The organism is Kingella denitrificans ATCC 33394 (assembly GCF_000190695.1).
Classification (GTDB): domain Bacteria; phylum Pseudomonadota; class Gammaproteobacteria; order Burkholderiales; family Neisseriaceae; genus Kingella_A; species Kingella_A denitrificans.
On sequence record NZ_GL870929.1, the window covers coordinates 1,895,582 to 1,949,490 of the forward strand.

The 53,909-nt window shown below is 56.2% G+C and carries 60 protein-coding genes and 1 tRNA gene (1 of these 61 cut by a window edge); 27 read left to right on the forward strand and 34 right to left on the reverse strand.

Annotated features, from left to right (window positions below; translation table 11 throughout):
- Positions 1-159: 159 nt before the first annotated feature.
- The 4 genes from HMPREF9098_RS09450 (at position 160) to HMPREF9098_RS09465 (ending at position 3,095) form a co-directional block, all read left to right on the forward strand.
- Entirely contained in the window at positions 160-528 is a 369-nt protein-coding gene (locus HMPREF9098_RS09450; protein WP_003784267.1) for a hypothetical protein, read from the forward strand.
- Positions 529-579: 51 nt separating this feature from the next.
- On the forward strand, positions 580-1,356 hold the full coding sequence (gene map, locus HMPREF9098_RS09455; protein WP_003784268.1) for a type I methionyl aminopeptidase: 777 nt from the start codon (positions 580-582) through the stop codon (positions 1,354-1,356).
- A gap of 120 nt (positions 1,357-1,476) precedes the next feature.
- On the forward strand, positions 1,477-2,070 hold the full coding sequence (locus HMPREF9098_RS09460; protein ID WP_003784269.1) for a hypothetical protein: 594 nt from the start codon (positions 1,477-1,479) through the stop codon (positions 2,068-2,070).
- A gap of 293 nt (positions 2,071-2,363) precedes the next feature.
- On the forward strand, positions 2,364-3,095 hold the full coding sequence (locus tag HMPREF9098_RS09465; RefSeq protein ID WP_003784270.1) for a lysophospholipid acyltransferase family protein: 732 nt from the start codon (positions 2,364-2,366) through the stop codon (positions 3,093-3,095).
- 195 nt (positions 3,096-3,290) lie between these two features.
- On the opposite strand, the gene proC is transcribed toward HMPREF9098_RS09465, so the two are convergent.
- Positions 3,291-4,085 carry a pyrroline-5-carboxylate reductase gene (proC, locus tag HMPREF9098_RS09470; RefSeq protein ID WP_003784271.1) on the reverse strand — a complete coding sequence of 265 codons (795 nt, stop codon included), beginning with the start codon at positions 4,083-4,085 and terminating at the stop codon, positions 3,291-3,293.
- 177 nt (positions 4,086-4,262) lie between these two features.
- Positions 4,263-4,574, reverse strand: coding sequence for a PepSY domain-containing protein (locus HMPREF9098_RS09475; protein ID WP_003784273.1), 312 nt, complete (start codon positions 4,572-4,574; stop codon positions 4,263-4,265).
- Positions 4,575-4,906: 332 nt separating this feature from the next.
- Here HMPREF9098_RS09475 and ribBA point away from each other — a divergent pair, with 332 nt between their 5' ends.
- Positions 4,907-5,995: a bifunctional 3,4-dihydroxy-2-butanone-4-phosphate synthase/GTP cyclohydrolase II gene (gene ribBA / locus HMPREF9098_RS09480; RefSeq protein ID WP_003784276.1), complete on the forward strand. Its 1,089-nt coding sequence runs from the start codon at positions 4,907-4,909 to the stop codon at positions 5,993-5,995.
- A gap of 198 nt (positions 5,996-6,193) precedes the next feature.
- Here ribBA and dtd read toward each other — a convergent pair whose 3' ends face one another.
- The gene (dtd, locus tag HMPREF9098_RS09485) at positions 6,194-6,643 is read right to left on the reverse strand and encodes a D-aminoacyl-tRNA deacylase (protein ID WP_003784279.1); all 450 of its coding nucleotides are present in this window, start codon (positions 6,641-6,643) and stop codon (positions 6,194-6,196) included.
- Positions 6,644-6,661: 18 nt separating this feature from the next.
- Here dtd and earP point away from each other — a divergent pair, with 18 nt between their 5' ends.
- Entirely contained in the window at positions 6,662-7,834 is a 1,173-nt protein-coding gene (gene earP, locus HMPREF9098_RS09490; protein ID WP_003784281.1) for an elongation factor P maturation arginine rhamnosyltransferase EarP, read from the forward strand.
- 144 nt (positions 7,835-7,978) lie between these two features.
- On the opposite strand, the gene HMPREF9098_RS09495 is transcribed toward earP, so the two are convergent.
- The gene (locus tag HMPREF9098_RS09495) at positions 7,979-9,163 is read right to left on the reverse strand and encodes a polyamine ABC transporter substrate-binding protein (protein WP_003784285.1); all 1,185 of its coding nucleotides are present in this window, start codon (positions 9,161-9,163) and stop codon (positions 7,979-7,981) included.
- 215 nt (positions 9,164-9,378) lie between these two features.
- Complete coding sequence (locus HMPREF9098_RS09500) at positions 9,379-10,131, reverse strand: Nif3-like dinuclear metal center hexameric protein (RefSeq protein ID WP_040564922.1); 753 nt, start codon at positions 10,129-10,131, stop codon at positions 9,379-9,381.
- 137 nt (positions 10,132-10,268) lie between these two features.
- On the opposite strand from HMPREF9098_RS09500, the gene HMPREF9098_RS09505 reads away from it, so the two are divergent.
- Positions 10,269-11,849 (forward strand): inorganic phosphate transporter, encoded by a 1,581-nt coding sequence (locus tag HMPREF9098_RS09505; protein WP_003784291.1) that lies wholly within the window; start codon positions 10,269-10,271, stop codon positions 11,847-11,849.
- Between the two features lie 140 nt (positions 11,850-11,989).
- On the opposite strand, the gene HMPREF9098_RS09510 is transcribed toward HMPREF9098_RS09505, so the two are convergent.
- The 6 genes from HMPREF9098_RS09510 to HMPREF9098_RS09535 all read right to left on the reverse strand — a co-directional run bounded on the left by HMPREF9098_RS09510 (position 11,990) and on the right by HMPREF9098_RS09535 (position 15,804).
- Positions 11,990-12,331, reverse strand: coding sequence for a hypothetical protein (locus tag HMPREF9098_RS09510; RefSeq protein WP_003784292.1), 342 nt, complete (start codon positions 12,329-12,331; stop codon positions 11,990-11,992).
- 57 nt (positions 12,332-12,388) lie between these two features.
- Positions 12,389-13,066: a RadC family protein gene (radC, locus tag HMPREF9098_RS09515; protein WP_040564434.1), complete on the reverse strand. Its 678-nt coding sequence runs from the start codon at positions 13,064-13,066 to the stop codon at positions 12,389-12,391.
- Between the two features lie 151 nt (positions 13,067-13,217).
- Positions 13,218-13,664 carry a CopD family copper resistance protein gene (locus tag HMPREF9098_RS09520; RefSeq protein WP_003784294.1) on the reverse strand — a complete coding sequence of 149 codons (447 nt, stop codon included), beginning with the start codon at positions 13,662-13,664 and terminating at the stop codon, positions 13,218-13,220.
- The gene (locus HMPREF9098_RS09525) at positions 13,661-14,569 is read right to left on the reverse strand and encodes a tyrosine-type recombinase/integrase (RefSeq protein ID WP_040564924.1); all 909 of its coding nucleotides are present in this window, start codon (positions 14,567-14,569) and stop codon (positions 13,661-13,663) included. The genes HMPREF9098_RS09520 and HMPREF9098_RS09525 overlap by 4 nt, the downstream gene beginning before the upstream one ends.
- A gap of 140 nt (positions 14,570-14,709) precedes the next feature.
- Positions 14,710-14,961 (reverse strand): BolA family protein, encoded by a 252-nt coding sequence (locus HMPREF9098_RS09530; protein WP_003784296.1) that lies wholly within the window; start codon positions 14,959-14,961, stop codon positions 14,710-14,712.
- 18 nt (positions 14,962-14,979) lie between these two features.
- Complete coding sequence (locus HMPREF9098_RS09535; RefSeq protein WP_003784297.1) at positions 14,980-15,804, reverse strand: DsbC family protein; 825 nt, start codon at positions 15,802-15,804, stop codon at positions 14,980-14,982.
- Positions 15,805-15,962: 158 nt separating this feature from the next.
- Here HMPREF9098_RS09535 and HMPREF9098_RS09540 point away from each other — a divergent pair, with 158 nt between their 5' ends.
- The 7 genes from HMPREF9098_RS09540 to HMPREF9098_RS09570 all read left to right on the forward strand — a co-directional run bounded on the left by HMPREF9098_RS09540 (position 15,963) and on the right by HMPREF9098_RS09570 (position 21,763).
- Positions 15,963-16,757, forward strand: a complete 795-nt coding sequence (locus HMPREF9098_RS09540; RefSeq protein WP_040564925.1) for a 3'-5' exonuclease — start codon at positions 15,963-15,965, stop codon at positions 16,755-16,757.
- A gap of 92 nt (positions 16,758-16,849) precedes the next feature.
- Positions 16,850-17,791: an SPOR domain-containing protein gene (locus HMPREF9098_RS09545; protein WP_232618015.1), complete on the forward strand. Its 942-nt coding sequence runs from the start codon at positions 16,850-16,852 to the stop codon at positions 17,789-17,791.
- Between the two features lie 21 nt (positions 17,792-17,812).
- Positions 17,813-18,511: a thiol:disulfide interchange protein DsbA/DsbL gene (locus HMPREF9098_RS09550; RefSeq protein ID WP_003784304.1), complete on the forward strand. Its 699-nt coding sequence runs from the start codon at positions 17,813-17,815 to the stop codon at positions 18,509-18,511.
- Positions 18,512-18,595: 84 nt separating this feature from the next.
- On the forward strand, positions 18,596-19,414 hold the full coding sequence (locus tag HMPREF9098_RS09555; RefSeq protein ID WP_003784306.1) for an undecaprenyl-diphosphate phosphatase: 819 nt from the start codon (positions 18,596-18,598) through the stop codon (positions 19,412-19,414).
- 167 nt (positions 19,415-19,581) lie between these two features.
- The gene (locus tag HMPREF9098_RS09560; RefSeq protein WP_003784308.1) at positions 19,582-19,944 is read left to right on the forward strand and encodes a hypothetical protein; all 363 of its coding nucleotides are present in this window, start codon (positions 19,582-19,584) and stop codon (positions 19,942-19,944) included.
- 233 nt (positions 19,945-20,177) lie between these two features.
- A complete protein-coding gene (aroG, locus tag HMPREF9098_RS09565; protein ID WP_003784311.1) occupies positions 20,178-21,227 on the forward strand; it encodes a 3-deoxy-7-phosphoheptulonate synthase AroG in 1,050 nt (349 codons plus the stop codon).
- Between the two features lie 20 nt (positions 21,228-21,247).
- Positions 21,248-21,763 (forward strand): type IV secretion protein Rhs, encoded by a 516-nt coding sequence (locus tag HMPREF9098_RS09570; protein ID WP_232618017.1) that lies wholly within the window; start codon positions 21,248-21,250, stop codon positions 21,761-21,763.
- Between the two features lie 355 nt (positions 21,764-22,118).
- Here HMPREF9098_RS09570 and HMPREF9098_RS09575 read toward each other — a convergent pair whose 3' ends face one another.
- The 8 genes from HMPREF9098_RS09575 to argB form a co-directional block, all read right to left on the reverse strand.
- Positions 22,119-23,366 (reverse strand): chloride channel protein, encoded by a 1,248-nt coding sequence (locus tag HMPREF9098_RS09575; protein WP_003784314.1) that lies wholly within the window; start codon positions 23,364-23,366, stop codon positions 22,119-22,121.
- Positions 23,363-24,139, reverse strand: a complete 777-nt coding sequence (gene xth, locus HMPREF9098_RS09580; RefSeq protein ID WP_003784315.1) for an exodeoxyribonuclease III — start codon at positions 24,137-24,139, stop codon at positions 23,363-23,365. The genes HMPREF9098_RS09575 and xth overlap by 4 nt, the downstream gene beginning before the upstream one ends.
- Positions 24,136-24,447 (reverse strand): ArsR/SmtB family transcription factor, encoded by a 312-nt coding sequence (locus HMPREF9098_RS09585; protein WP_003784316.1) that lies wholly within the window; start codon positions 24,445-24,447, stop codon positions 24,136-24,138. Before HMPREF9098_RS09585 ends, xth begins: the two co-directional genes overlap by 4 nt.
- Before the next feature lie 119 nt (positions 24,448-24,566).
- On the reverse strand, positions 24,567-25,232 hold the full coding sequence (locus HMPREF9098_RS09590; protein ID WP_003784317.1) for a YiaD family glycine zipper/OmpA-like lipoprotein: 666 nt from the start codon (positions 25,230-25,232) through the stop codon (positions 24,567-24,569).
- A gap of 111 nt (positions 25,233-25,343) precedes the next feature.
- Positions 25,344-26,585: a multidrug effflux MFS transporter gene (locus HMPREF9098_RS09595; protein ID WP_003784318.1), complete on the reverse strand. Its 1,242-nt coding sequence runs from the start codon at positions 26,583-26,585 to the stop codon at positions 25,344-25,346.
- A gap of 22 nt (positions 26,586-26,607) precedes the next feature.
- Positions 26,608-28,128 carry an AmpG family muropeptide MFS transporter gene (locus HMPREF9098_RS09600; RefSeq protein ID WP_003784320.1) on the reverse strand — a complete coding sequence of 507 codons (1,521 nt, stop codon included), beginning with the start codon at positions 28,126-28,128 and terminating at the stop codon, positions 26,608-26,610.
- A 10-nt stretch (positions 28,129-28,138) separates the two neighbouring features.
- Entirely contained in the window at positions 28,139-28,921 is a 783-nt protein-coding gene (locus tag HMPREF9098_RS09605) for a ferredoxin--NADP reductase (protein ID WP_003784322.1), read from the reverse strand.
- 60 nt (positions 28,922-28,981) lie between these two features.
- Entirely contained in the window at positions 28,982-29,857 is an 876-nt protein-coding gene (gene argB, locus HMPREF9098_RS09610) for an acetylglutamate kinase (protein ID WP_040564928.1), read from the reverse strand.
- Between the two features lie 219 nt (positions 29,858-30,076).
- On the opposite strand from argB, the gene HMPREF9098_RS11840 reads away from it, so the two are divergent.
- The 5 genes from HMPREF9098_RS11840 (at position 30,077) to fba (ending at position 35,238) form a co-directional block, all read left to right on the forward strand.
- Complete coding sequence (locus tag HMPREF9098_RS11840; protein ID WP_003784327.1) at positions 30,077-30,232, forward strand: hypothetical protein; 156 nt, start codon at positions 30,077-30,079, stop codon at positions 30,230-30,232.
- Positions 30,233-30,270: 38 nt separating this feature from the next.
- Entirely contained in the window at positions 30,271-32,337 is a 2,067-nt protein-coding gene (ppk1, locus tag HMPREF9098_RS09615) for a polyphosphate kinase 1 (RefSeq protein WP_040564436.1), read from the forward strand.
- Positions 32,338-32,493: 156 nt separating this feature from the next.
- Positions 32,494-33,147, forward strand: a complete 654-nt coding sequence (locus HMPREF9098_RS09620) for a hypothetical protein (protein ID WP_040564438.1) — start codon at positions 32,494-32,496, stop codon at positions 33,145-33,147.
- A gap of 155 nt (positions 33,148-33,302) precedes the next feature.
- Entirely contained in the window at positions 33,303-33,959 is a 657-nt protein-coding gene (locus HMPREF9098_RS09625) for a hypothetical protein (protein WP_040564440.1), read from the forward strand.
- Positions 33,960-34,173: 214 nt separating this feature from the next.
- Positions 34,174-35,238, forward strand: a complete 1,065-nt coding sequence (gene fba / locus HMPREF9098_RS09630; RefSeq protein WP_003784336.1) for a class II fructose-bisphosphate aldolase — start codon at positions 34,174-34,176, stop codon at positions 35,236-35,238.
- A 213-nt stretch (positions 35,239-35,451) separates the two neighbouring features.
- On the opposite strand, the gene cls is transcribed toward fba, so the two are convergent.
- The 15 genes from cls to gloA form a co-directional block, all read right to left on the reverse strand.
- The gene (gene cls, locus HMPREF9098_RS09635) at positions 35,452-36,936 is read right to left on the reverse strand and encodes a cardiolipin synthase (RefSeq protein ID WP_003784339.1); all 1,485 of its coding nucleotides are present in this window, start codon (positions 36,934-36,936) and stop codon (positions 35,452-35,454) included.
- 127 nt (positions 36,937-37,063) lie between these two features.
- Entirely contained in the window at positions 37,064-37,423 is a 360-nt protein-coding gene (locus HMPREF9098_RS09640; protein WP_169309631.1) for a YbaN family protein, read from the reverse strand.
- A gap of 116 nt (positions 37,424-37,539) precedes the next feature.
- Positions 37,540-38,121, reverse strand: coding sequence for a DUF1415 domain-containing protein (locus HMPREF9098_RS09645; protein WP_003784342.1), 582 nt, complete (start codon positions 38,119-38,121; stop codon positions 37,540-37,542).
- A 100-nt stretch (positions 38,122-38,221) separates the two neighbouring features.
- Complete coding sequence (locus HMPREF9098_RS09650; protein WP_003784345.1) at positions 38,222-39,328, reverse strand: hypothetical protein; 1,107 nt, start codon at positions 39,326-39,328, stop codon at positions 38,222-38,224.
- Between the two features lie 12 nt (positions 39,329-39,340).
- A complete protein-coding gene (locus tag HMPREF9098_RS09655; protein WP_050781250.1) occupies positions 39,341-39,859 on the reverse strand; it encodes a tetratricopeptide repeat protein in 519 nt (172 codons plus the stop codon).
- 89 nt (positions 39,860-39,948) lie between these two features.
- The gene (lptG, locus tag HMPREF9098_RS09660) at positions 39,949-41,010 is read right to left on the reverse strand and encodes an LPS export ABC transporter permease LptG (protein WP_003784349.1); all 1,062 of its coding nucleotides are present in this window, start codon (positions 41,008-41,010) and stop codon (positions 39,949-39,951) included.
- Between the two features lie 33 nt (positions 41,011-41,043).
- On the reverse strand, positions 41,044-42,168 hold the full coding sequence (gene lptF / locus HMPREF9098_RS09665) for an LPS export ABC transporter permease LptF (RefSeq protein ID WP_003784351.1): 1,125 nt from the start codon (positions 42,166-42,168) through the stop codon (positions 41,044-41,046).
- A 4-nt stretch (positions 42,169-42,172) separates the two neighbouring features.
- The gene (locus HMPREF9098_RS09670) at positions 42,173-42,478 is read right to left on the reverse strand and encodes a hypothetical protein (protein ID WP_003784353.1); all 306 of its coding nucleotides are present in this window, start codon (positions 42,476-42,478) and stop codon (positions 42,173-42,175) included.
- Positions 42,475-43,578 carry a methyltransferase gene (locus tag HMPREF9098_RS09675; protein ID WP_003784355.1) on the reverse strand — a complete coding sequence of 368 codons (1,104 nt, stop codon included), beginning with the start codon at positions 43,576-43,578 and terminating at the stop codon, positions 42,475-42,477. Before HMPREF9098_RS09675 ends, HMPREF9098_RS09670 begins: the two co-directional genes overlap by 4 nt.
- Before the next feature lie 10 nt (positions 43,579-43,588).
- Entirely contained in the window at positions 43,589-44,302 is a 714-nt protein-coding gene (locus tag HMPREF9098_RS09680) for a uracil-DNA glycosylase family protein (RefSeq protein ID WP_003784356.1), read from the reverse strand.
- Positions 44,296-44,730, reverse strand: coding sequence for a ribosomal protein S18-alanine N-acetyltransferase (rimI, locus tag HMPREF9098_RS09685; protein WP_003784357.1), 435 nt, complete (start codon positions 44,728-44,730; stop codon positions 44,296-44,298). Before rimI ends, HMPREF9098_RS09680 begins: the two co-directional genes overlap by 7 nt.
- A gap of 13 nt (positions 44,731-44,743) precedes the next feature.
- Positions 44,744-45,220: a DUF2750 domain-containing protein gene (locus HMPREF9098_RS09690; RefSeq protein WP_003784358.1), complete on the reverse strand. Its 477-nt coding sequence runs from the start codon at positions 45,218-45,220 to the stop codon at positions 44,744-44,746.
- 69 nt (positions 45,221-45,289) lie between these two features.
- Entirely contained in the window at positions 45,290-45,565 is a 276-nt protein-coding gene (locus tag HMPREF9098_RS09695) for a septum formation initiator family protein (protein WP_003784359.1), read from the reverse strand.
- Between the two features lie 100 nt (positions 45,566-45,665).
- Positions 45,666-46,952: a phosphopyruvate hydratase gene (eno, locus tag HMPREF9098_RS09700; protein ID WP_003784360.1), complete on the reverse strand. Its 1,287-nt coding sequence runs from the start codon at positions 46,950-46,952 to the stop codon at positions 45,666-45,668.
- 115 nt (positions 46,953-47,067) lie between these two features.
- On the reverse strand, positions 47,068-47,478 hold the full coding sequence (gene gloA, locus HMPREF9098_RS09705; RefSeq protein ID WP_003784361.1) for a lactoylglutathione lyase: 411 nt from the start codon (positions 47,476-47,478) through the stop codon (positions 47,068-47,070).
- A 125-nt stretch (positions 47,479-47,603) separates the two neighbouring features.
- Here gloA and HMPREF9098_RS09710 point away from each other — a divergent pair, with 125 nt between their 5' ends.
- The 8 genes from HMPREF9098_RS09710 to HMPREF9098_RS09745 all read left to right on the forward strand — a co-directional run.
- A complete protein-coding gene (locus tag HMPREF9098_RS09710; protein ID WP_040564936.1) occupies positions 47,604-48,563 on the forward strand; it encodes a beta-ketoacyl-ACP synthase III in 960 nt (319 codons plus the stop codon).
- Positions 48,564-48,655: 92 nt separating this feature from the next.
- Positions 48,656-49,051 carry a PTS sugar transporter subunit IIA gene (locus HMPREF9098_RS09715; protein ID WP_003784365.1) on the forward strand — a complete coding sequence of 132 codons (396 nt, stop codon included), beginning with the start codon at positions 48,656-48,658 and terminating at the stop codon, positions 49,049-49,051.
- Between the two features lie 41 nt (positions 49,052-49,092).
- Positions 49,093-49,362, forward strand: a complete 270-nt coding sequence (locus tag HMPREF9098_RS09720) for an HPr family phosphocarrier protein (RefSeq protein WP_003784367.1) — start codon at positions 49,093-49,095, stop codon at positions 49,360-49,362.
- Between the two features lie 2 nt (positions 49,363-49,364).
- Positions 49,365-51,104, forward strand: coding sequence for a phosphoenolpyruvate--protein phosphotransferase (gene ptsP / locus HMPREF9098_RS09725; protein ID WP_003784368.1), 1,740 nt, complete (start codon positions 49,365-49,367; stop codon positions 51,102-51,104).
- Between the two features lie 162 nt (positions 51,105-51,266).
- Positions 51,267-52,037 carry a triose-phosphate isomerase gene (gene tpiA, locus HMPREF9098_RS09730; protein WP_040564442.1) on the forward strand — a complete coding sequence of 257 codons (771 nt, stop codon included), beginning with the start codon at positions 51,267-51,269 and terminating at the stop codon, positions 52,035-52,037.
- Between the two features lie 2 nt (positions 52,038-52,039).
- Positions 52,040-52,414: a preprotein translocase subunit SecG gene (secG, locus tag HMPREF9098_RS09735; RefSeq protein WP_003784371.1), complete on the forward strand. Its 375-nt coding sequence runs from the start codon at positions 52,040-52,042 to the stop codon at positions 52,412-52,414.
- 7 nt (positions 52,415-52,421) lie between these two features.
- Positions 52,422-52,507: transfer RNA gene (locus HMPREF9098_RS09740), tRNA-Leu, on the forward strand.
- A 244-nt stretch (positions 52,508-52,751) separates the two neighbouring features.
- Positions 52,752-53,909: the 5' portion of a tyrosine-type recombinase/integrase gene (locus HMPREF9098_RS09745; protein ID WP_003784372.1), read on the forward strand. The gene runs 69 nt beyond the window's last position; 1,158 of the gene's 1,227 nt are visible here — the first part of the coding sequence; its start codon is at positions 52,752-52,754; the stop codon falls past the right edge of the window.

The following is a 53,909-nucleotide window of genomic DNA, read 5'->3' on the forward strand; positions in this document are numbered from 1 at the left end:
CGCGAATGGCGTTTTAACAACAGTGAAATAAAAGTTCAAATCTCTATTTTAAAACAACTAGTAAAGTAGAATTTATTCTAGTTGTCTAGTACAGCCCCAAATAGTTTTTCAGGCCGTCTGAAAACGGAGTTGGGCGGTAATACACATAAGGAAAAAAGTATGAATCATCATGAGAAAACCGGCTGGCTGTTTTTCTGGGGCATTGTCTCTTTCGGCCTGCTGCTGGAAATTTTGGTGAATCTTTTCCTGGCTTGGATGAACAACTTCATCGGGTGGGAGAATCAGGCGATATGTGTTTGGTGCGTTATTGCCCTGATCACGATTTGCCAGCCGCCGCTGTCGATGCGTTTTCGGCAAGACAAGCTGTGCCGCGCAGGGGTCGTCCTGCTGGCGGTTGAAGTTGCTTGTATGTTTGCCGCATACGGTATCGATGGTTTGGTCTTTCCGATCATCTGTGCCGTTGTTTCGCTGGCTTCGATTGTTTTATTGGTGCTGGCGCTGCTGCGCAAATCCAAATCTGTCGCCTAGAATTTTCAGGCAGCCTGAAACCCCGCAATACCCACATTTAAAGGATATTTTATGCCCGTAATTATCAAAACCGCCGCCGAAATCGAAAAAATGCGCGAACTCGGCCGCCTGGTGGCCGAAGCGTTGGATTACATCGGCGATTTCGTCAAACCCGGCATCACCACCAACGAAATCGACAAACTCGTGTACGACTACCACGTGAACGTGCAGGGCGGCTATCCCGCGCCGCTGAATTACGGCAATCCGCCGTATCCCAAATCCTGCTGCACTTCCGTGAACCACGTCATCTGCCACGGTATTCCCGACGATAAGCCGCTGAAAGAAGGCGACATCATCAACATCGACCTGACCATCAAGAAAGACGGCTTTCACGGCGATTCCAGCCGCATGTTCGCCGTGGGGCAAATCAGCCCGCAGGCGCAACGCCTGATTGACGTTACCCACGAATCCATGATGGCGGGCATTGCCGCCGTGAAAGCAGGCGCAACGCTGGGCGATGTGGGCTATGCCTGCCAGCAGGTGGCGGAAAACGCGGGCTATTCCGTGGTGCAGGAATTCTGCGGGCACGGCATCGGACGTGGCTTTCACGAAGCCCCGCAGGTGCTGCACTACGGCCGCAAAGGTACAGGCCCCGTGTTGCAGCCCGGCATGATTTTCACCATCGAGCCGATGATTAACCAAGGCAAACGCCACCTGCGGATTTTGGACGACGGCTGGACGGTGGTCACCAAAGACCGCAAACTTTCCGCGCAGTGGGAACACGAGGTGCTGGTAACGGAAACGGGCTGCGAGATTCTGACCGTCAGCCCGAAAACAGGGCGGCCGTAACGGACGGATTGTGTCTGGCGGCAGAGAAATCAAGTGCAGGCTGCTTTTGGGGATTTGGACAATGCAAAAGCAGCCTGCACATTCCAATCCGTATAGAGCGTTTGTCTGTGAAAGGTCATCATGAAATATTCTCCCGAACGCATCAGGAAGTTTTTTTATCTCCATGCAGTCGCTGTGCTGATGGGTTATGCGGCATTATGGGCAAGTGGGCGGAGTGTGCCGCCTTTGTTTTTCATCTTGTGGTTGATTTGGGAGCTGCCGTGGCGGAATGAAGATTTTTCCGGCAATCAAAAGCCGCAAAAAAGCCACCTGTTTAAAGATAGGTCCGCTAGCAGGGGGCTTTATGCATCCGGCCTGAGCAATGCCGCACTGATGACAGTCTTTGCCGCCATATATGATGGTGGTGGGCTGTGGATATTGCTGCTAGGGATAGTATCGGCGGTGTATATGTTTCTGGCTTGGAAAATCAGGATGTGGCCGGAAAATGCGCATGTGAAGTCGCCCAAGGTGGGCGGCGATAGGAGTCAATGGTTCACGCTGCTGTTTCTTGGTTGCGGCATCGTGATTTTGGCTTGCGATACGTATCGTTTGTCCGGCGAAATACCACACCAACTGCAGAACTTGTGGCCGGATTATGGTGAAAAACTGGTTGAAGATACCTTTGCCGCCTTTATGTGTTTGGAAATGACATATTCTTTGTGGTCGCGCAGGTAATCTTTGCAGGCAGCCTGCACTTCGGATTGCTCCCGCACCTTCGTTACCGACAAAATCGCCATTCCGCCCAAACGACACCAAGGCACGCGCATCGGTAGCCAAAATCGCAGATTTCACACCAATGCCAGCCTGCGATTTGGGTTACAATGCACGCTCTGCCGACCGATTTCATCAATATCGTGGATTAAAATTGCAATGATACGTCGTTGGCTCACCTTGACGTACTATTTGTACGCCTTGCGGCTCGCCGCCTTGTCTCATTTTTATTTTAAGCCACTATAAAATAGAACGCTATGATTTACATAAAAAACCTGATTTACTGGTTCGTGCTGGTGTCCACCATGCCGCTGATGTTTGTATGCGCCGTGATTGCCGCGCCGTTTCCCAAGGGCGTGAACCGTGTCGGCAAGGCGTGGACGGCGCTGCTGCTGTGGACGCTGGAACATGTGGTCGGGCTGCGCTACACCGTGCGCGGTGCGGAAAATATCCCGAAGAATCCGTGCATTATCTGCTGCAAACACCAAAGCGGCTGGGAAACGCTGGCGTTGCAGCAGATTTTTCCGTGGCAGACGTATGTTGCCAAAAAAGAGCTGTTCCGCATTCCGTTTTTCGGCTGGGCGTTGAAGCTGGGCGGCACCATCGGCATCGACCGCAAGGCCGGCGCGCATGCCACGCGGCTGTTGATGGAGCAGGGCATGGTGCGCAAAAACCAAGGGTTTTGGATTGTGATTTTCCCCGAAGGCACGCGCATGAAGGCGGGCGAGCGCGGCCGCTACAAACTGGGCGGCGCACGCATGGCGAAATTGTTTGAAATGGACATCGTGCCCGTGGCGCTCAACAGCGGGGAGTTTTGGCCGCGCAATTCGTTTTTGAAATATCCCGGTACGATTGACGTGGTGATTGGCGCGCCGATTGCGCATACGTCGGGCAACGAGGCGGAATTGATGGCGGCGTGCGAGACGTGGATTGAGGCGCGGCAGGACGAGATTTCGGGCGTGGGCCCGTGCGCGGCAAAACGGAAATAAGGCTGCGGCAAAAAGTGCAGGCTGCTTTTGGATGAATGGATATTCGCCAAAAGCAGCCTGCACTTTGATTTATAGTGGATTAAAATGGCAATGATACGTCGTTGGCTCGCCTTGACGTACTATTTGTACGCCTTGCGGCTCGCCGCCTTGTCTCATTTTTATTTTAATCCACTATATATGGTCATCAAATGCCGTTTAATCCAACGACTGCGCCAATTCCTGCGACCGTGCCGCCGCCGCGTGCGCACCTTCACGGATATGCTCCGCCACCCCGTGCGCACGGAACGATTCCAGCGCGGCAAACGTGGTGCCGCCTTTGCTGGTTACTTGTGCCTGCAACACGTCAAAATCTTCGCCCGATTGTTCCGCCAGCGCCACCGCGCCTTTGAACGTCTGCAAACTCAAAGTACGCGCGGTATCAGCATCGAAACCCAATTCGCAGGCTGCCTGCCGCAAGGCGTTCATCAGGTAAAACACATAGGCCGGGCCGCTGCCGGAAATGCCCGTGATGGCGTGCATTTGCGCTTCATCGTCCAGCCACACGGTCTGCCCGGACGCAGAGAAAATGGCTTGCGCGGTTTGGCGGTCGGCAGCGCTTGCACCCGGCGCGGCAAACAGTCCGGCCACGCCAAGGCCGACTTTGGCAGGCGTATTCGGCATCACACGGACGATGCGGTGCGTGCCGCCCAAATAGCGCGACAAAGTGTCCACGCCCAAGCCGGCCGCAATCGACAGCACCAAGGCGCCGTTGGGGCGGAGGGCGGCGCAGGCAGCCTGCATGTCCTGCGGCTTCACGGCCAGCACCAGCACGTCATCGGCGCACAATTCGGGCAGGGTTGCCGATACCTGCACGCCGTATTGCGCCGCCAAGCGCGCCCGTTGGTCGGGATTGTTGTCGGCAACGTGGATTTCGCTGTTGCGCCCTGCGCGGCACAGGCCTGCCACAATCGCCGTGGCCATATTGCCGCCGCCCAAAAAATAAATCGTCATTTCAAACCCTTTCTCTTTGCAGAATGCGCGGACGAAGCCGCAGACGGTTTATTTTAGCATTTTCGCTGTGCGATTTGGACGGGCGGAATGTGCAGGCTGCTTTTGCCATCTGAAAAAACAGCAGCGGCACGATACGCCGGATGAGTCGTATCGTGCCGCTGTGAATGTGCGGGCAAATCAATCGAAGTAATCGCGTTTGGCGGACAACACGTTGCCGGTTTTCGCGTCGATAATCACGTCGTATTCCTGGCCGTTTTTGTTGATCACTTCTACTTCGAAGAAAGCGCGGTTGTTGTACGATTTGTATTCGAAGTCCACATCTTTGGCAAAGCCGCCGCCCACGTGCGCCACAGCTTTCTGCGCCGCCGCTTCGTAGGAAATGTATTGTCCGCGGTTTTGCGCGTAAATGTAATCGTCGTTATCGGCCAGCGCGGGTGTTGCAACAGCCATCATGGCCAGAACCAGGGTGGATTTAATCAGTTTGTTCATGGTGTCTATCCTTTATCAAGGGTGGGAAAAATGGTGCGGAAGTGAATCCGCTGTGTCGATGGGTGCATGATACGGCGGCAAAATTAGGACAGAATTAGCCGTTGCCGATATTTGCGTTAAATCGGGTAAAGGATAAATGTCTTGATTGTAAACAACAGGATGGGTGATGCGGGGGTGCAGGCTGCTTTTTGGGGTTTTGGGGCGTGGGCAAATGTCGTACAATCGCCCTGTTGATCATGAAATAACCCGTCAGCCGACACAGGGTGCGCCAACGCGGTAGCCGCAGGGAAATTTCATTAATATGCAATATCGGCGCACAAAAGGACACTATCATGCACATTTCCCCCATCCCCGAAATCATTGCCGACATCAAAGCCGGCAAAATGGTCGTCATTACCGATGCCGAAGACCGCGAAAACGAAGGCGACATCATCATGGCCGCGCAATTTGTCACGCCGCAGGCCATCAATTTTATGATTAAACACGCGCGCGGCCTGGTGTGCCTGCCGATGGAAGACACATTGGTGGAAAAGCTCGGCCTGCCGATGATGACGCAGCAAAACGGCACGCAATACGGCACGAATTTCACCGTGTCGATTGAAGCGGCGCACGGCACCACCACCGGCATTTCCGCCGCCGACCGCGCGCTCACCATCCAAACCGCCGTGTCGCCGAACGTGCAGCCCGGCGATATCGTGCAGCCCGGCCATATTTTCCCCTTGCGCGCGCAAAAAGGCGGCGTGCTGGTGCGTGCCGGCCACACCGAAGCCACGGTGGATTTGGCGCATTTGGCGGGGCTAACGGGCGCGGGCGTGTGCTGCGAAATCCTGAACGACGACGGCACGATGGCGCGCATGCCCGAACTGTTGGAATTTGCCGAAACGCACGGCTTGAAAATCGGAACGATTGCCGATTTGATCGAATACCGCAGCCGTACCGAAAGCCTGTTGGAAGAAATGGGCGACACGGTGGTGAACACGCCTTGGGGCACGTTCCGCCAGCATGTTTATGTGGACAAGCTCAACGGCGACACGCATTTGGCTTTGGTGAAGGGCAACCCGGCCACCGCCGCCGAAACGCTGGTGCGCGTGCACGAACCGTTCAGCGCGATGGACTTTATCCAGTTCGACCCGAACCACACATGGAACCTGCCGGCCGCGCTGCAGCGCATTCAGGCGGCTGAAGCGGGCGTGCTGATTCTGCTGCACCGCACGGAAGACGGCGGCGCGCTGCTGGAACGCACGTTGCCGAAGAACAGTTTCCAAGTCAAAAAATGGGACCGGAAAACGTATGGCATCGGCGCGCAGATTCTGGCCGGGCTGAACGTGAGCAAAATGCGCGTGCTGGGCAAACCTTCTGCCATGAACGGCCTGACCGGCTTCGGGCTGGAAATCGTGGGTTTTGAAGAGCAGGCGGAATAAATCAAACCGGGCGGAAAAAGTGCAGGCTGCTTTTTAATACGGCAAAAGCAGCCTGCACTTTGATTGTGTGCCGATGGGATGGTTGGCCGATGCGTTATATCGTGGATTAAAATAAAAATGAGACAAGGCGGCGAGCCGCAAGGCGTACAGGTAGTACGTCAAGGCGAGCCAACGCCGTATCATTGCGATTTTAATCCACTATCCCTGCAACCAAAACGTTACCGGCCCGTCATTCACCAGCGACACCTGCATTTCCGCGCCGAAGCGGCCGCATTCGGTCGGCACGGATTGCGCGGCTTTGCGGCAGAAATCGTCATACAGTTCACGCGCCGTTTCGGGCGGTGCGGCCGGTGAAAAATTCGGACGCAGGCCTTTTTGCGTGTCCGCCGCCAAAGTAAACTGCGACACCACCAGCAAACCCGCCGTGCCGTCGGAAGCGCACACTTGCTGCAACGACAGGTTCATTTTGCCCGCCTCGTCGGCGAATACGCGGTATGACAGCACTTTGCGCAGCAGTTTGTCCGCCTTTTCGGGCGTATCGTCGCGCTCTACGCCCAGCAGCACCAGCAATCCGCCGCCGATTTGCCCCACCGTTTCCCCCTGCACGGCAACGCTGGCCTGCCGCACCCTTTGAATCAACGCAATCATCTGTTTCCTTTCTGTTTTATGAAAAATCCGACTTCCATTCCCGTGTGCTGGCTGTTTTGTACCGTTATCGACAATTTCGGCGATATCGGCGTGTCGTGGCGGCTGGCGCGCCAGTTGCAGCAGCGGCTGGGTTGGCAGGTGTGCCTGTGGCTGGACGATTTGGCGGCGCTGCGCACCATCGTGCCCGACGCGCCCGAAAAGCTGCCTGCACGGCATGACGGTATTGAACTGCGCGCGTGGCAGGCAGGCGTACAGGCGGATATGCAGGGTATTCCCGCGCCGCACATCGTCATCGAAACCTTTGCCTGCGATTTGCCCGACACCGTGTTGTCCGCCATCCGCCAAACCCGCGCCGTGTGGTTGAATTGGGAATATTTGAGCGCGGAAGACTGGGCGGTTCGCACCCACGCCATGAGCAGCCTGCAAGCGGACGGCTATCCAAAATATTTCTGGCAAATGGGCTTTGTGCCCGAAAGCGGCGGCCTGCTGCGCGAAACCGATACGCCGCCCGATGTGCCGTGCCGTGGCGAAGGAGAAAGCAGCCTGCACCTGTTCGCCTTCGGTTATGCGGGCGGCGTGTGGGCGAAATGGTGCGCCGCCTGGCAGGACACGCCGCAGCCCATCACGTTGCACGTTGCCGGCAATCCCGTGTGGCAAAGCCTGCCGAATGATTTGACCGAACACGGCGGCGCGGCCAAAAGCAGCCTGCACGTCTGCCGTCAGGATTTTGTGCCGCAAAGCGAATTTGACCGGCTGTTGCAGCGGCACGACGTATTAATCATCCGCGGCGAAGACAGCTTTGTGCGCGCGCAATTATCGGGCAGGCCGTTTTTCTGGCACATTTACTCGCAGGAAGCGCAGGCGCATTTGGACAAATTGGACGCTTTTTGGCAACTCTATTGGCGGCAGGTGCAGGCGGCGGACGATATCGTGCGGGCGCACACCGCGTTGTCGCTGGAGCTGAACGGTGCGCACACGCTGTCGGACGGCGAACGTGCCGCAGCATGGCGCACCTTGCTGCTGCGCCGCGAAGAATGGCAACGCGCCGCGCGGCAATGGCAGCAGTATCTGTATGCACAAAGCGATGCCGCCACACGGTTGGCGCAATGGCTGTGCAGGCTGCCTGCGCAATCGCCTGCGCACGAATGTTTGCAGCGGTATGCGGCGATAAAGGGTTATATAGTGGATTAAAATTGCAATGATACGGCGTTGGCTCGCCGCCTTGTCTCATTTTTATTTTAATCCACTATCTATAATGCATCGAAAAGCAGCCTGCACTTTGCAATGGAGAAAGTGCAGGCTGCTTTTTCATGTGCGGATTTCACTGCAGCGGGTTTATTGACCAGCCTTCAAACTTTGCCACAGGCGCGTTTGCAGTTTCACCATTTCGGGCGATTTCGGCAGCACCACGAAACTTTGCGCTTTCACTTCATCGCTCGGGAAAATGGACGGGCTGTCGCTGAATTCTTTCTGCATCAGCTCGCGCGCCGGTTTGCTGGCAGGGGCGTAGGTAACGAAGTTGCCGTTTTGCGCCGCCACTTTCGGGTCCAGCGTGTAGTTGATGTATTTGTGCGCATTGGCCACGTTGTTCGCGTCTTTCGGAATCATGAACGAGTCAATCCAAATGCCCACGCCGGTTTTGGGTGCGAGTACCTGAATGTTGTGCTTGCCGCCCGCTTCCTGCGCACGGCGTTTGGCAATGTTCAAATCGCCGCCGTAGCCGATGGCCACACACAAATCGCCGTTGGCCAAGCCGTCGATATAGCCCGAAGAGCTGAAGCGTTTCACGTCGCCGCGCACTTGTTTGAGCAGGGCGTTGGCCGCTTCCAAATCGGCGGGGTTTTCGCTATTCGGGTCTTTGCCCATGTATTTCAGCACCAGCGGATATTGCTCGGTGGGGCTGTCGAAGAAGCTGATGCCGCAGCTTTTCAGTTTGGCGGTGTATTGCGGATTGAAGACCAAATCCCATTCGTTGGCGGGCATCGGCGTGTCGCCCAAGGCTTTGGCCACTTGTTCGGTGTTGATGGCCAGCGTGTTTATGCCCCAGAAATACGGCACGGCGTATTTGTTGCCCGGATCGACTTGGCTCATCAGCTTCAGCAGTTCGGGGTCGATGTTGTTGTAGTTCGGGATTTGGCTTTTGTCGATGGGGCGGTACGCGCCGGCCTTAATTTGGCGGCCGACGTTGGAAATGGACGGTGCGACCAAGTCGAAGCCCGATTTTCCGGTCAGCACTTTGGCTTCCAGCACTTCGTTGCTGTCATAGAAGGCTTGGTTGATTTCGATACCGGTGTCTTTGGCGAAGGCTTCGATGGTGGCGGGCGCGACATAGTCCGACCAAACATAAAGGTTCAGTTCGCCGGTGGCTTCCTGATTGCCGGATGTGTTGTCGTCCGCATCGGAAGCAGTCTGCACGCCGGAAGCGCCGGAATGCTGATGGGCGGTGTTGTGTTCGTTCGAGCCGCCGCACGCTCCCAAAACCAGGGCAGCCAATGCGGAAACCAAAAATGTTTTGTTCATTGTTTCAGATTCCTGTCGGTGAAGTGGAAAAGCAGGCGTGCCGGTGATGAAAGTGCAGGCTGCCTCGATGCCGTTTGGGACGCTTTTAGCCTTCGTTGCGAAAGCTGAATCCAAACGCTTGGGCGGCAGCGCGATTAAACGAAAAAACGCGGGCGAATGCAAGTAAAAATTGACGCGGCGGGGAAATTTTTACCTGCGCGGCGCGCATGGTTGGTTTATGCGGGGTTGTCTTCGTCAAAGAAGCGGACGGCCAGCCCGAATTTGGCGGCCAGCGCGTTGCCCAAAGCCTGCACGCCGTAGCGTTCGGTGGCGTGGTGGCCGGCGCTGATGAAGGCGGTGCCGGTTTCGCGGGCAAGGTGGTATTGGGCTTCGGAAATTTCGCCGGTAATGTAAACGTCTGCACCCGCATCCGCCGCTTGCTGGAAATAGCCCTGCGCGCCGCCGGTACACCATGCGACGGTGTGCAGGCTGCTTTTCGGGTTGCCCACGGCCACGGGTTTGCGCCCCAGCGTTTGTTCGATGCGCGCGCACAAGGCATCCAGAGTGCGCGTGTCTTCGGGCAGCGTGCCGATGTTCAGCAGGTTTTGTTCGCCGAACGCGGCGGTCTGCGTCCATCCCAGGCGTTGCGCCAGTTGCGCGTTGTTGCCCAGAACGGGGTGCGCGTCCAGCGGCAGATGGTAGCCCGCCAGATTGATGTTGTGCGCCAGCAGCGCGGCAATGCGCTGTTTCTTCCAGCCGGTAATCACGGGCGGCTCGCTTTTCCAGAACATGCCGTGGTGCACAAGCAGCATTTGCGCGTTGCAGGCGGCGGCAAAATTAATCGCCGCGCGCGATGCGGTGACGGCGGTTACGATGGTGCGGATTTCGTCCGCGCCTTCCACTTGCAGGCCGTTGGGCGCATAGTCTTTGAATTGGGCGGTTTGCAGGGTTTCGTCGCACCATTGCAGAATTTGGGCGCGTGTGCTCATGGCGTTCCTTTCACGAATATCGGTTTGCGCTGCGTCAAAGTGCAGGCTGCTTTTTTTCATTGCGCTGGATTTTGTCATATTCTCGTCATAATTGGCGATTATACTATGCGCATCTCAAACTACCGACAGGATTTGCCATGTCCCCCAACCAAAACGCGCCCATGCGGAAAATCAACGCCGCCTTCATCGTCCTATTGCTGGGCATGGTCGGCTATTTCGTTTTTTGGGGGCTGGGTTACACGCAATACAACCATGTTGCCTTGTTCCTGCTCGCCACTTTGTTCGGCGTGTTTATGGCGTTCAATATCGGCGGCAACGATGTGGCCAATTCGTTCGGCACTTCGGTGGGTGCCGGCACGCTGACCGTGCCGCAGGCGTTGCTGATCGCGGCGGTGTTTGAAGTCAGCGGCGCGGTGATTGCCGGCGGCGAAGTGACCGCCACCATCCGCAACGGCATCGTCCATCTCGACAGCATGCCGCTGCAGCCTTTGGATTTGGTGTTTATCATGATGTCGGCGCTTTTGGCGGCGGCATTGTGGCTGTTGTTCGCCACCAAAAAAGGCCTGCCCGTGTCCACCACGCACGCGATTATCGGCGGTATCGTGGGCAGCTCGCTCACGCTGGGCTTTATCATTGCCGATGGCGGCAGCAGCCCTTGGAGTTTGGTGAAATGGGAAAAAATCGGCACGATTGCCGTGTCGTGGGTGCTGTCGCCGCTGTTGGGCGGGGCGGTGTCGTATGCGTTGTTTTATCTGATTAAGCGCAATGTGCTGGAATACAACGCGCGCATGGAAGAGCAGATAAAGGCCGTGAAGGCGGAGAAGAAAGCCTATAAAGAGCAACACCGCCTGCGTTTCGAATCGCTGGACGAAGCCGAGCAAATCCAAGCCACTTCTGCCATGGCGCGCGACGCGCAGATTTACGGCTCGCCCGATTTCGATTACACCGAACTGGAATCGAATTATTACAAAGGTTTATACGAAATTGACCGGCGCAAGAGCAGCATTCAGGTGTTCCGTGCGCTTTATACTTGGGTGCCGACCATTTCGGCGGTCGGCGGCATGGTGATTGCGACCATGTTGCTGTTCAAAGGTTTGGACAACCTGCATTTGAACATGAGCAACCTGACGCGCAGCTTTGTGATTTTGATGCTGGGCGCGGGCATTTGGTCGGCCACCTTCCTGTATGCCAAAAACCTGAAACGCAAAGATGTTGCCAAATCCACGTTTTTGATTTTCTCGTGGATGCAGGTGCTGACGGCGTCCGGCTTTGCATTCAGTCACGGTGCGAACGACATTGCCAATGCCATCGGCCCGTTTGCCGCGATTATGGACGTGTTGCGCACCAACGACATCAACGCCAACGCCGCCGTGCCGCCGGTGGCCATGCTCACGTTCGGCGTGGCGCTGATTGTGGGTTTGTGGTTTATCGGCAAAGAGGTGATTCAGACGGTGGGCAAGGATTTGGCGGCGCTGCATCCGGCCTCCGGCTTTGTAGCGGAATTGTCGGCGGCCAGCGTGGTGATGGGGGCTTCGGTGCTGGGGCTGCCCGTGTCCAGCACGCATATTTTGGTGGGCGCGGTGCTGGGCATCGGCTTGGTGAACCGCAATGCCAACTGGAAAATGATGAAGCCCATCGGCTTGGCGTGGGTGATTACCCTGCCGGCGGCGGCGTTCTTGTCCGTGGTAAATTTCTTGATTTTACGCGCGGTGTTTTAAGCATTGCGGCGGATAAAAAAGCAGCCTGCACTCGGATTTTTGGGGTGCAGACTGCTTTTTTGCGTGGGAAACGGGTAAACAGTTCACCAGATTGATGGCAGAAGTGATTTCAAGATGGGCGCGAGAAACTGCCCCATATGTTATTCGCGAGACTCGGAATTGACTTTTGCCCAGTGTAAACGAATATTTTGGTCTTGATGTGGTTTCAGTTTATGACGCTTGCTAAATGCAATGGCGTCGTGAACTGTCTTCACGGTTTTGACAAACTCGTCATACAAATGAGACATTCCGCTAATGGCAAAGACATCTTTTAATGATGGCTTTTGAATATGCTCATATTCGTCCCAGTGATCCAACACATAATGGGCATTGGCAATACCGTGAATTTTGCATAATTCGGCGGCTTCTTCTTTTGTCTTGCCGTTGAACTCAAACGCAAGATCAGGATAGCCCAGTTGTTCGATTACTTCAAATGCCAGCATATCACCCTCTTTTCAGTATTAAACTATTAAAAATCATGCTCATGCGGCTTGATGCGTTTAACGCAGCAAACCGTGTTGCGCGAAGGAAAACGTATCCTGTGCCGCCACAATGATATGGTCGAGCAGTTGGATGTCCAGCAGTTGCAAAGCAGCCTGCAACCGCTCCGTGGCCGCGCAATCTTCCGCCGAAGGCTGCACGTCGCCCGAAGGATGGTTGTGTGCCAGTAGCACTGACACGGCATGATGGTGCAGCGCGCGTTTCGCCACTTCGCGGACATACAGCGCGTTTTCCGCCACCGTGCCGCGCGACAATTCTTCGCACGCAATCAAGCGCTGCTGCGCGTCCAAAAACAGCGCCAGGCTCACTTCCACGCGTTCGTGCCCGATACGCAGCCGCAGATAATCGCAGGCAGCCTGCGGCGTTTGTAACAACGGCTGCTGCTGCAATTGCTCGCCCAGCACGCGCCGCCCGATTTCCAGCACCGTGGCAAATTGTGCGAACGCCGCCGTGCCCATGCCTTTGTGTTGCGACAATTCGGCGGCGCTTGCCGTCATCACGCCGCTTAACCCTTGATAATGCTGCAATAATGACCGCGCCAAATCCACCGCGCTCATGCCCTGTGTGCCCACGCGCAGCAAAATCGCCAGCAGTTCCGCATCGCTCAACGCCGCTGCGCCGCGCTGCAACAGTTTTTCGCGCGGCCGCTCGCCTTCCGCCCAGTCTTTAATGCTCATGGAAACCCTTGTCGTGAAAATATGGTGGATGAACACCGCAATGCGGCGGCGGTGCGCCTTGTGTTTGCGCCATGTTGATGTTCATCCGCCGTATTTGGAATGGAAAAAGCAGCCTGCACTTGGTTTTTCGGGGTGCAGGCTGCTTTTGCGTTCAGTGAATATAGAACATCGTCTTTGCCAGCAGCACGATGCCCAGCATCTGTACCAGCACCGCCGCGTGAATGTATTTGCTCCACGCCACGGTGAGCGTGCGCGTGGCGATTTTGTATACCGCAATCAAAAAATGCACCAGTACGCCGGTGGCCAAGCACAGTTTTAGCGTTAATTGGATGCTGAACGCGCTGGCAAACGGGTCGCGCAGCAAATCGATATAACGGTGCAGCATGACCAGCCCCGAGCCGAACACGCCCAGCACGATAAACGGCATCACGCGGACGGCGCGCCGTGAAATCACACGTTCGGCTTCGCGGCGGGCTTCGCGCGAAATCTGCTTGGTATGCAGCGCGCTCAAAACCAGCGCTTCAAAAATCACGCCGCCCACAAAGGCAATGGCGCAATACAGGTGGACGATGTGCGCCCAAGGGTAAAGTTGGCTCATAAGGGTTCTTCGTCATCAACGGGTTTCCGTCTGGCCCGGGGGTGGGTTTGGTCGTACACCTGCGCCAGATGGTCGGCATCGAGTTTGGTATAAATCTGCGTGCTGGAAAGGCTGCTGTGTCCCAGCAAATCCTGCACGGCGCGCAAATCGTGCGAGGCTTGCAGCAAATGTCCGGCAAAGCTGTGGCGCAACATGTGCGGCGTGATGGTTTGCAGGCTGCCCCGTTCGGCGGCCCAATGCTGCAAACGTTTGGCGATTTGGCGCGTGGTCAGGCGTTTGCCGTAACGTCCGGTGAACAGGGCGGATTCGCTGTCGGCCGTGGTGCGACGCGCTAGCCATGCGCGCAGGGCGGCAATGCTGTGTTGCGTGAGCGGGACGTGGCGTTGCTTGCCGCCTTTGCCGTGCACGCTGACCCAGCCTTCGTCCAGCCAGATGTCGTGCAGGTTCAGGGCGCACAGTTCCGACAGGCGCAGGCCGCTGCCGTAAAACAGCTCGGCCACGGCATGGTCGCGCACGGCCAGCGCATCGCCGGCTTCGGGTGCCTGGTCGAGCAGGTATTGCAGCGTTTCGCGTTCTATGGCGCGCGGCAGGCGTTGGGCTTGGCGCGGTGCTTTCAGCCGTTCTGCGGGCGATGCGTCGGCAGCTTCTTTTTGCTGCACGAATTTGGCGTATTGCCGCCACACGGTCAGTTTCCTGGCCAGGGTGCTGGCGTTCAACCCGCGCTGCGACAGGGTTTTTAAGGCGGCGGAAAAATCTTGCGCCGTGGGGTTTTCGCAGGCTTCGGGCAACAGGGTTTGCAGTTGCCACAAATCGCGCTGATAGGCGGCCAACGTGTGGGCGGAGCGGTTGAGCTGTGTTTGCTCGCGCAGATAATCGGGCAGGTGGGCGAAAAACGGCGAAGACATGGATGCAGGCTGCTTTTGGATTGGCATAAACGGCATTTTAACGGTTTTTGCGGCGTTGCGCCCTGCCGAATATGGAAAAACTGCCCATAAAAAAGCAGCCTGCACTTTGCGGACAATGAAAGTGCAGGCTGCTTTTCGGTTTATGCGGATTGTTTCGCGGCCCATTCGGCGGGCGTGGCGGCAACGGAAATCGACAATGCGTGCAGTTCGTTGCTGGCCAGCTGCGCGGCGAGTCCGTCTTTCACCAAGCGGTGCCGTGCCAGGCGGGCTTTGCCTTCAAAGGCGGACGATACGATTTGCGCGAAGAAATGGTGGCCATCGCCTTCCACTTCCAAATGTTCGCAGGGCAGCACCTGCGCAATCATTTCTTTTACTTGTTCCGGGAGAAGCATTTTGTGTTCCTTGTTCGATTATTTGGTTTGGTTGGCGCGGATTTGCTCTTCAAGCGCCGGCATGGGCGAATAACCGCTTTGCACCGTACCGTTCGGGAAGACCAAAGTCGGCGTGCCGTTGAAGCCCAGTTGCTCGCTCAATGCCAGCGTTTGCTGCATAGTGGCGGCTTTGGCACAGTCGGACACGGCAGGCGGCATTTTGCCTTCGCGCATCCATTCCGTCCAGGCTTTGGTTGGGTCTGGCTGACACAAGATTTGCACGGTTTTGCGTGTGGCATCCGGGTGCAGCGAAGTCAGCGGCATCATGAAATTGTAGATGGTCACGTTGGTCATTTTGGCGAATTCATGCTCCAAGCGTTTGCAGAACGGGCAGTCGGCATCGGAGAATACGGCGATTTTCAATTCGCCGTTGCCGCGCACTTCTTTAATTGCCAAATCGAACGGCAGTTTGTTGAAATCCACCGCGTTCAGCACGGCTTTGCGCTCTTCGGTCAGGCTTTTGGCAATGTCGGTTTGAATCAGGTCGCCCACGAACATGTATTGCCCCGTGGCGTCGGTGTAGGCAATCTGTTTGCCGTTCACCACGATTTCGTACAAACCGGCCACCGGCGTGGTGGATACGCTTTCCACTTTCAGTTTTTGGTCGGCGTAATTGCGTTCCAGCGTGGTGGTGATGGCTTTGGTGATTTCATCGCTCACTTTTTGTCCTGCGGGTGCAGGCTGCTTTTGTGTTGCTGCGGCAGCGGCAGCAGGGATTTGCGGTTGGCCGGCCGCAGGTGCTTGTCCGCAGGCGGAAACGCCCAGTGCCAGCGTAACGGCCGCCGCCAAATAAAGAGATTTCATCGTTAAACTTCCGTGTGTGTCAATAAAACAAAAACGACCAACTATACCAAAAAAACGGCAACACCTGCCAAACAAATCACATATTTTTACCAAAAAATACTTTTAAAGCAGCCTGCAACGTGCCAAAATTGCATATTTCGTTTTTGACACGCCGCACCATGACGCCGATTCTCGTTTTTGACATTGAAACCATTCCCGACGTGCGGGCCGTCCGCCTGCTCCATTCATTGCCCGACAGCGTGAGCGACGACGAAGTGGTGGAATTTGCCGCACAGCAGCGGCGCGCCAAAACCGGCAGCGATTTTATGCCGCACCATTTGCAGCAGGTGGTGGCGATTTCCTGCTGCCTGCGCTGGAACGACAAAGTGCATATCGGCACGCTGGGCAAACCCGACAGCGGCGAAGCGGAAATGGTAGGCGAATTTTTCCGCCTTATCGGCAAATACACGCCGCAACTGGTGAGCTGGAACGGCGGCGGTTTCGATTTGCCCGTGCTGCATTACCGCGCGCTGATACACGGCGTGCAGGCTGCCCGTTACTGGAACATGGGCGAGGGCGATTTTGCCGACAGCAAAGATTTTAAATTCAACCATTATCTGGCGCGCTACCAGCAACGGCATTGCGATTTGATGGATTTGTTGGCGCTGTATTCCGGCCGCGCCAACGCTCCGTTGGACGAACTGGCGAAAATGTGCGGCTTCCCCGGCAAACTGGGCATGGACGGCAGCCAGGTTTGGCAGGCATACCGCGACGGGCAAATCCAAAGCATCCGCGATTATTGCGAAACCGATGTGGCCAACACTTATTTGGTTTACCAGCGTTTCGGCTTGATGAACGGCCGTTTGAGCCGCGAAGAATACGAAAACGAACTGGAACTGCTGCGCGAACATTTATACGCCCAAGCCGAAGAAAAACCGCATTGGGACGAATTTTTAGAATCTTGGGACGAATAATTTGTTAAAATAACGAAATATCCGCTCTTTAATTACGAACAGGCATCGAAATGTATTTAAAAAAACAACAAGGCAAGGGGTTATTCAATTTCATGGCAGGGTCCATCGTGGCTTTGGGCGCGATTGCCGCCGTTCTGTTCACTTTGGACAAAAACAGCGCGCGCGATTTCAAACAGCCGCAGCTGGCCGAACACAACAAACCTGCCGCGCCGGAAGTGCTGTCGCCCCATGCCGGTGCATCGTCAGGTCCGGCTCCGGCCATCGAACCGGCCGTTTCCGACGAAAAGCAGCCTGCACTCCGCCAAGCGCCTTCTGCGGGGCATAATGAAACCGTTAAAACCGACACATTGACAGTGCAGGCTGCTTCCGAAAGCATTGCCAAGCCGGTGCCGCCGGTAAAACCGCGCACCGAAACCGTGCAAAACAAACCTAAACCGGCAGCGCAGGACGGCGAGGGTGCGAACAAAACCACGAATACCGATGTGGCAGCAGACGACGTGCAACCGACCGCCGAGCAGATTTTAAACAGCGGCAACTTGGAAAAAGCGCGCGAAGTGGCACAACGCGAAGCACGCGAGCGCCGTGCGCGCCAAGCAGCGGCTGCACGTGAAAAAGCAGCGCAAGCCACCACTTCCGCCAACAAACATGCTGCGGAAGAAAAACCTGTTTCTACGGCGAAACCCGCGCCTGCGGAAAAAACCGCCGCCGCTGAAAAACCTGCGACTACCCCAAAAACAGCACCGGCATCCAATAAAAATACTGCCGCCGCCGAAAGCAGACCGGCCACAGCAGAAAATGCTTCCGCGTCGGGCAAAGCCAGCGTTCAGGCCGGTGCGTACAACAACCGTCAGGCTGCGGACGAGCAACGCGCGAAATTGGCGGCGATGGGCGTGCAGACCAAAGTGGTCACCGTGCAGTCGAACGGCAAAACCGTGTACCGCGTGCAGACCAACCAAATGAACAGCACGCAGGCCAACCAAATCAAACAGCGCCTGCAATCCAAAGGCGTAGATTCCATTACCCGCAACCAATAATTTCATATTAAGGATTTGATAATGAATAAAAAAACACTTTTTGCGGTGATTACCGCCGCATTTGTCGCCCTGCCTGCCGCTGCGGCCACCGAAGGCAAGGATTATGAAGTCATTTCGGTGGAAGTGGCGCCGGTGCATAAAGACAAAATCGAAGTAACCGAATTTTTTGCGTATTGGTGCCCGCACTGTGCCGATTTGGACCCTGTCCTGCTGAGACATGCGAAACAGTTTCCGCGCGACACGGTGCTGCGCACGGAGCATGTGATTTGGGATGAAGCCCGTGATTATCCTTTGGCGCGATTGGCTGTTGCGGTCAATCAGTCGGGTGAGAAATACCGTGCCAATCCGGCCATTTTTGCGGCATTGGTTCAGCAGCGCATCAATTTGGGCAACGAAGAAGTGTTGCGCCAATGGCTGCCGCAGCAGACCGGTTTTAATGCCGCCAAAGTGCAGGCTGCTTTCGATTCGTTCAGCAATGCCACACAGGCCAAGCAGATGGGCGCATTGACCCGCAAACACGGCATCGAAGGCACGCCCACGCTGATTGTCGGCGGCAAATACCGCGTGATTTTTGGCAACGGCTACGAGGCCGGCATGAAAACGGTGGACGAGCTGATTGCCAAAGTCCGCCAAGAACGCGGTATGCCCGCGCCCCGTCCTGCGCCGAAACCCACGCGCAGTTTGGGTGCGAGCTTGTTGAAATCTGCGGTAACGCGATAATCTTGAACAAAGCAGCCTGCACTTTGCGGATTCAAAAAGTGCAGGCTGCTTTCTTTGTATTGACGGATAGACGGAATATCGATAATGGATATCGCAGTATTGCTGAAAGCCCTGATTTTGGGCATTGTTGAAGGCTTGACCGAGTTTCTGCCCATTTCCAGCACGGGGCATTTGATTGTGCTGGGCGATTTGCTGAATTTCTCCAGCCAGGGCAAGGTGTTTGAAATTGCCATCCAGCTGGGTGCGGTGCTGGCGGTGGTGGTGGAATACCGGCAGCGCTTTGCAAACGTGGTTTCCGGCTTCGGGCGTGATGCGGCGGTGAACCGTTTCGTGCTGAATTTGGCGGTGGCGTTCGTGCCGGCCGCCGCCGTGGGTTTCGTGTTCCGCAAAGCGATTAAGGAATACCTGTTCAACCCGATTACCGTGGCCATTGCCTTGGTGGTGGGCGGTTTTGTGATTCTGTGGATTGAAAAACGGATGCAAAAGCAGCCTGCACGCGTTCAGGGCGTGGATAATATGCGCCCGAAAGACGCGCTGATGGTGGGCGTGGCGCAATGCTTCGCGCTGATTCCGGGCACATCGCGCTCCGGCAGCACCATCATGGGCGGCATGCTGTGGGGCATCGAGCGCAAAACCGCCACCGAATTTTCCTTTTTCCTTGCCGTGCCGATGATGGTGGCCGCCACCGTGTACGATGTTTATAAAAGCTGGTCGCTGTTTCAGCTGCACGATTTGGGGCTGATTGCCGTCGGTTTTGTAGCCGCATTCGTTTCAGGTTTGTTTGCCGTGCGCAGCCTGCTGAAATTCGTTTCCACGCGCAATTATGTGCCGTTCGCCTATTACCGCATCGTGTTCGGCCTGTTGATTTTGGCGACGTGGAAACTGGGTTGGGTGGCGTGGTAGCCGGCGGTTGGGAAAATTTGTGATAGCACAACAAAAATGACATAAACCCCGCTGATTTCGCCTTAAAGCTATTTTCAAAAAGCCGATTTTGTTAGACAATACACAAGATTTTGTAAGCAAATATTTAGCCCAATCCATCTTAACAAAAATGCAAATGGAAGCACGAAATGACGTTAGATGAAATTGTCAATGGTTTGAGTAGAATTAAAGGGGTCATTGCCGCCGCCGTTGTGGATTATGGCAGCGGCATGATGATGGCATCGCACACAAACGACAGCAGCTTCGATTTGGAAGCTGCCAGTGCAGGCTGCGTGAACATTATCCGTGCGAAAATGAAAACCGTCGCCCATTTGGAACTGGACGATGAGCTGCACGATATCCAAATCAGCCTGCATAACCAAATCCACTTGATTTGCCCATGCACCAATAAAGAAAATATTTTCGTGTATTTGGTTGCTGACCGCAAAGTCGCTAATCTGTCGATTTGTCGCCGCTCATTGTTCAGCGCTGAAAAATTGGTGGAATTTTAATTGACATTTCTCCGTGTAAACCGCCCGTTTCCGAAACCGGCGGTTTTTTGTTGGCATTTTATTTTATAAATTGAAATATTCAGGCATAAAATAGCTACGATGCCGCTGATTGATTAAAACAATAAAATTAAATTGCTGAAAAGGGCAGATTTTGCTTGTCAAAGCAGCCTGCACTCTTTATCCTGAACTCCTTTTCCTTACTGACTCCGATACTGATTAAAAGGAACCGCTCCATGAACCGCTTGAACAAAACCGATGATGTCCGCATTGACGCGGTCACCGAACTGCTGCCGCCGATTGCCCACCTGTACGAACTGCCCATCAGCGATGAGGCTGAGAAACTGGTGGTACAAACGCGTCAGGAAATTGCCGATTTGGTGCACGGCAAGGACAACCGCCTGCTGGTGATTGTCGGGCCGTGTTCCATTCACGACCCGGCCGCGGCGGTGGAATATGCGCAACGCCTGTTGCCGATGCGCCGCCAATACGAAAAAGAGCTGCTGATTGTGATGCGCGTGTATTTTGAAAAACCGCGCACCACGGTGGGCTGGAAAGGCTTGATTAACGACCCGCATTTGGACGGCAGCTTCGACATCAATTTCGGTTTGCGTCAGGCGCGCCAACTGCTGTTGCAGCTGAACAATATGGGCATGCCGGCTTCGACCGAGTTTCTGGACATGATTACACCGCAGTATTATGCCGATTTGATTTCTTGGGGCGCGATTGGCGCACGCACCACCGAAAGCCAGGTGCACCGCGAATTGTCAAGCGGGCTGTCGTGCCCGGTGGGCTTTAAAAACGGCACAGACGGCAATTTGAAAATCGCCATTGATGCGATTGGCGCGGCTTCGCATCCGCACCATTTCCTGTCGGTGACCAAGGCGGGGCATTCGGCGATTGTGCACACGCGCGGCAATCCGGACTGCCATGTAATTTTGCGCGGCGGCAAAGAGCCGAATTACAGCGCGGAACATGTGCAGGCTGCTTCCGAACAGTTGGTGAAAGCAGGCGTTACGCCGAAGCTGATGGTGGATTGCAGCCACGCGAACAGCCGCAAGGATTTCCGCCGTCAAATGGAAGTGGCGCAGGACGTGGCGGCGCAAATCCGTGCCGGCGAGCAGAACATTATGGGCGTGATGGTGGAAAGCCATCTGGTGGAAGGCCGCCAAGACAAACCCGAAGTGTACGGTCAAAGCATTACGGATGCGTGCATCGGCTGGGACGAGACCGAAGCGATGCTGGCACTTTTGGCGCAGGCACAGCGCGAAAGCGGCCGCGTATAGTGGCAAAGCAGCCTGCACGGTTGGCGCGTTCCCTTTCGGAAGGGGAATGCGCCTTGTTGCGTCCGGTGTTTGCCAATGCGCTGGATTATGCGGCAGTGCGGATTGTGCGCGGCAAATTCATGCCGTTTCAGTTGCGCCATGTCGCCATGTCGCCCAACGGCTCGATTTATCTGCCGGCCGATTTGTATCACGACGATTTTTCAAAGCAGCCTGCACATTGGCAGAGTCTGTGGTTGCACGAATGCACGCACGTTTGGCAGCACCGCTTGGGCTATCCCGTGCTGCGCTGCGGCATCTGCCTCGCATTGCAGGGCGGCTACATCAAACGCGCGGCCTACCGCTACGGACATTTGCTGCCGCACTGCCGCGATTTGTCGCAGTTCAATATGGAGCAGCAGGCGTGCATCGTGGCGGATTATTTCATCGGGCTGTGGCACACGGGGCAGAAAAATCCCGCTCTGGCCGCCGTGTTGCAGCGGTTTTTGCAGCAGCCGAATAATGCGGATTTGCTGCCAAAGAGCATGCGGATCAGGTGAAAAAAGCAGCCTGCACTTGGTTTTCGGAGTGCAGGCTGCTTTTCGGTTGCCCGGCTGCCGTGTTTCTGCGGTATTCACGGCGTTGCGCCGCCGTACCCACGCAGGATGGGGCTGAGGCACCGCATTTCCCGCCAAATTATAGTGAATTAAAATCGCAAGGATACGGCGTTGGCTCGCCTTGACGTACTATTTGTACGCCTTGCGGCTCGCCGTCTTGTCTCATTTTTATTTTAATCCACTATATTCACGGTGTTACGCCGCTGTACCCACGCAGGATGGGGTGCGGCACCGCATTCCCCGCCAAATCAAAAAAAGCAGCCTGCACTTCAACGCATCCGAAGTGCAGGCTGCTTTTTCATTGCCGTGAAAACACCGTTTGCCGCACGGTCAGCGCCGTCGCCATGCACAGGCACATGGGCAGCCAGACGGCCGTGGATTGGTGCGACAGTTCCAGCAGGAACACCAGCGAAGTCAGCGCCATGTTTTGCGCCAAGCCCAAAAAGACCGCCGCACCGATAAACGCCGCCAGGCCCAGCGGCACGGGCGGAAACACCAGATTCCAGCACCACGCGCCGATAAACGCCGTCAATCCGCCCAGCATCATCGACGGCGTGATGCGGCCGCCGTATGCGCCTGCCATGCCGGCCAGCAGCACGGCCAGCCATTTGGCCGCCAGCAGGCCGAAAGCAGCCTGCACCGTGAGCTGGTGTGAAAAGCTCAATTCGTTGCCCGCCTTGCCGTTGCCCAAGATTTCGGGGAACGGTATCGACAGCGCGCCGATGACGGCAAAGCAGAGCAGGGCGACGGGCAGCATCGTCCAGCGGCGCGGATTGAATTTCGGCAGCCGCGACTGGCATTGTTCAAACGCCCAAACGGCCGCCGCCAGCAGGCCGCCTGCCGCCGCCGACCATATCAGCAGGGACGGGCCGGCCGATGAAGGAATATCCACGGGCAAATGGCTGTATTGCACCACATCGCCCAAACCTAGGCGCGCCACCCAGACGGTTAAGCCGCAGGTGAGCAGGGCGGCGGCCATCGCGGGCAGGCTCCATGTCAGCAGCAGAGTTTCCAGCACGAACACGGTGGCGGCGAAAGGGACGTTATACACGGCGGCCAAACCCGCACCGGAAGCGCAGGCCAGCACCAGCGAAGTTTGCGGTTCGGTCAGCGCGAAACGGCGCGTTAAAGGCGTGGTCAGTGCAACGCTGATTTCGCGCGGGGCGACTTCGCGTCCTAGCGGCGAACCCATGCCGACCGTGATGATTTGCAGCAGCGCGTGGCACAACGTGGTTTTCAGCGGCATGGCGCGTGCAGGCTGCTTTACGGTGGTTTTGATGTCGCACAGCGGCGCGCCGTAGCGGTGCAGGCACGTCCAGGCAATGCCAACCACGGCACCGCACGCCAGCAGCGCCCAGAAACGGTGCAGCGGAGAAGCAGCCTGCACCAGTTGCCGGAACGGGATGTGTTCCGAGTGCAGGCTGCCTTGAAATACCAGTTGCTGAACGGCGTGCAGCAGATGGGTCAGCCCGATGCCGACGCAGCCTGCCACCATGCCGACCAGCAGCAAAACCGCCAAAACGCGGCGCGGCAGCAGCGTGTTCATGATGCGCTGTCGAACAGGGCGAAAACGGGGGCGTGGTCGCTGGGGCGTTCTTTGGCGCGCGCTTCGGTGTCGATTTGCACGTCGCGCAGCACATCGCGCAGTGCGGCGGTGGCCAGAATGTGGTCAATGCGCAGGCCGAGTTTGCGCTGGAACATCGCGCCGCGGTAATCCCACCAAGTATAGTGCGCGCCGGTGGGGTGGACGTGGCGCAGGCAGTCGGTCAGCCCCAAATCCAGCAGTGCTTGGAACCACGCGCGTTCTTCAGAAGAACAATGGATGTGTTCGCGCCATTTTTCGGGGTCGTACACATCGTCGTCGGTGGGGGCAATGTTGAAATCGCCCAGCAAAACCAGTTTCGGATATTGCTGCATTTGTTGGCGGATGAAATCGGTCAGCGCGGCAAACCATTGGCGTTTGTAGGCAAATTTTTCGCTGTCCAAAGATTCGCCGTTCACGCAATACACATTCACCACGCGCACACCGTTCACCGTGGCGGCAATCACGCGCTGTTGCGGGTCGTCGGGCAGGGCGGGCAGGCCGGTGTGCACGTCTTTAATTGCGTGGCGGCTGATGATGGCGACGCCGTTATAGGTTTTCTGGCCGCTCCACGCGCATTGCCAGCCCATCATGTTGAGCGCGGCGACGGGGAATTTGTCGTGCTCGAGCTTCAACTCCTGCAATACGAGGATATCGGGCTGGTGCTGCGCGAGCCAGTCGGTGACATGGGGCAGGCGGACGTTGAGCGAATTCACGTTCCAAGTGCAAATTTTCATGTTCTGTCTTTCGGGAATTGGGGCAGTGCGTTGAGTAAATCGCGCACGATGGGCGAAATGATACGGTATTGCATAATCCGCATAAACCGCGTGTAGTCCACGATACCCAATTGGCGCATTTTTTGCAAATGGGCGGCGGTTTTGGCGGTGTTCAATCCTGTGGCTTCGCTCAATTCCTGCAGGCTGCTGTCGTGTTCGAGCAGCACCAGGAGGATGTGCAGGCGTTCGTGGTTCGATAGGATTTTGAAGGTGTCGGTCACTTGTTGCGCGGTGGGGGCTGCCGACGGGCTGTGGGAATGTGTGTTCATGATGTGTACTGTCGAATGTTTACTGCAATTTATTTTGATTATGTTTTCTGATTGGCCAACATGGGTGCAGGCTGCCTGTATGACACGAGGCAGCCTGCACATGGGGGATGGGAAGGGGTTTATTGTTGCGCGGACGCGGAAGGATTCGGGTTAATCAGAATTTCCACGCGGCGGTTTTGGGCGCGGCCGGCTTCGGTGTTGTTGTCGGCAATCGGCTGACGCGAGCCTTGACCCAGCACGGTCATGCGCTGTGTGGCCACGCCGTGTTGCGCCAAGAAGCTAGAAACCGCGTTGGCACGGTTGTACGACAACGGATTGTTGATGGCATCGTTGCCCGTGCTGTCGGTGTGGCCGACCACGGTGATGGTGGTTTCGTTATATTTCGCCAACGTTTCCGCGGCGGTGGCCAGTGCGTTTTGCGCCTGTGCGGACAATGCGGCGCTGTTGGTGGCGAAAGTAATGTTTTCCGGCATGGTCAGCTTGATTTGGTTGCCCTTGCGTTCCACTTCAACGCCGGTGTTCGCCAACTGTTCGCGCAGTTTGCGTTCTTGGTAATCCATATAGCCGCCCACGCCGGCGCCCACTGCGCCGCATGCCAATGCGGAGTTGCGCGCGCCCGTGCGGCCGTGCGTCAGAGCGCCGACGATGCCGCAGGTTATCGCACCGCCGATGCCGAACAATGCGGTTTTGCTGGGTTGTTGCTGCCCTTGCGCGTTGGTCACGCAACCGCTTAATGCCAAAGCCGAAGCGGTAACGGCAATAGTCAGTGTTTTCAGAGATTTCATAAGGTTTCCTTTATTGTGTTGCGTTATTCGAAAGCAGCCTGCACTTTAAATCGGTGCGATCAATTGTTTCAAATATAACGCATTTTGCAGTATTGCCACATTTGTTTAACGCTAAATTACGTTTGCAGCGGCTTTTTTACGCAATTGGTGGCGCGAACAATACCACAGCAGCGAGCCGCCGATGATGCTGCAGGCAAACATGCAGGCGGCCATCACCGTCATGCTGCCGTTGTGCAGCCATGTCACGGCAAAGCCCACGGTGGAGGCAATCAGCGATTGCGAAGCCATCAGCACGGCATTGGCGCTGCCGCCGATTTCGGGTTTGAAATTGCCCATGAACAGCGCCTGCGTATTGGCGGCGATTAAGCCCTGCGCGCCCACGGAACACATCAGCAGGGGCAGCGCCAGCCAAAGTGCAGGCTGCTTTAACCATAACACCGTTGCCAAAAGCGAAGTGTTGGCGAAAAACTGGACGGATATGCCCGTCAGCAGCAAATGGCGCGATTCCCAGCCGCGGTTCAGGCCGAAAGCGGTGAGCCGGTTGAAGCTCATCATGGTGATGATGTTGCAGGCGAACGCAAAGGCATATTGGTGCTGCGACAGGCCGTACAGTTTCATGTAAACAAACGGCGATTCGCTCAAAAACACAATCATGGACGAGAACGAAGCGGCTTGGTAAAACAGAAAGCCCAAGGCGGCGCGGTTGCGGAACACGTTGCGGTAACGCGTGCCGATGTGCAGCAGCTGCGTTTTGGTGATGGGTTCGGCGGCTTTGAACTGCGGCAGGAAGCGGTACAGCAGGAACACGACCAGCGCGGCATAGGCAAACAGGAAGGCGAAAATGCTGCGCCAGCCCGCCACACTGTGCAGCAGCGAGCCGAACAGCGGCGCGATAAGCGGTGCCGTCATCACGATAATGCCGATGAGGGCGAACATTTTCGCGGCTTCGCGGCCTTGGTAATTGTCGCGTACCACCGCACCCGCCACCACCGCGCTCATGCCCGCGCCCAATGCCTGCACCATGCGCCACACCAGCAGTTGGTTGGCCGTTTGCACAAACACCAGCGCGGCGCTGGCCAGAACATACACCGACAGGCCGCCCAAGGCGATATTGCGCCGCCCTTTAATGTCCGACAGCGAGCCGCCGATTAACTGCCCTGCCGCCACGCCCAGCATAAAGCTGCTCAGGCTTTTTTCCACTTGGTGGATGTCGGCGTTCAGGCCGGCGGCAATATCCAGCAATGCCGGCAGATAGGCATCGATGGAAAAGGGCATGATGGTCATCAGCATGGCCAACAGGGCGGCCATCTGTCCGCGCGAGAGCGGTTTGGAGGGTTTATAGAGCAGGCTCATATATCAAAGGCAACGAAAGTATTCAAGACGAGGGCTTGATGATATAGCGGTTGGTCAAATACACCAGCAGCAGGATGGGCACGCCCATCAGCGCGGTGAGCAGGAAAAAGGCGGGATAGCCCAACTGGCTGGCCATTGCGCCCGAATAACCGCCCAGGATTTTGGGCGACAGTGTCATCAGCGATGACAGCAGCGCGTATTGCACGGCGGTGAAACGGATGTTGGTCAGGCCGGAGAGGAACACGACGAACACGGTGCTGGCAAAACCGCCCGCCAGATTGTCGATACCCACGGCCAGATACATCAGCGGCACATCATGGCCGCGCAAGGCGAGCAGGATAAACAGCAGGTTGGTGGCGGCGGTGGCGATGGCGCCCAGCATCATCATGCTCATGATTTTGTATTTTTGCGCCAACAAGCCGCCCACGAATCCGCCCGCAATCGACATGACGATGCCAAACGATTTCACGGCATAGGCAATTTCTTCTTTGCTGAAGCCCATGTTGTCGTAGAACACGTTGGAAATCACGCCCGCAACAATATCGGAAACGCGGTACAGCCCAATCAGCGCCAGCAGCAGGATGGCGCGTTTGCCGTAGCGGTGGAAGAAGTCGGCCACGGGGGCAATCCATGTTTGCCGCACCAGTTCGGACGGTGCCAAGCGGCATTTCACCGCCAGGCAGCCTGCACCCGCGGCGGCGGCCAGCGATGCGCCCAAACGCAGGCTTTCCCACGCAAAGGCTTGCAGCGGCGCGTTATCGGCGGCAGGCAGGAGCGCGCCCACATGGCGGAACACGGCAACGAACACGCTCACGCTGACCAAAAACAGCGCCAGCAAACGCAGGGAGTGCTGCGCTTTGACGGGTGCAGGCTGCTTTTGATGCTCCGGTTCCCGCATCCACAAAGTCGTGGACAAACCGGCCGCCATCATGGCCGCCATCACCCAATAAGTATTGCGCCAGGCGTCGTACAGATAATGCGCCTTGGTCGAGCCCCAGTATTCCGCCAACAGCAGGCTGCCTGCACCTGCCGCAATCAGCCCCAGCCGATAGCCCACGGTGTAGGTGGACGACATCACCGTCTGCATGGCGTGGTCGTTCGGTGCAATTTCAATGCGGTAGGCATCGATAACGATGTCCTGCGTGGCCGCCGAAAAACCGAGCAGCACCGCCGCCATGGCCATGGCCGCCAACTGCTGCGGATTTTGCGGGTCGATGCTGCCCATGGCGATAATGGCGGCTATTACCAGCACCTGCGCCAACAACAGCCAGGCGCGGCGTTTGCCCAGCGCGCGCGAAAGATACGGCAGCGGCAGGCTGTCAATCAGCGGCGCCCACACGAATTTGAACGAATAGCCCAAGGCCGCCCAGCTGAACATGGTCACGGTTTTTTTCTCGATGCCCGCTTCGCTCAGCCATAGCGACAGAGTGGAGAAAATCAACAGCAGCGGCATGCCTGCGGCAAAGCCCAGCAGCAGCATCGTGAAGGCGCGGCGGTCGGAATATACGGAAAATTTTTTGAAAAATGAAGGCTTTGTTTGCATATTTTTGGGTTTAGAAACCGTTTTCCATCATGATTTGGCCGGGCAGTTTGTTGCGGTGCATGGCAAAGCCCATTTCCAGCAAGGTTTTGAACACGTCCTGCACCATTTGCGGATTGCCGCAAATCATAAAGCGGCTGTCGGCCGGTGTGAACGGGCGTTGGAATGCCTGCGCCAAACGGCCGTTTTTCAACAGCTCGGGCAGCCTGCACGACAATGCGCCTTCGGTGGTTTCGCGCGTGGTAATTGGCACGAAACGCAGTTTGCCGATGTGTTCGGCAATGAGCGGGTGGTCGGACAATCCGCGAATCCAATCGTTAAAAATCAAATCGCGCGCGAACGAGACGCTGTGCGCCAAAGCGAGCGTGTCGAAACGCTCCCACACCGCAGGCTGCTGGATTATCGACAAAAACGGCGCAATGCCCGAACCGGTGGACAACATGATTAAGTCTTTGCCGTCGGGGAAGCGGCCGGGCAGGAAAAAGCCCTGCGCGGTTTTGTCCAGCAAAATGCGGTCGCCGGCTTGCAGGGCGGTCAGACGTGCGGACATTTCGCCACCGTCGATGAGAATGACGAAAAATTCCAGCGTGTCGGCATATTCCGCGGAAATCATGGAATAGGCGCGCCAGATAAAACCGTTGCCGTCCGTACCGGCACGAAAGCCCAATCGGGCGAACTGGCCGGCGGAAAAGCGGTAGGCTTCGGGGCGCGAAACGGCAAAGGTTAAGTGTTTGGGGCTGTGCTGTTTGACCCACAGCACTTCTTCTTCGGTGAATTTGTTTTCGCTGGTTGTCATGGGGATTCCTTGAAATGAGGTGTGTGAAAGTGCAGGCTGCTTTTTGCAGATGCGGCGGGTTTACGGGTTTTGTTGGCCCAAAATCATGGTGCCGATGCCGCTGTCGGTGAAAATTTCCAGCAGCAGCACGTTGGGAATGCGACCGTCGATAATGTGCACGGCTTTCACGCCGTTGGTGGCGGCTTCTAGTGCCGATGAAATCTTGGGCAGCATGCCGCCGGACAAAGTGCCGTCCGCCACCAGCGCGTCAATGTCTTCGGGCGTGAGGTTGGTGAGCAGGCGACCGTTTTTATCCATCACGCCGGCAATGTTGGTCATCATCACCAGCTTTTCGGCGTTCAGCCCTTCGGCCAGTTTGCCTGCCACCAAGTCGGCATTGATATTGAACGCTTCGCCGTTTGGACCCACGCCGATGGGGGCGATGACGGGGATATAGCCCGCCGCGGACATTTGTTGCACCAGTGTGCAGTCGATGTGGTCGATTTCGCCGACTTGGCCGATGTCCGTTTGGCCGTCCAGCAGCATTTTGCGCGCTTTGATGAAATGGTTGTCGCGCCCCGTCAGGCCGATGGCCCTGCCGCCGTGCACGTTCAGCAGCGACACGATTTCTTTGTTCACATGGCCGCCCAGCACCATTTCCACCACGTCCATGGTTTCGCCGTCGGTCACACGCATTCCCTGCACGAATTCGCCTTTTTTGCCGATTTTTTCCAGAATCCCGTTAATTTGCGGGCCGCCGCCGTGGACGATGACGGGGTTGATGCCCACCAGTTTGAGCAGGACGATGTCTTTGGCAAAGCCTTCTTTCAACTGCGGCTCGGTCATGGCGTTGCCGCCGTATTTCACGACCAGCGTGCAGCCTGCAAAGCGGCGGATATAGGGCAGGGCTTCCGATAAGATGGCGGCTTTGGCGGACGGGGACACGGCGGCGGTCATGGCGTTTCCTTTTTTGGGCGGTGAAATGAAGGCGTTATTATACACGGCTGCCGGGTGCAGGCTGCTTTTTTGGATTTGTAAAGGTTTTTTATTGATAGATTTCATGGCATTGCGCGGAGGTGTCCGCATTGAAAGCAGCCTGCATTGGGCGGGATTGAGGTGCAGGCTGCTTTCAATGTTTGCCGACAATGGACGCGCAGGCGCAACGGCATACATACCGTGAATACACGCCATGCGTTATGCCCAAAGCAGCCTGCACCTCCCGCCATTGACCGAAGGAATGTGCAGGCTGCTTTTTCGTTGGCGGCAAAAGGCCGTGCCAGCACGCAAATTGCTTGGCAGCAGCAAAGATTTGCCCGCGCATTTACGCTATAATTTTCATCACGACCATATTGATTGACCGAAAGTTTCCCATGCCCCAATCCAACCGCATCCTTTGCCGCGAAAGCAGCTTGCTGGCGTTCAACCGCCGCGTATTGGCACAGGCGCAGGATTCGCGCGTTCCCCTGCTGGAACGGCTGCGTTTCCTGTGCATCGTATCGTCCAATCTGGATGAATTTTTTGAAGTGCGCATGGCGTATTTGAAGCGCGAGCAGCGCAAAAAGCCGAACCAGACGCTGGATTCGGGTTTGACACCCGCCGAAACCATCGCGCGCATCAGCCAAGAAGCGCAGCAGCTCATCCGCGAGCAATACGCATTGTTCAACGATGTGCTGGTGCCCGAACTGCACCGCCAGAATATTTCGTTTTACCGCCGCAGCGCATGGACCAAAGAGCAGCACGCCTGGATTGAAGACTATTTCAACCGCGAGCTGCTGCCGATTCTCACACCCATCGGGCTGGACGCTTCGCATCCGTTTCCGCGTTTGCTGAACAAATCTTTAAATTTCGTGGTGGAACTGGAAGGCAAAGACGCATTCGGCCGCGCTTCGGGCATGGCCATCGTGCAGGCGCCGCGCATTTTGCCGCGCGTGGTGAAGCTGCCTGCCGAATTGTGCGACGGCCGCGACGGCTTCGTGTTCCTGTCGTCCATCCTGCACGAATATGTGTACAAACTTTTCCGCGGCATGAAAGTGAAAGGCTGCCACCAGTTCCGCCTCACGCGCGACAGTGCGCTGATGGTGGACGAAGACGATTTGAGCAACCTGCGCCAAGCGGTGCAGAACGAACTGCGCGACCGTGATTTCGGCGATGCCGTGCGCCTGGAAGTGCCGGAAAACTGCCCGACAGCCATCAGCGATTTCCTGTTGCAGCAATTCCAACTGACCGACAACGAGTTATACCGTGTGAACGGGCCGGTGAATTTGGTGCGGCTGATGTCCGTGCCCGACATGGTGGCGCGCAAGGAATTGAAATTTGCGTCCTATGTGCCGCAATATCCGGCGGCGCTGCGCAAATCGCCCTGCCTGCTCGATGAAATCGCCCAGCGCGACATCCTGCTGCACCATCCCTACCAAACCTTCGAGCCGGTGGTGAAATTTATCCACGATTCGGCGCACGATCCCGATGTGGTCGCCATCAAAATGACGATTTACCGCACCGGCACGGATTCCGAATTGGTCAAAGCGCTGCTGGCGGCGGCCGAAGCGGGCAAGCAGGTAACCGTGGTGGTGGAGCTGATGGCGCGTTTTGACGAAGCGAACAACGTGAAATGGGCAAGGCGCTTGGAAGAAGCGGGCGCGCACGTGGTGTATGGCGTGTTCGGCTACAAAGTCCATGCCAAAATGGCGCTGGTCATCCGCCGCGAAGCAGGCAGCCTGCACGCTTACGCGCATTTGGGTACGGGCAATTACCACCAAGGCACATCGCGGATTTACACCGATTTCGGCCTGCTCACGGCCGATGAGGGCATTACGCGCGACGTGAACACGTTATTCATGGAAATCACAGGTTTGGGGCAGGCGAACAAATTGAAAAAGCTGTATCAAAGCCCGTTCACGCTGCACAAAATGGTGATGGACAGCATTGAACGCGAAACGCGCAACGCTGAAGCCGGCAAGCCCGCGCGGATTATCGCCAAAATGAATTCGCTGATTGAGCCGCAAGTGATTGAAGCGCTGTACCGCGCCAGTGCGGTCGGCGTGCAGATTGACCTGATTGTGCGCGGCATGTGCGCCTTGCGGCCACAGGTGCCCGGCTTGTCGGACAACATCCGCGTGCGTTCGATTATTGGCCGGCTGCTGGAGCATTCGCGCGTGTATTATTTCCTCAACGGCGGCGCGGAAGACGTGTTCATTGCCAGCGCGGACTGGATGGGGCGCAATTTCTTCAGCCGCATCGAAGTGGCTACGCCGATTGTGCAGCCTGCATTGAAACGGCGCGTTATGGAAGAAGGGCTGATGCTGCCCCTGTGCGACAATCTGAAAGCATGGCAAATGCAGGGCGACGGCAGCTATGTGCGCGTGCAGGCGGCAGAGGGCGACGAAGCCGTCGGCGTGCAGGAAGCTTTGTTGGCGCAATATACCGGCACGGTTTCATAACGGCTTTCACGGCAATGCGCTGCCGTATCCGCGCGTTAAAAAGCAGCCTGCACTTTCAAAATCGAAGTGCAGGCTGCTTTTTCGTGCGGGGAGCTACATAATATATTAGAATTCGGCTTGATTCCCGTCATCTCGATACCATCGAAAGGAAACCTCATGAAATACCTCCTAATCGCCCTGCTGGCCGCATCAACTGCCGCCCACGCCCAAGACTATGTGCTCAAAGACCGCCCTTTTGAAAGCGGCGGCCTTTCTACCGACGGCAAAACCTTTTCCATTAACACCGTCGGTTACAACAGCAATGTGTGCGACTTGGACGGCAGTCTGAAAAACAATGTTTACCGCGATGGCAAAGGCTGCGAAGTGCGTTTTGCGTTTGCCCGCAACAAAGTGAGCGTTACCGTGCCCGAATCCGCCCGCGAAGCCTGCGCAGAATATTGCGGGCATAACGCACATTTTGCGGATCAATACCACCGACTGCCCGCCGCCTGCACCGAGTCTGCCACCAAAAACACCGCACAGCGCTTTCAGGCTGCCTACCGTGCCAAAAATTACGCCCAAGCCGCGCAAATCCAGCAGCAGTATGTGAACACCTGCAACGGCTTTATGTTTGTCACCGAACAAATGCGCGCCCGCAACGACTTGGCGGTGGCCTATAAAAACAGCGGCAACAAAACCGCCTGCCACACCGCGCTGCAACCGCTGCGCCGTTATTGGAACGACAAGGCGGAGGAGCACGGCTACCATTACCGCGACGATTTCATGAAAGAACTGGCCGCCGCCAAATTCAACTGGAACGCGTGCCGTTGAGTAACGCGGATTGGCTACACTAGCCGAAACCGCAACCAAAAGCAGCCTGCACCTTGGATTTCAAAGTGCAGGCTGCTTTTTCGTGCGGGGAACCGCCTAATGAATTAAAATCTAATTTGATTCCCGTCATCCCGATACCACTGAAAGGAAACCCCATGAAACACTTCCTTCTCGCCCTGCTGGCCGCCGCAACCGCTGCCCATGCGCAAGAGTATGCGTTCAAAGATCGTCTCTTTGAAGAAGGCGACTTTTCTACCGACGGCAAAGCCTTCATTATCCATACCATCAGTTCCGGCGGTAACTTTTGCGATTTGGGAGGCTTTATAAAACACAACGTTTATCGCGATGGCAAAGGCTGCGAAGTGCGTTTTGCGTTTGCCCGTAACAAAGTGAGTATTACCGTTCCCGAATTCGCCCGAGAAGCCTGCGCAGAATATTGCGGGCATAACGCACATTTTGCGGATCAATACTACCGCCTGCCCGCCGCCTGCACCCGGTCTGCCGCCAAAAACACCGTACAGCGTTTTCATGCTGCCTACCGTGCCAAAAATTACGCCCAAGCCGCGCGAATCCAGCAGCGGTATGTGAACGCCTGCAACCGCTTTGCAGGGATCACCGGACAAATGCGCGCCCGCAACGATTTGGCAGTGGCCTACAAAAACAGCGGCAACAAAACCGCCTGCCGCACCGCGCTGCAACCGCTGCGCCGCTATTGGAACGACAAGGCGGAGGAGCATAGCTACCTTTACCGCGACGATTTCATGAAAGAACTGGCCGCCGCCAAATTCAACTGGAACGCGTGCCGCCGCTGAATAACGCGGGTTGGCTGCACTAGCCGAAACCGTAACCAAAAGCAGCCTGCACCTTGGATTTCAAAGTGCAGGCTGTTTTTGCAAAATCCGCACGGCCGCCCTTTCCTTTCGGGCGATTCTGCTGCTATAATTTTTCGGTTAGCGAAAAATTACATTTCACTACACATTCGAACACATCATTCACATTTCATTTCATCACCCAAGGAGCAACACCATGGCACTCGTTTCCATGCGCCAATTACTCGACCACGCCGCCGAACACAGCTACGGCTTACCCGCATTCAACGTGAACAACCTGGAACAGATGCGCGCCATCATGGAAGCGGCCAACCAAGTGAACGCACCCGTGATTGTGCAAGCCTCCGCAGGTGCGCGCAAATATGCCGGCGCACCTTTTTTGCGCCACCTGATTTTGGCGGCGGTGGAAGAATTTCCGCACATCCCCGTGGTGATGCACCAAGACCACGGCGCGTCGCCCGACGTGTGCCAACGCTCGATTCAGCTCGGTTTCAGCTCCGTGATGATGGACGGCTCGCTGCTGGAAGACGGCAAAACGCCTTCCACTTATGAATACAACGTGGAAGCCACGCGCAAAGTGGTGGAATTTTCCCATGCCTGTGGCGTGTCGGTGGAAGGCGAAATCGGCGTTCTGGGCAATTTGGAAACCGGCGAAGCGGGAGAAGAAGACGGCGTGGGCGCGGCAGGCAAATTGAACCACGACCAAATGCTGACCAGCGTGGAAGACGCGCGCCGCTTCGTGCAGGACACCGGCGTGGACGCGCTGGCCATCGCCATCGGCACCAGCCACGGCGCGTATAAATTCACCCGTCCGCCCACCGGCGAAGTGCTGCGCATCGACCGCATTAAGGAAATCCACGAAGCGCTGCCGAACACGCACATCGTGATGCACGGTTCCAGCTCCGTGCCGCAGGAATGGCTGAAAGTGATTAACGAACACGGCGGTGCGATTGGCGAGACCTATGGCGTGCCGGTGGAAGAAATTGTGGAAGGCATCAAATACGGCGTGCGCAAAGTGAACATCGACACCGATTTGCGCTTGGCGTCCACCGGTGCCATCCGCCGCTTTATGGCGGAAAACCCCGCCGAGTTCGACCCGCGCAAATATTTGGCGAAAACGGTGGAAGCGATGAAGCAAATCTGTATCGACCGTTATCTGGCGTTCGGCTGCGAAGGGCAGGCGGACAAAATCAAACCGATTTCGCTGGAAAAAATGGCGGCGCGCTATGCCAAAGGCGAGTTGAAACAACTGGTGAAATAAGCGCGTAAAACAAAAAAGCAGCCTGCACTTCGGATGTTCGGAGTGCAGGCTGCTTTTTTGAAACCTATTTATTTATGCGGATGATTAAGCCGCCTTTGTCGTCATTATATAATATAGTCGATTAAAATAAAAATGAGACAAGGCGGCGAGCCGCAAGGCGTACAGGTAGTACGTCAAGGCGAGCCAACGCCGTATCATTGCCATTTTAATCGACTATAAGAGCGGGCTGAATAGGCGCACGGTATTTTCCACCAGCCCCCAGATTCTTTCGCGCTTCTGCCAGCGTTTGACGGAAATATAGCGGCTGTCGCGCAGATAGGCTTTTTGCGCTCGGGAAATTTCCCGCACCATCGGCGCATCGTAAATCGCCAGGCTGATTTCCAGATTCAGGAAAAAGCTGCGCATGTCCATATTGACCGTGCCGAACAGCGCGTAATCGCCATCCACCACCAGCGTTTTGGCATGCAGCAGCCCGCCGTGGAACAGCGCGATTTTCACGCCGGCCGCCAAGAGTTTCGGGTAATACGCGCGTGATGCCCAGCGCACCAAGAAGGAATCCACTTTTTCGGGCAATATCAGCACCACGTCCACGCCGCGCTTGGCGGCAGTGGTGAGCGCGGTCAGCAGCAGTTCGTCCGGCACAAAATAGGGCGTGGTGATGGTGACCCGCGTTTTGGCGGCGTGGATGGCGCACACGATGGTTTCGTAAATCACGGGGTCGGATTGGTCGGGCGCGGACGGTATCACTTGGGCAACGGCAGTGCCGGACTGGCGTTTCAAGGCCAAAAGCTCCGGTATTTTGTCGTCCAATTTCTCGATTTCTTGCCGCACTTCCGCCAGATGTTCATCTGCCTCCACCGCCACGTCGGCATAAAACACCGCCGCCATTTCCAACACCACCGTGCCGTGGCAGCGCATCATCATGTCCACCCATTCGCCCACGCCCGCATCCTGTTTGAAATGGCGCGGGTCGATTAAATTGAAGCTGCCCGTGTAGGCCACCAGATTATCGACAATCAGGATTTTGCGGTGGTTGCGCAAATCGCTGCGCGAGAAAAATGTTTTCAGCACGCCCACGGGCAGCGCGGGCACAATCCGCACGCCCGCTGCTTTCAGGTTGTCTTCCCATTCGCTGCCGAAAAACGCGCGGCTGCCCACCGCATCGGCCAAAATGGTGCATTCCACGCCGCGCTGTGCCGCATCGCGCACCGCCGCCAGCAGCGTCTGAATCCGGCCTTGCGGTTCGATAATGTAAAACGCCAATGCGCAGGTCTGACGGGCGGACTGGATATCCGCCAACATGGCTTCCAGGATTTCGTCCGTCTGCGTCAAAAGCTGCATGGCATTGTTGTTGCTCGCCGCCAGGCCGGTAACGCTGGCTGCAACGTTGGCAATGCCTTGGTAACGGCGGCGCATTTTATTGTCCGTATCCAAATCTTCATTTTGGAAATGCCGCTCGGCAAATTGGCGGTAAAACGCGTTCATCTGTTCCACGCGCTTGGCTCTTGCCATCCCCAAACGTGCCTCGCCCACCAGCAGATAGGCCGCCACGCCGAACAATGGGAAGACGAACAGGACCATCAGCCATGCAAACGCCGTGCCCGTATTGCGTTGGCGGTACAGCACGCGTATGGCGCATACCGTTACCGCCGCAATGTGAAGCCACAGGAATATTTGCCCTGAAGAAATGCCAACCATAGTTGCTCCGTTAAGCGGTTAGGACGGTAAAAGGCTGTTTATCCGTCATATTGATGGTAGGAATCATCCGAAACCGCACGCATCAGTCAAAAAGCAGCCTGCACATTGCGTGCGGACAGTGGCAGGGTTATGCGTCGGGCAGCGTGCGCATCCACAAGCCCACGCACAGGCAGACGGCGCTGGTGATGGCGGCCACAGACCAACGCTGCGGAAACTGAATCCACAGCCATGTGCACGACAGCGTCATCATGCACCATGCCAGATATTTGGCACGGCGGGGCACGGCGCGGCGTTCTTCCCAGTTTTGCACCATTTTGCCGAAATAAGGGTGCTGGTGCAGCCAGCGGTGGAAACGCGGTGAGGCACGGCCCCAGCAGGCGGCGGTGAGGATGATGAACGGCGTGGTGGGCAGCACGGGCAGGAAAATCCCCAAAATCCCCAGCACAAACGAGATGCCGCCCGCCAGCCAAAGCAGCCAGCGCAGCAATACTTGGCGGATTCGGCTTTTGGGCAGCGCAAAAATGATGACGGCGGGAATGCCCAGCAGCACCGTGATGGCCAGCCATAATTCGGTGCGCAGCATGGACTGTTTCAAAGCCTCCATCATGATGCGGATTCCTTATCATGATGGATGGGGCAGCCGCTGATGCCCAGTTTTTCCCAGCCTTCGCGCCCTATTTTTTGCAAGGTTTCGATATTCCGCTCGAAAATCACGGCCGGATCGGGGAAGGCCTGCGCCGCTTTTTCAATGCTGTCTTCGCGGATAAAGTGCAGCGTGGGATACGGGCTGCGGTTGGTGTAATTGCCGATGTCGTCCACGTCCGTGCCGTCAAACTGGAATTGCGGATGAAACGGCGCGATTTGCACAATGCCGGTGGCGCCGTTGTCTTCAATGGCTTGTTCGGCGGCATCGAGCATATCGTTGAAAATCAGGAAATCATCGAACAGGGTGGCGCACACCAACAACGTGGTTTCCAGTGTTTCGGCCGGCGTGTCGAGCAGCCTGCGGATTTCCGCATCGACATCTTCCAAAAAAGCGTCCAAATGCTTGGCAAAGCTGACGTGGATGCGGATTTGGCCTTTATTGTGCGGCGCTTTGGCAAAAGGGCAGAGGTTGAGCCCGATAACGGCTTTTTCCAGCCATTCGGTGGTGGCTTGGAGATAAGGTTGCGGGTTGTGCGGCATGATGTTGGCCCTATTAAAGAATAATTCTCAATTTTAACACAAAATAAAGTGCAGGCTGCTTTCGGAGGTTGGGAAAGCAGCCTGCACTTTTGCGGCGGGCTTAACCGTCCACCGTTGCGGCAAACAAAGGATTGTGTCCCGCCAGCCGCTGCGCCTGCGGATAATCGGGCAATTCTTCCTGCTCGCCCAAGGGTTCGTGCAGCAGGTAGATGTTTTCCACTTTGCAATCGACCATCAAATCCAAAAAGTTCTGCTGAATCACGGCGATGTTGTCGCGCGGCATCAAATTCCATGCGAACACCAGGTTGGGCAGGCGGTAGGCGCTTTCGGCGGCGTTGAAGCCGAACAGCAGCCGGCCGCCTTCCTGTGCCGCCATCACCACGCCGACGCGCGGGCTTTGCAGGCGGACGGCGCGGATGGCGTTGCCGGCATAAACGTCCAAGGCCATCCGCAGCCGCATGTGGCTGGCGTTGGCCAGGGCGGCAGTGGGCGTGTCGGCATTGAGCGGGTTGGTGAACAAGGTCATGCCGGGTTGGGTTAAGTGTTGCTGCCACACCTGCATCAGCGGCAATGCGGCTTCGCGCAGGTTTTGCCCCAAAGCAGCCTGCACTTCGCGGCCGCCGTAGCCCAGTGCGTACAGGACGTGCACGGATTGGTCTTTGGGCAATTCTGCGGCTCGGCGCGGCAGTTTTTGGGCAAACTGCTCGGCGGCTTGGGTACTTTGTTTGGCGGCAAACCAAGTGTCGGCGGTGATTTGGGCGAAGTCGTCGGCGCGCAGGAGCTGCGGCAGCCATTGGGCGTGCGACAGCGGGCGCAGGGCTGGATAGTTTTCCAGCACGGCGCACAGTTCGGCGGCGGGGCAGCTTTCGGGCAGGGGTGCAGGCTGCTTGGTGCCGGCCACGACGACGACGGGCAGGGCGAACCATTGCACTTCGTCGTCGGTTTTGGCGCGCAGTACTTCGTCAATGCCGTCCATCAGTGCGATATAGGTTTCCGGGTCGGGCGACATGCTCATTGCCACCGAAAGCCACAAGGGATGGCGCTGGGCAAACATTTCGGCGATTTTGGTGCACAGGGTTTCTTGTGCGATTTTGCGTTCCGCGCCGGTTTTGGCGTGGGCGATTTGCCCTGCGTAGAGCAGCAGGTCGCCTTTGACGGGGGTGGCGGGATAGGGGCGTGTGTCGGGGAGTGTGGAGCGGTTGGTCATAAATCACCCGTGTTATGGTTGGCGAAGGTTGGAGCGTTGGGATTGGAGGCGGATTTGGGCGCGGGCGGCGGCATCGGTTTTCGGGTAACGCAGCCGCAGTTGCCGCCATGTGTCGCGGGCAATGTCTTGCTGCTGCATTTTCCATTGGCATTCGCCTACGGCATACAGGGCGTCGGCGGCGGAAGGGTGCTGCGGGAAGCGGCGTGAGAAGCGTTGCCCGATTTGGATGATGGATTGGCAGTGGTTCAGTTTCTGCTGGGTGAGCAGGAGCAGGTGCAGGCTGCTTTGTGCCAGTTCGCTGCCGTCGCCGCCGCCGTCATCGCGCAGCAGTTTGGCGGCTTCGGCGTATTTTCCTGCCTGATACAGACGCGTGGCTTCCTGATAGGCGGCGGAGGAATTGCGGGAGGCGGGTTTCGGGGCGATGCGTGCCGGCGGTTTGTCTGCGGTGGGTGCAGGCTGCATTTTCGGTACTGCCAATGAACAGGCTGGCCAGCACAGGCAGGTGAGCGGCAAAAGCCAAAGGGGTTTCATAATGCGTCCGTGGAATCGTTAAATGACGGGAAGGGGTGGGTGCAGGCTGCTTTTGCCGCGCCCTGAAAAACGCGCGTATCTTATCACAATCAGCGTTTTTCCTGACGGTAAATCAGGAACACGGCCAGGCAGGCGAACAGCGCGGTGGGCAGCACGGCGGACAAGAATGCCGGCACGCCGTAAAGTTGCGCGGAAAAGCCGAACAGCCGTCCGGTGAAGAAAAACAGCAAGCCCAAGCCGATGCCGCCGAAGAGTTTCAGCCCCAAATTGTGGTTGCGCCCCGATACGGGCGTGAACGCCAAGGCCACCAAAGCCATGACCATGGTGGCGACGGGATAGACGAGCTTGTTCCACCATGCCACGTCGTATGCCAGAGTCTGCTGGTTGTTTTTCTTCAAATAGCCGATGTATTGCGTCAATGCGCTGAACGACATCTGTTCGGGTTTGACCAGCAGCACGTCCATCAGTTGGTTGGTGGTGTTCATGTGCCAGTCGCGTGCAGGCTGCTTTTGGACGATGACGCGCTCTTCGGTGATTTTGCTGCTTTGCACATTTTGCAGCTGCCATGTTTGGTCGCGCATCACGGCTTTTTCGGCGTGAATGGCTTCGGTCAGCCGGAATTGCGGAGTGTAATGCCAGATGGAAATGTCCAGCAGGGTTTTGTCGGGCAGCATGGAGCCGATATAGACCATGCTGTCTGGCTGTTTGATCCACACGCCGTTGCGGGTGCTGGAAAGCTGTCCCGAACGCGCAGTGGATTTCATATTGTCGGCATAGCTGCTTAGCTGCGGCGCAATCCATTCGCCCAAGAGCACGGTAATTACTGCGAAGATGAAGCTGAATTGCACAATCGTGCCGATGAAGCGCGAAATGTGCCAGCCGCTGGTTTTCATCACCGCCAGCTCGCTGTTGGACGAAAGCTGGCTTAAGGCGAGCAGGCCGCCGATGAGCGTGGCCAGCGGCATGAGCAGGTAGGCGCGCGCCGGTGTTTGCAGCAGGGTGAACTGTACGGCGTGCCAGAAGGTGTAATTGCCGATGCCGGTTTTTTCCGACAGCAGGTCGATGAAGTTATACAGCGCGAGCAATGCCAGCAGCGCATAGGCCGACATCACGGTGAGCCGGATAATCAGATAGCGGGAAAGGAGTTTCATAAAGTGCAGGCTGCTTTCGGGGAATGGCGGGGGTTAAGTCGGTTTGCCTTGTTTGGCGAATGCGCGGCGGATGGCACGCCAAAAGGGTTGTGCCGGCAGGCTGCGCACGCGCATCAGCAGCCACGCGCAGAGAATCGTCAGCCCGTGCACGCTCAACAAGGCCGGCCAGAACGAAATTTTGCCGCTTTTCATGGCGCCGTACACCCAAGTCAGGCTGTTTTGGTACACCAAGAAAAAGCCGACGGCCACCAAAACGTGATAGGAATTGCCCGAACGCGGGTTGAAATAGGAAATGGGGATGGCGAGCCAGCACAGCACCACCACAGTAATCGGCAGGGAAATGCGCCACATTAGTTCAGCCTGGTGGACGGGGTCTTTGCTGCGCAGCAGTTGGATGGTGGGGATGGTGTTGCGGTGGTCGATGGGGTTGGCCAGCTTGGGCGTGGTGTTGGTGGCCAGCCGTAGTTCTTTGAACGCGATTTGTTCGAAGTCGCCTTGCCCTGCATTGCCCAGATAGCGGTAGCCGTTGTGCAGCACCAGCGTGCGGTGTTGGTCGCTGCCTTCCAGCGTGAACTGCCCGGATTCGGCGAAAATCACTTGGTTTTTGCCGTCATCGCCGATTTCACGCAGGAACAGGTGGTTTAATTGCCCGGCGTGCGCGTCGAATTGTTCGACAAAATAAATGCGGCCGTTCTTTTTGCCCAATTCGGTGAATTTGCCTTGTTCGACCAGCGATAAATTTTGCTTTTGTTTCAAGAGTTCGGCGTATTCGCGGCTGCGCAGTTCCGCCCACGGCAGCACGAAAATCTGCAATACGGCAATCAGCAACATGAGCGGTAGGGCGAAGGTCATCACGGGTTTGACCCATTGGCGCAAGCCCAGTCCGCTGGAGAGCCAAATCGCCATTTCGCTGTCGCGCCAGTAGCGGGTCAATACGGTGAGCGTGCTGATGTAGGCGGTGAGCACCAGCAGCAGCGGGGCGAGGTTGAGCACCCAAAACCCGATGAGCGTGCCGACCGCGTCGATAGCGACGTTGCCGCCGGCGGCGCGCCCCAGCAGGGTGATGCCTTGGGTAAACACCAAAATGGCCAAAATCACCACAAATACGGCAATGGCGGTGATGGTGGTTTCTTTGAGAAATTGTCGTTGATAAATCATGTGTTTACTCGTTGTGGTCGCTTTGCGCGAGCCAGTGTTCGGGGTCGTGTTCCAGCAGGGCGGTTTCGGCCAGCAGTGCTTGGCGTGTGGTCGGTTTGCAGCGGCGTTCCTGTTCGATAAAGCCCCACTCGGTGTTCAGTTTCAGCGCGGTGAGCAAAAAGCAGCCTGCACTTGCAACATACACCGCGTCATAAATATATTGCCCGTCTTCCGATGCGCCGGCCAATAATTGCGGTGCGGCATACGCATCAGCGTTGTGTTTGTTGGGTTCTTCATCGGGCAAATGCTGCTGCCGCGTCCAAATCATCATGCACGCTCCAAGCAATATAACGTGGTGGTTTCGCGCCCACGCGCAAAAGCGAGCGGGTCGTGCGTGTTTTGCGCTTTGGCGTGTCGCGGGGTGGTGTGCAGGCTGCTTTTGACGCGCCAGCCCGTTTGCGCAAACCAATTTTGCAAATCATCGGCGGCGCGCAGCCCTAAGTGTTCCGCCAAATCGGACATCACAATCCACAATTCCCCGCCGTCGTTCAAATGGCGGCCTGCGTTGTGCAGCAGTGCGTGCAGCATGGCGTGGTCGGGGTCGTACAGCGCGGTTTCGATGGCGGACGTGGGGCGGGCGGGCAGCCACGGCGGGTTGCACACGATTAAATCGGCCGATTCGTTTGCGAATAAATCCTGCATCTGCACGCGGACGCGCGATGAAAGCCCCAGTCGGGCGATGTTGTCGGTGGCGCAGGCAACGGCGCGCGGATTGTTGTCGGTGGCGGTAATGCAGGCTGCACTGTGTTTGGCCAACATGGCCGCGAGCACGCCGCTGCCCGTGCCGATGTCCATGGCGGTGCGTGCCTGCGATTGTGCGGCGGCTTGGCGTACCAGTTCGACATATTCGCCGCGAATCGGGGAAAACACGCCGAACGGCACATGGATATTGGCCTGCAATGCGTCCATCCACACGCCTTTTTTCTGCCATTCATACGCGCCGATAAAGCCCAATAATTGGTTGAGCGGCAATAAAAAAGGCGTATCGGACGCAGTGCCGTACACCGCCTGCAAAGCAGCCTGCACATCGGGTGCGCGCGGCAAATCGATGCGGTAATCCGCATTGACGGGCAAAAGGAGCATGTTGGCTAGGCGGCTGTGCTGCGATTGCGCCAGGCGGTATTTGTGGAAGGCTTCACGTGGGTCGGCGCAAGGTTTGTGCTTGGGCGCGGTGCGTTTTTTCAGCGCGGCAAGCAGTTGTTTGGCTTGGTAAAAATCGCCCGTCCACACGGTGGCGATGCCTTCGCGTGCGGCTTGGAGCAGTTGCGCGGCATTGAGCTGTGCGGTGGATTGGAGTTGTCGCGGCGGCTTTTGCTGGCTTTCGTTGCGGTATTGCCAGGCCTGTTGCCCTAAAAAAACGGTATGTTCCACAATGTGTTGTCTATTTTGCGTTGGTGCGGTCGAGTTCGGCTTTCAATTGTTGCAGGGTGTCCCAGGCGGCGCGTTTGAGCTGCGGATATTTGAGCAGGCGCAGCGGGTGGCTGGTAACGAAATACGGCGTGGGGGCGCATTGTTGCAGGCAGTGGCGCACGTCTTCGCGTTCGAAAAAATCGCCCAACAGCCAGAGCGGCGGCCGTCCGCATTGCTGCCATTCTTGGTACACGTCTGCCCAGGCAGCCTGTACTTCTTCTTCGCCGGGATTCGGGTTGAAGTGGGCGGATTGTTTGAGCCATGTGCTGCAATGCACGTCTTGCGGCGACAGTTGGATGGCGGCGAGCATTTTGTGCAGTAGCGCGCCGTCTTCGCCGCTGAATAATTTTTGTCGCATCCGGTCTTCCAGCGATGCGCAGACGCTCAATACCAGCACGCGCGCGGGGCGGGGCGGTTCGGCCCATGAAATATTGCTGCGTTCGGCAGGTTGGGACGCTGGTTGTGCGGCGGTTTCGGGCTGCGGTTCGGGTTGGGGATGTGCGTGGTGGATAGGCGGCGCGTTGTCCCGCACGGGGGGTACAGGCTGCTTTTGAAGGGGCGGCGGCGCGGTTTGGGCAGCCGTTTCGGGTGCAGACACCGGCGGCAGCACTTTGGCGGTTTTGTGCAGCCAAAGCGCGCCCAAGCCCAGGGCTTCGTGCAGGTGGACATAACGGGTGTCTAACATAATTTTTCCATAATCCAGGCGTCTTCCGTGCCGCCGTAATAATTTTTGCGCGTGGCGATTTGGACGAAGCCGTGTTTGTGGTACAGCTGTTGTGCCGCCGTGTTGCTGGCGCGCACTTCCAGCAGAATCCGCTGCGCGTTCAGGGTGCAGGCTGCTTTTTCCAATGCCTGCAACAGGCGGCCAGCCAGCCCTTGCCTTCGGTGTTCGGCTGCCGTGGTGATTAAATGCAGTTCGATTTCGCCGCAAACGTGTTGCCAAACCATCCATGCCGCCCATTCCTGATGCACCTGCAACAGCCAAACGGTGTCGTGGGACGATGTGCAGGCTGCTTTGAAATGCGCTTCCGACCAAGGCGAAGGATGGTTTTTCGCTTCCAGTTGCGCCAGTTGCGCCGTTTCTTCGGGCAGGAGTTCGCGAATCTGTATCATGTTTTGCCCGCCGTCAGTGCATGCTGCGTTTTTGTTCCGCCTGCCATGCCTGACACGCGCGTTGCCAACGCGGCCAGTCGTCGAATTCCGCTTCGCCGTATTGTTGGGCAATTTCGTGCAGGAGGTCGGCCAGCAAAGCCATCGGTTCGGTTTCCATGCCGCACAGTTCGGTGTCGAATTCGATGCCGACCCATTGGCCGTCGTGCTGCATGGGCAGCAGGACATCGTTGATAAAATCGCTCAAAGGCCAGGAAACGCACGCGTAATCGTGCCATTCGTCCTGCCGGCAGCGCAGGGCGTGCGCTTCGTCCGACCAGAAACACCAAACCATGCGCGGCTCGCCCAATGCGTCTTCTTCGTGCAGCGACGGGCATTCGGCAAAGAAATCGTCGTCGTCCTGCAACGTCCAAACGGTGTCGTGCCGCACGATTTGCCGCACAAAGCGGTTGTATCGGCGCGATAAATCAAAATGTTCCAGATGGGTTTTCATGGCATTGCGTTAAAGTGAACAAAGCCGTGCGGCTTCCCGAATCGGGCACTGGCAACGGCACGGCGTGGTTTAGTCGTGTTTGAGTTTGTACAATATTTCGCCTTTTTCGATAAAGCCCAGTTCGGAACGTGCGATTTCCGCCGTGGTGTCGAAACCTTCTTTCAAATCGTCCACTTCGGCGGCCAGCATTTGGTTGCGGTGGCGCAGGAGTTTGTTTTCCTGCTGCACGGCCTGTGCTTCTTTTTGGATGTCGGCGTATTGTTGGAGCAAACCGCTGTGTGGCTGCCAAATTTGAAATTGGAAGACGCACAAAACGATGAGCAGTAATAGGGAAAAGTATTTCATAAGCGTGATACGAAAGCAGCCTGCACTTGGGTTTTGAATGTAACCATTTGTTTGTGCGATATAAAATATGCGCGTTTAAGTGCAGGCTGCTTTTTGCCGGTTAGCGTTTCAGTTGGTAAAAGGCGGATTTGCCGGGGTAATAGGCCACATCGCCCAACTCTTCTTCAATGCGCAGCAGTTGGTTGTATTTCGCCATGCGGTCGGAGCGGGAGAGCGAACCGGTTTTAATCTGCATGCAGTTGGTGGCGACGGCCAAATCGGCGATGGTGCTGTCTTCGGTTTCGCCGGAGCGGTGGCTCATCACGCTGGCGTAGCGGTTGCGTTTCGCCAAATCCACAGCTTTCAGGGTTTCGCTCAATGTGCCGATTTGGTTCACTTTCACCAGCAGCGCGTTGGCCACGCCTTTTTCAATGCCTTCGGCCAGGATTTTCGGGTTGGTGACGAACAAGTCGTCGCCCACCAGCTGCACTTTGCCGCCCAGTTTGTCGGTCAGCAGTTTCCAGCCTGCCCAGTCGTTTTCGTCCATGCCGTCTTCGATGGAGACAATCGGGTATTTGGCCACCAAGTCGGCCAGATAATCGGCAAATTCTTCGCTGGTGTAGGCTTTGCCTTCGGCTTCCAGGTGGTATTTGCCGTCTTTATAAAATTCGCTGGACGCGCAATCCAGTGCGAACAATACGTCTTCGCCGGCTTTGTAGCCTGCTTTTTCGGTGGCTTCCACCATCAGTTGCAGGGCTTCTTCGTGGCTGTTCAGGTTGGGTGCGAAGCCGCCTTCGTCGCCCACGGTGGTGGGGAAGCCTTTGCTGTCGCACAGTTTTTTCAGGTTGTGGAAGATTTCCGCGCCGCAACGCAGGGCTTCGCGGAAGCTGTCCGCGCCCACGGGCATAATCATAAATTCTTGGATGTTCAGGCTGTTGTTGGCGTGTTCGCCGCCGTTAATCACGTTCATCATGGGAACGGGCAGCGCCATCGGGCCTGCGCCGCCCAAGTAGCGGTACAGCGGCAGGCCTGCGTCTTCCGCTGCCGCACGGGCCACGGCCAGGGACACGGCCAAAGTGGCGTTGGCGCCTAGGTTGGCTTTGTTGTCGGTGCCGTCCAAATCCAGCATGATTTGGTCGATATAGGCCTGTTCGTTGGCATCGATGCCGATAAGGGCTTGGGCAATGTTGTTATTCACGTGTTCCACGGCTTTCAATACGCCTTTGCCGAGATAACGCGATGTGTCGCCGTCGCGCAGTTCCAAGGCTTCTTTTTGACCGGTGGATGCGCCGCTGGGCACGGCTGCGCGGCCCATAACGCCGCTTTCCAGCAGTACGTCGCATTCAACGGTGGGGTTGCCGCGCGAATCCAAAATCTCGCGGGCGAAAATATCGATAATGGCACTCATGTCCTAGCTCCTGTAGATGGGTAAAGAAAAGGGGGTAGAATGGGGATTATAACGCAAAAAGCAGCCTGCACTTTGCCTGCCGCCGCATGGGGTGCAGGCTGCTTTCATTTTCAGGTTACGGCTGCGAATAGCTGTCGGAGCCGGTTTTTTTCTGAATGAATTCGATTTTGTAGCCGTCCGGGTCTTCCACAAAGGCGATGACGGTGCTGCCGTGCTTCATCGGGCCGGCTTCGCGCACGACTTTGCCGCCTTTGGCGCGGACTTGGTCGCACACGGCGGCGGCATCGTCCACTTCGATGGCGATATGGCCGTAGGCATTGCCCAAATCGTATTGTGCGGTGTCCCAGTTGTGCGTCAGTTCCAAAACGGTGCTGTCGCTTTCTTCGCCGTAGCCCACGAAGGCGAGCGTGAATCTGCCTTCGGGATAGTCTTTTTGGCGCAGCAGCTTCATGCCCAGCACTTCGGTGTAAAAATTCAGGGATTGTTCCAGATTGCCGACACGCAGCATGGTGTGCAGTAAACGCATGGTGGTTCCTATTCTTTTCGATTAAGCGGATGGGTAAATGCGCTAATTTTAGCACACGCATTGAGTAAAACGCACAGATTGCATACAATAGACCGTTTTCTATTGGCACGACGACAAGGGTGCGTATTATGTATGCTCAAATTTTGGGGACGGGAAGCTACCTGCCCGCCAAACGCGTCAGCAATGATGATTTGGCAAAACGTATCGATACATCGGATGAATGGATTACCACGCGCACCGGCATTAAGGCACGCCATTTGGCGGCGGATAACGAAAAAACCAGCGATTTGGCGGTGCAGGCTGCTTTAAAGGCGTTGGAAGACGCCGAAATTCCTGCGCAAGAGATTGATTTGATTATTGTGGCCACCGCCACGCCCGATATGCAGTTCCCGGCCACGGCCACCATCGTGCAGAACAAATTGGGTATCGAAGGCTGCCCTGCGTTTGACGTGCAGGCGGTGTGCGCGGGCTTTATGTACGCCATCACCACGGCCAATGCGTATATTAGAAGCGGCATGGCGAAAAAGGCGCTGGTCATCGGCGCGGATATTTTCAGCCGCATTTTGGATTGGAACGACCGCGCGACCTGCGTGCTGTTCGGCGACGGTGCGGGCGCGGTGGTGCTGGGCGCGAGCGAAGAAGCCGGCATCATCCACAGCAAACTGCACGCCAACGGTGCGCATCTGGATTTGCTGAAAGTGCCGGCGCAAATGAGCGAAGGCGCGGTGTGCGGCTCGCCGTTTGTCACCATGGACGGGCAGGGCGTGTTTAAGTTTGCCGTGAAGCAGCTGGCCGCCGTGGCCGACGAAGTGATTACCGAAGCGGGTTATTCTGCCGACCAAATCGACTGGCTGGTGCCGCATCAGGCGAACAAGCGGATTATCGAATCCACCGCCAAGCATTTGGGTTTGAGCATGAACAAAGTGATTTTGACTGTTGCCGAACATGCCAACACGTCTGCCGCATCAATTCCGCTGGCATTGGATGCGGGGATTCGGGACGGCCGCATACGGCGCGGGCAAATGCTGTTGCTGGAAGGCATCGGCGGCGGCTTTGCCTGGGGCGCGGTGTTGATGAAGTATTGACCGTATCAAAAGCAGCCTGCACTTGGATTTCAATGTGCAGGCTGCTTTTGGATATTCCGCTGCCGTTTCCGCATTTTTAGGACGCATATTCCATGATAGGTTTGCTGATTATCACCCACGAAACGCTGGGTACGGCCTATACCCGACTGGCCGAACATTTCTTTCCCCATTTCGATTTCCACCACGTTGCCATCCTGAACGTGGAAACCGACGACGACCACGAAAACATCATCCGCCGCGCCCGCGAAAGGTTGCCGAAACTTGAACGCGGCCACGGCGTGCTGGTGCTGACCGATATTTTCGGCGCAACGCCGAGCAATGCCGCCCTCAAACTGATTGAACGCGGCCAATCCGCCATGATTACGGGCTTGAACGCGCCCATGCTGATTAAAGCCGTGAATTATTCTGTGAAATCCGAATCGCTGCCCGAATTTGCCGAAATAGTGAAACAGGCGGGCATCGACGGCATTTTGTCGTTCCCCGAATAAAAAGCAGCCTGCACCCGAACACCATCCTTGAAGGAAACATCATGCTGACCAAAACCGTGAAGATTATCAACAAATTAGGTTTGCACGCCCGCGCGTCCAGCAAATTCACCCAAACCGCCTCCGCGTTTCAAAGCGACATCTGGGTAACGCGCAACGGCAAACGCGTGAACGGCAAAAGCATTATGGGGCTGATGATGCTGGCCGCCGCGCAAGGTACGGAAATCACGCTGGAAACCGACGGCGCGGACGAAGCCGCCGCCATGAAGGCGCTGACCGACCTGATTAACGATTATTTCGGCGAAGGGGAATAATCATGATGGTGCTGCACGGTTATGCGGCCGGCAAAGGCATTGCCATCGGGCGCGCCCATTTGGTGGTGCGCGGCATTTCCGAATTGCCGCAATACCATCTGCCCGAAAGCGAACTGGCCGGCGAAGTGGCGCGTTTTGACGCGGCCGTTAAAGCCACGCGCAAACAGTTGGAGCAACTGCGCAGCGCCATTCCCGAAAATGCCCCCGCCGAACTGGGTGCGTTTATTTCATTGCATTTGATGCTGCTGGGCGATGTAACCCTGTCGCGCGAACCGGCCGATATTCTGCAAGAACAGGCCATCAATGCCGAATGGGCGCTGAAAATCCAAACCGACCGTTTAAGCCAGCAGTTTGACGAAATTGATGACGAATACCTGCGCCAACGCAAACAAGACATGCTGCAAGTGGTGGAGCGGATTCAGAAAAATCTGGCCGGGCAGAGCACCGAGCTGAATCTGGATGCCAACCTGCTGGACGACACGATTCTCATCGCCCACGATTTGTCCGCCGCCGATACGCTGTTTTTCAAAGACCAGCGCATTGAAGGTTTTGTGACCGACATCGGCGGCCCCACCAGCCACACCGCCATTTTGGGCCGCAGCCTGAACATTCCGTCCGTTATCGGCGTGGGCAATGCGCGGCAACTGATTAGCGAGCACGAATGGGTGATTGTGGACGGCATTCAGGGCGTGCTGATTATCGACCCGGACGAATTGGTGCTGGCGGAATACCGTTTGCGCCTGAAGCATTACCGCAGCCGCCTGCGCGCGTTGAACAAAATCAAAAAAACCGCCGCCGCCACCTTGGATGGCGAAGAAATCGAACTATTCGCCAATATCGAAAGTGCGGACGATGTGAAAGCGCTGCACAATATCGGCGCGGACGGCGTGGGTTTGCTGCGTACGGAGTTTGCCTATTTGAACCGCGACAGCCTGCCCGAAGAAGAAGAGCTGTACCAACTGTATAGCGACATCGCCAAAAAACTGAAAGGCAAGCCGCTCACCATCCGCACGGTGGATTTGGGCGTGGACAAAAATCCGCGCTGGTTCGGCACGGGCGGCACACCCAACGGCTCGCTGAATCCGGCATTGGGGCTGACCGGCATCCGCCTGTGCCACGCCGAACCGGTCATGTTCCGCACCCAAATGCGCGCCGTGCTGCGTGCGGCGGTGCACGGCAAACTCCGCATCATGTTTCCCATGATTTCCAGCCTGTCCGAATTGAAACAAAGCCTGACGCATTTGGACACGGCCAGAAAGCAGTTGACGGAGCGCCAAGAAGCATTCGGCGAATTGGAAGTGGGCTGCATGATTGAAATCCCATCGGCGGCGCTGACCGTATCCAGCCTGCTGAAATGGGTCGATTTCGTGTCGGTCGGTACCAACGACTTGATTCAATACACCTTATCCGTGGACAGGAGCGACGACGCGGTCAGCTATCTCTACCAGCCTGCACATCCGGCCATTATCCGCCTGCTGGCGCACATCATCCGCACTGCAAACCGCATGGGCAAAGGCGTGTCCGTGTGCGGCGAAATGGCGGGCGACACGAAATATACGCGCATGCTGTTGGGCTTGGGTTTGCGGAAATTTTCCATGAACATCAATAACCTGCTGGATGTGAAAGACGTGGTTTTGCACAGCCACACGGAGCGGTTGGAAAACGAAATGGCGAAGCTGATGCGCAACGAAGACCCCGATAAAATGGATGCGCTGTTCAAAAAATTGAACGAAAGCGACTGAACACGCATTCAAAAGCAGCCTGCACTCGGATTGGGAAAGTGCAGGCTGCTTTTGGCGTCAATCTACATATTGCGCAAAGGCGACAGGTTTCAGCCAACACCTTTTTGCGCTACAATAGCAGCCTGCACAAAGCGGCAAAATATTACCAAAGGACAATACAGAATGGAATCAACAATCTGGCAACAAAAATGGGTGGTGGGCAACTGGAAAATGAACGGCCAGCTGCACGACAATAATGCATTGGTGCACAAACTGCGCAGCCTGCCTGCCGCCGAGCGCGTGTGCATCGGCATCAGCCCGCCCACCGTGTACCTGCTGCAAGCGCATAATGCCGTGCAGATTGTGTTGGACAACAAAATCCACGTCTGCGCCCAAGACGTCAGCCGTTTTGCCGACAAAGGCGCGTATACCGGCGAAGTGTCCGCCGAAATGCTGAAAGATGTCGGCGTGGATATCGTGCTGATTGGCCACTCCGAACGCAGCCTGTATTTCAACGAAAAAAACGATGTGCAGCGCCAGAAAATCGAAAACGTGCTGCGCGTGGGACTGATTCCGCTGTTGTGTGTCGGCGAAAGTTTGAAAGAACGTGAAGACGGCCGCGAAAAAGAAGCTGTTGCGTATCAGTTGTCCGTCTTCAAAGGGCTGAAAACCCAAAATTTCGCTGTGGCCTACGAACCCGTGTGGGCCATCGGCACAGGCAAAGTCGCCACCAAAGAGCAAATTGCCGACATGCACCAATTTATTTATAACGAAATCTTGTCATTATGCGGTAATGATGCTAATATCCGCATCCTTTACGGTGGCAGCGTGAACGACAAAAATGCTGCCGATATTTTTAGTGTGCCGCATGTTGACGGCGCATTAGTCGGCGGCGCATCGTTAAAATACGAATCCTTTACCGCTATTATCCACGCAGCCCAAGAAGCGCAGTAACTATGGAAACCTTTAAAAACGTCATCTGGATTGTCAATATTTTCTCATCGCTGGGCATCATTATATTGGTGTTGATGCAGCACGGGAAAGGTGCGGACACCGGCGCGAGTTTCGGTGGTTCGGGCAGTGCGCAGGGCGTTTTCGGTTCTGGCGGTAATGCCAACTTCTTAAGCCGTATGACCAGTTTGTTTGCCGTGATTTTCTTTTCCTCCTGCCTGGCATTGGGTTATATCCATTCCAGAACTTATGGTAAAGGCGGCATGGATTTCAGCGATGTGAAGCAGTCTGCACCGCAAACCCAACCTGTGCAACATAGCGCACCGGCACCTGCCCAAATTCCCGCTCCGGCGGCAAACGGTGCCAGTGCCGCAAAATAGTTTTTCAGCCGACATGGTGAAATTGGTAGACACGCCATCTTGAGGGGGTGGTGAGCCTGGCTCGTGCGAGTTCAAGTCTCGCTGTCGGCACCAAATTAACAAAAACCGCCTAAATTTTAGGCGGTTTTTTTACGTGAACTACCATAAACCACAATAAACCAAATCCCCATGAATAAAGGCTTTCAGACGTATCAGCCTACTCTTTTTTCATGAGTATCAAATAAACTGCAATGAACATAGATGAACGTGAATTAACCTCAAAATTACGGTACTTTTTACGGTATCTCGAAAAGCACTCCAAAAAGTACCGTAAAATACAGTCTAACTAATTGAAAATATGAAACTAAATGACCAGAAAATTAAGAAAGCCAAACCCCAAGAAAAGCCATATAAACTAACTGACGGTAAAGGCTTGTATTTACTCATTAAGCCCAATGGCGGCAAATACTGGCGGTTGGATTATGCGATTGATGGCAAGCGGCAAACCTTGTCTATCGGAACATATCCCGCTATCACACTTGCACGGGCGAGAGAAATCGCAACTCATGCGCGGCAACAAAAAGCAAACGGCATAGACCCCGGCCAAGCTAAGAAACAAGCCAAAATCGAGCGCAAAACAGCCCGATTGAATAATTTTCACGCAATAGCCATGCAATGGCACACGGCGAATTTACACCGTTGGAAAACCCATAACGCAACACGGATAGCGAAACAGCTTGAAAATGACGTATTCCCCTATCTTGGTGATAAGCAACTCAACGAAATTAGCGTAGCCGATGTAAAGGCTACTTTATCGTGGATTGTGGAGCGTAAAGCCGCAGCCACTGCCGAAAAAGTCCGCCAATGGATAGCCGCCATTTATGCTTATGCCGCCATTTTAGAGCTGACTGACCGTAACCCGGCAGCCGTATTACGCGGAACATTAGTCAAACCGCAGACCCGGCATTTACCAGCCTTGCCGGAAACGGAGCTGACCGAATTTTATTTCAGGCTACTGACTGCCAATATTACCCAGCAAAACAGGATAGCTATGCTGTTATTGATTTTAACGTTTGCACGAAGCACCGAATTTAGGGGCGGCAAATGGGAAGAAATCGATTTTCAGGCTGCCACTTGGACAATTCCGGCCGGCCGCATGAAACACGAAAAGACAAAACCCAAACCCCCGCACATCATACCGCTTTCAGATTGGGCAATAGAGCTGCTAACCGAGCTTTACGCGCTAACAGGACACACACCCTATCTGTTTCCAAGCAGAACCGCGCAAACGGGCGTAATCAGCGAAGTAACGCTAAACACGATTATCAAGCGGCTAGGGTATGGCGGCATAGCCACGCCGCACGGTTTCCGCAGCCTTGCCAGCAGCATTTTGAACGAGCAGGGGTTTAACCCCGACGCGATAGAGCGGCAACTTGCCCACATTCCCAGCGACAAAGTGCGTGCCGCCTATAACCGCGCGGAATACATGGCAGAGCGTACCAAGTTTATGCAATGG

What these genes read in the sequence shown, in the direction of transcription:
- HMPREF9098_RS09450 (WP_003784267.1), top strand. Translation starts at nt 160, where the DNA reads ATGAATCATCATGAGAAAACCGGCTGGCTGTTTTTCTGGGGCATTGTC.
- map (WP_003784268.1), top strand. Translation starts at nt 580, where the DNA reads ATGCCCGTAATTATCAAAACCGCCGCCGAAATCGAAAAAATGCGCGAA.
- HMPREF9098_RS09460 (WP_003784269.1), top strand. Translation starts at nt 1,477, where the DNA reads ATGAAATATTCTCCCGAACGCATCAGGAAGTTTTTTTATCTCCATGCA.
- HMPREF9098_RS09465 (WP_003784270.1), top strand. Translation starts at nt 2,364, where the DNA reads ATGATTTACATAAAAAACCTGATTTACTGGTTCGTGCTGGTGTCCACC.
- proC (WP_003784271.1), bottom strand. Translation starts at nt 4,085, where the DNA reads ATGACGATTTATTTTTTGGGCGGCGGCAATATGGCCACGGCGATTGTG.
- HMPREF9098_RS09475 (WP_003784273.1), bottom strand. Translation starts at nt 4,574, where the DNA reads ATGAACAAACTGATTAAATCCACCCTGGTTCTGGCCATGATGGCTGTT.
- ribBA (WP_003784276.1), top strand. Translation starts at nt 4,907, where the DNA reads ATGCACATTTCCCCCATCCCCGAAATCATTGCCGACATCAAAGCCGGC.
- dtd (WP_003784279.1), bottom strand. Translation starts at nt 6,643, where the DNA reads ATGATTGCGTTGATTCAAAGGGTGCGGCAGGCCAGCGTTGCCGTGCAG.
- earP (WP_003784281.1), top strand. Translation starts at nt 6,662, where the DNA reads ATGAAAAATCCGACTTCCATTCCCGTGTGCTGGCTGTTTTGTACCGTT.
- HMPREF9098_RS09495 (WP_003784285.1), bottom strand. Translation starts at nt 9,163, where the DNA reads ATGAACAAAACATTTTTGGTTTCCGCATTGGCTGCCCTGGTTTTGGGA.
- HMPREF9098_RS09500 (WP_040564922.1), bottom strand. Translation starts at nt 10,131, where the DNA reads ATGAGCACACGCGCCCAAATTCTGCAATGGTGCGACGAAACCCTGCAA.
- HMPREF9098_RS09505 (WP_003784291.1), top strand. Translation starts at nt 10,269, where the DNA reads ATGTCCCCCAACCAAAACGCGCCCATGCGGAAAATCAACGCCGCCTTC.
- HMPREF9098_RS09510 (WP_003784292.1), bottom strand. Translation starts at nt 12,331, where the DNA reads ATGCTGGCATTTGAAGTAATCGAACAACTGGGCTATCCTGATCTTGCG.
- radC (WP_040564434.1), bottom strand. Translation starts at nt 13,066, where the DNA reads ATGAGCATTAAAGACTGGGCGGAAGGCGAGCGGCCGCGCGAAAAACTG.
- HMPREF9098_RS09520 (WP_003784294.1), bottom strand. Translation starts at nt 13,664, where the DNA reads ATGAGCCAACTTTACCCTTGGGCGCACATCGTCCACCTGTATTGCGCC.
- HMPREF9098_RS09525 (WP_040564924.1), bottom strand. Translation starts at nt 14,569, where the DNA reads ATGTCTTCGCCGTTTTTCGCCCACCTGCCCGATTATCTGCGCGAGCAA.
- HMPREF9098_RS09530 (WP_003784296.1), bottom strand. Translation starts at nt 14,961, where the DNA reads ATGCTTCTCCCGGAACAAGTAAAAGAAATGATTGCGCAGGTGCTGCCC.
- HMPREF9098_RS09535 (WP_003784297.1), bottom strand. Translation starts at nt 15,804, where the DNA reads ATGAAATCTCTTTATTTGGCGGCGGCCGTTACGCTGGCACTGGGCGTT.
- HMPREF9098_RS09540 (WP_040564925.1), top strand. Translation starts at nt 15,963, where the DNA reads ATGACGCCGATTCTCGTTTTTGACATTGAAACCATTCCCGACGTGCGG.
- HMPREF9098_RS09545 (WP_232618015.1), top strand. Translation starts at nt 16,850, where the DNA reads ATGGCAGGGTCCATCGTGGCTTTGGGCGCGATTGCCGCCGTTCTGTTC.
- HMPREF9098_RS09550 (WP_003784304.1), top strand. Translation starts at nt 17,813, where the DNA reads ATGAATAAAAAAACACTTTTTGCGGTGATTACCGCCGCATTTGTCGCC.
- HMPREF9098_RS09555 (WP_003784306.1), top strand. Translation starts at nt 18,596, where the DNA reads ATGGATATCGCAGTATTGCTGAAAGCCCTGATTTTGGGCATTGTTGAA.
- HMPREF9098_RS09560 (WP_003784308.1), top strand. Translation starts at nt 19,582, where the DNA reads ATGACGTTAGATGAAATTGTCAATGGTTTGAGTAGAATTAAAGGGGTC.
- aroG (WP_003784311.1), top strand. Translation starts at nt 20,178, where the DNA reads ATGAACCGCTTGAACAAAACCGATGATGTCCGCATTGACGCGGTCACC.
- HMPREF9098_RS09575 (WP_003784314.1), bottom strand. Translation starts at nt 23,366, where the DNA reads ATGAACACGCTGCTGCCGCGCCGCGTTTTGGCGGTTTTGCTGCTGGTC.
- xth (WP_003784315.1), bottom strand. Translation starts at nt 24,139, where the DNA reads ATGAAAATTTGCACTTGGAACGTGAATTCGCTCAACGTCCGCCTGCCC.
- HMPREF9098_RS09585 (WP_003784316.1), bottom strand. Translation starts at nt 24,447, where the DNA reads ATGAACACACATTCCCACAGCCCGTCGGCAGCCCCCACCGCGCAACAA.
- HMPREF9098_RS09590 (WP_003784317.1), bottom strand. Translation starts at nt 25,232, where the DNA reads ATGAAATCTCTGAAAACACTGACTATTGCCGTTACCGCTTCGGCTTTG.
- HMPREF9098_RS09595 (WP_003784318.1), bottom strand. Translation starts at nt 26,585, where the DNA reads ATGAGCCTGCTCTATAAACCCTCCAAACCGCTCTCGCGCGGACAGATG.
- HMPREF9098_RS09600 (WP_003784320.1), bottom strand. Translation starts at nt 28,128, where the DNA reads ATGCAAACAAAGCCTTCATTTTTCAAAAAATTTTCCGTATATTCCGAC.
- HMPREF9098_RS09605 (WP_003784322.1), bottom strand. Translation starts at nt 28,921, where the DNA reads ATGACAACCAGCGAAAACAAATTCACCGAAGAAGAAGTGCTGTGGGTC.
- argB (WP_040564928.1), bottom strand. Translation starts at nt 29,857, where the DNA reads ATGACCGCCGCCGTGTCCCCGTCCGCCAAAGCCGCCATCTTATCGGAA.
- ppk1 (WP_040564436.1), top strand. Translation starts at nt 30,271, where the DNA reads ATGCCCCAATCCAACCGCATCCTTTGCCGCGAAAGCAGCTTGCTGGCG.
- HMPREF9098_RS09620 (WP_040564438.1), top strand. Translation starts at nt 32,494, where the DNA reads ATGAAATACCTCCTAATCGCCCTGCTGGCCGCATCAACTGCCGCCCAC.
- HMPREF9098_RS09625 (WP_040564440.1), top strand. Translation starts at nt 33,303, where the DNA reads ATGAAACACTTCCTTCTCGCCCTGCTGGCCGCCGCAACCGCTGCCCAT.
- fba (WP_003784336.1), top strand. Translation starts at nt 34,174, where the DNA reads ATGGCACTCGTTTCCATGCGCCAATTACTCGACCACGCCGCCGAACAC.
- cls (WP_003784339.1), bottom strand. Translation starts at nt 36,936, where the DNA reads ATGGTTGGCATTTCTTCAGGGCAAATATTCCTGTGGCTTCACATTGCG.
- HMPREF9098_RS09645 (WP_003784342.1), bottom strand. Translation starts at nt 38,121, where the DNA reads ATGCCGCACAACCCGCAACCTTATCTCCAAGCCACCACCGAATGGCTG.
- HMPREF9098_RS09650 (WP_003784345.1), bottom strand. Translation starts at nt 39,328, where the DNA reads ATGACCAACCGCTCCACACTCCCCGACACACGCCCCTATCCCGCCACC.
- HMPREF9098_RS09655 (WP_050781250.1), bottom strand. Translation starts at nt 39,859, where the DNA reads ATGAAACCCCTTTGGCTTTTGCCGCTCACCTGCCTGTGCTGGCCAGCC.
- lptG (WP_003784349.1), bottom strand. Translation starts at nt 41,010, where the DNA reads ATGAAACTCCTTTCCCGCTATCTGATTATCCGGCTCACCGTGATGTCG.
- lptF (WP_003784351.1), bottom strand. Translation starts at nt 42,168, where the DNA reads ATGATTTATCAACGACAATTTCTCAAAGAAACCACCATCACCGCCATT.
- HMPREF9098_RS09670 (WP_003784353.1), bottom strand. Translation starts at nt 42,478, where the DNA reads ATGATGATTTGGACGCGGCAGCAGCATTTGCCCGATGAAGAACCCAAC.
- HMPREF9098_RS09680 (WP_003784356.1), bottom strand. Translation starts at nt 44,302, where the DNA reads ATGTTAGACACCCGTTATGTCCACCTGCACGAAGCCCTGGGCTTGGGC.
- rimI (WP_003784357.1), bottom strand. Translation starts at nt 44,730, where the DNA reads ATGATACAGATTCGCGAACTCCTGCCCGAAGAAACGGCGCAACTGGCG.
- HMPREF9098_RS09690 (WP_003784358.1), bottom strand. Translation starts at nt 45,220, where the DNA reads ATGAAAACCCATCTGGAACATTTTGATTTATCGCGCCGATACAACCGC.
- HMPREF9098_RS09695 (WP_003784359.1), bottom strand. Translation starts at nt 45,565, where the DNA reads ATGAAATACTTTTCCCTATTACTGCTCATCGTTTTGTGCGTCTTCCAA.
- eno (WP_003784360.1), bottom strand. Translation starts at nt 46,952, where the DNA reads ATGAGTGCCATTATCGATATTTTCGCCCGCGAGATTTTGGATTCGCGC.
- gloA (WP_003784361.1), bottom strand. Translation starts at nt 47,478, where the DNA reads ATGCGTTTACTGCACACCATGCTGCGTGTCGGCAATCTGGAACAATCC.
- HMPREF9098_RS09715 (WP_003784365.1), top strand. Translation starts at nt 48,656, where the DNA reads ATGATAGGTTTGCTGATTATCACCCACGAAACGCTGGGTACGGCCTAT.
- HMPREF9098_RS09720 (WP_003784367.1), top strand. Translation starts at nt 49,093, where the DNA reads ATGCTGACCAAAACCGTGAAGATTATCAACAAATTAGGTTTGCACGCC.
- ptsP (WP_003784368.1), top strand. Translation starts at nt 49,365, where the DNA reads ATGATGGTGCTGCACGGTTATGCGGCCGGCAAAGGCATTGCCATCGGG.
- tpiA (WP_040564442.1), top strand. Translation starts at nt 51,267, where the DNA reads ATGGAATCAACAATCTGGCAACAAAAATGGGTGGTGGGCAACTGGAAA.
- secG (WP_003784371.1), top strand. Translation starts at nt 52,040, where the DNA reads ATGGAAACCTTTAAAAACGTCATCTGGATTGTCAATATTTTCTCATCG.